Origin of the sequence: Micromonospora humidisoli, from assembly GCF_016900955.1 — a bacterium.
GTDB classification, from domain to species: Bacteria; Actinomycetota; Actinomycetes; order Mycobacteriales; family Micromonosporaceae; genus Micromonospora; species Micromonospora wenchangensis.
Map to the genome: position 1 here is coordinate 115,343 of NZ_JAFEUO010000009.1, position 57,671 is coordinate 173,013.

Consider the following 57,671-nt stretch of genomic DNA (forward strand, 5'->3'; position numbering starts at 1 on the left):
CCGGTCCGGGGTGGTGGCGGCCCGGCCTGCGGGCCGTCATGGCGTCGTTACGAGGCGGACCGTCGCTCGTAACAAGACAGTCGACAATCGACAGTATGTCAGAGCGCATCGGCACCGTCGCGGAACTACGGTCGGCCTACCGAGACGGTGCGACCAGCCCCGTCGACCAGGTCGAACGCGTGCTGGCCGGGCTCGACGGGCGGGACGGCGGACCGGTCTGGATCAGCACCGTCCCGGCGGCCGAACTGCGCGCCCGCGCCGAGGAACTGACCCGCCACCACGACCCCGCCGCGCTGCCGCTGTACGGCATCCCCTTCGCGGTCAAGGACAACATCGACGTCGCCGGGATGGTCACCACGGCCGGCTGCCCCGACTTCGGTTACCGGGCCGCGCAGGACGCGCCCGTGGTGCGCCGGTTGCGCGACGCCGGCGCGCTGCTCGTCGGCAAGACCAACCTCGACCAGTTCGCCACCGGCCTGACCGGCTCCCGCTCGCCGTACGGCAGCGGTGAGAGCGTCTTCGGCGGCGGGCTCGTCTCCGGCGGCTCCAGCTCCGGATCGGCCGTCGCGGTCGCCGCCGGCCAGGTCAGCTTCGCCCTGGGCACGGACACCGCCGGCTCCGGCCGGGTCCCGGCGGCGCTGAACGGCATCGTCGGGCTCAAACCCACCCGGGGTCTGCTCAGCACCGCCGGGGTGGTGCCGGCCTGCCGCTCGCTGGACTGCGTGTCGGTGTTCACCACCGACGTCGCGGGCGCGGTCGACGTGCTGCACGCCGCCCGGGGCGTCTCGCCGGCCGACCCGTGGGGCCGTGCCCTGCCGGCGCGACGGGCGAGCGCGGACGTGCCGGCGACGCTGCGTCTCGGGGTGCCCCGGCCGGAGGACCTCGACTTCTTCGGCGACGACGGGCAGGCCGACCGGTTCGCGGTCGGCGTACGGCGGTTGAGCGCGCTGGTCGCCGACGCGCTGCCGGTGCCGCTGGACGACTACCTCGCGGCGGGGGACCTGCTCTACCAGGGGCCCTGGGTGGCCGAACGGCTCGTTGCACTGGGCGACTTCCTGCGGGCGCATCCCGGGTCGGTCCTGCCGGTCACCCGGGCCGTGCTGGAGACCGGTCGACGCTACGACGCGGTCGACGCCTTCCGGGGCCGGCACCGGCTCCGCGAGCTGCGGGCCCGGGTGGACCGGCGGTGGCAGGAGATCGACGTGCTGGTGGTGCCCACCGTCGGCACCACGTTCACCCTCGACGAGATCGCCGAGGACCCGATCGGCCGCAACGCCGTGCTGGGCCGCTACACCCAGTTCGCCAACCTGCTCGACCTGGCCGCGGTGACCGTGCCCAACGGGTTCACCGAGGACGGCCGGCCGGCCAGCCTGACCCTGCTCGGCCCGGCGTTCAGCGACCTCACCCTGGCCCGGCTCGCCGCCGCCCTCACCGAGCCCACCCCGGTGGACGCCCACCCGGCCGGTGCTGGCACCGTCGCGGCCGCGGTGGCGGGCGGTGGCCCGGTGCCGGCTCCCGGCCCGGCGGAGCTGCTGATCGCCGTGGTGGGGCGGCACCTGGCCGGCGAGTCCCGCAACGGTGAGCTGACCGGGCACGGGGCCACCCTGGTCGGCGCGGACCGGACCGCGCCGCTCTACCGGCTCTACCGGATGGACACCCCCGACGACGAGGGACTGCCCGGCCTGGTCCGGGCCGCCCCGACCGGCCCGCCGGGCCTACCGATCGACGTCGAGCTGTGGCGGCTGCCCACGTCCGCGGTCGGCGCGTTGCTGGCCGGGGTGCCGGCACCGCTCTCCCTCGGCTGGGTCCGGCTGCACGACGGGCGGGACGTGCTCGGTTTCCTCTGCGAGGCGTACGCGGTGGGGCCGCAGGTCGAGGACATCAGCGCCACCGGTGGCTGGCGGGCCTGGCGGACCGCCGCCCGCCGCTGATCCGGACACCACCTCCGACGACGACAGGGAGCGAGGATGGGCAGCATCGGGCCGGTACCGGCCAACCCCTACCCGTGGCCGTACGACGGCACGGTGGACACCACGCGGACCGCGTTGCTCTGCATCGACTGGCAGACCGACTTCTGCGGGCCGGGCGGCTACGTCGACGCGATGGGCTACGACATCGGACTGACCCGGGCCGGACTGCCGGCCACCGCCCGGCTGCTGGCGCACGCCCGGTCGCTGGGGATGCTGGTCGTGCACACCCGCGAGGGCCACCAACCGGACCTGTCCGACCTGCCGGCGAACAAGCGTTGGCGCTCGGCCCGCATCGGTGCCGAGATCGGCGCCGCCGGACCGGCCGGGCGGATCCTGGTCCGGGGCGAACCCGGCTGGGAGATCGTCCCGGAGGTCGCCCCGGCGGCCGGCGAGGTGATCGTCGACAAGCCGGGCAAGGGCGCGTTCTACGCCACCAACCTCGACCTGGTGCTGCGGACCCGGGGCATCACCCACCTGATCCTCACCGGCATCACCACCGACGTCTGCGTGCACACCACCATGCGGGAGGCCAACGACCGGGGTTTCGAGTGCCTGATCCTGTCCGACTGCACGGGCGCGACCGACAAGGGCAACCACGACGCGGCCCTGCACATGGTGACCATGCAGGGCGGCGTCTTCGGCTGCGTCGCCACCGCCGACGACGTCATCGCCGCCACGGTGAGGTGAGGAATCCCCATGTCGACAGTCGCCGCGGCGCGGCCCACCCCGTACTCCTTCGAGCCGGCCAGCACGGCGCTGCTGGTCATCGACATGCAGCGCGACTTCCTGGAGCCCGGCGGCTTCGGGGAGAGCCTGGGCAACGACGTCGGTCAGCTCCGCCGCACCATCGCGCCGCTCGCGGCGCTGCTGGCCGACGTCCGCGCCGCCGGCCTCACCGTCGTGCACACCCGTGAGGGGCACCTGCCCGACCTGTCCGACTGCCCGCCGGCCAAGCTGCACCGGGGTGCGCCGAGCCGGCGCATCGGCGACCCGGGCCCCAACGGCCGCATCCTCGTGCGGGGCGAGTACGGCCACGACATCATCGACGAGCTGACGCCACTGCCCGGCGAGCCGGTCGTCGACAAGCCCGGCAAGGGTGCCTTCCACGCCACCGACCTGGACGCCCTGCTGCACGCGCGGGGTGTCCGCAGCCTCCTGGTCACCGGGGTCACCACGGAGGTGTGCGTGCACACCACCGTCCGGGAGGCCAACGACCGCGGGTACGAGTGCCTCGTGCTCGCCGACTGCGTCGGGTCGTACTTCCCCGAGTTCCACCGGGTCGGACTCGACATGATCGCCGCCCAGGGCGGGATCTTCGGGTGGGTCGCCGACTCCCCACAGGTACGCGCCGCGCTCGCCACCACCTCCGTGTCGCACCCCTCCTCCTGACCGGGAGCAGCCATGGTCCCCACCAAGCCCCCCACCGTCGCCCTGCCGTTCTGGGTCCGCGGCGACACCAACGCGTTCTTCGGTTTCGGCGTCAACGTCCTGGTCAACGTGCTCACCCTGACCGGGCTCTGCGTCGCCGTGGTGAACCTCCCCGAGGGGGAGGTGTTCGGCACGATCCTGCCGGCGCTGGGCATCGCCCTGGTGGTCGGCAACGTCTACTACACCCTGCTGGCGCGGCGGCTGGCCCGCCGGGAACAGCGCACCGACGTGACCGCCCTGCCGTACGGGCCGAGCGTGCCGCACATGTTCATCGTCATCTTCGTCATCATGCTGCCGATCTACCTGCGTACCAGGGACCCGGTGCGGGCCTGGGAGGCCGGCCTGGCGTGGGCCTTCATCATCGGCGTGATCGTGCTGATCGGCGCGTTCGTCGGCCCGTACATCCGCCGGTACGCGCCCCGGGCCGCCCTGCTCGGCACGCTGGCCGGGATCTCCGTCACCTTCATCTCGATGAATCCGGCCGGGCAGATGTGGCGCACGGCGTGGGTGGCGTTGCCGGTGTTCGCGCTGCTGCTGATCGGTCTGCTCACCGACGTGAAGCTGCCCTTCCAGTTTCCGATCGGGCTCGCCGCGCTGCTGGTCGGCACGGCGATCGGCTGGGCCGGTGGGGCGATGTCGGTGCCGGACGTCACCGCCGCCGCCCGGGATGTCGCGGTCGCCGTACCCTCGTTCAAGCTGGACCTGCTGCTCACCGGTCTGGGCGACATGGCGCCGCTGCTGGCCACGGCGATCCCGCTCGGGGTCTACAACTTCACCGAGGGCATGTCCAACGTGGAGAGCGCGGCGACCGCCGGTGACCACTACAACCTGCGCAGCGTCCTGCTCGCCGACGGGGCGGGCGCGGTGATCGGCGCGGCTCTCGGTTCGCCGTTCCCGCCCGCCGTCTACGTCGGACACCCGGGCTGGAAGGCGGCCGGTGGCCGCACCGGCTACTCGATGGCGACCGGCGTGGTGATCGCGGTGCTGTGCTTCCTGGGCATGTTCGGCCTGCTCGCGACGATCTTCCCGACGGCGGCCATCGTGCCGATCCTGCTCTACATCGGGCTGCTGATCGGCGCGCAGGCGTTCCAGGCGACGCCGAGGGCGCACGCCGCCGCCGTGGTCGCCGCGCTCATCCCGAACATCGCGGCCTGGGCCACCAGCCAGATCGACAACACCCTGGCGGCGGCCGGCACCACCGCCGCCACGGTGGGCGACGAGGCGCTCAACGGCGCCGGGGTGGTCTACGACGGGTTGCTCGTGCTCGGCCAGGGGGCGATCCTCGCCGGCCTGGTGCTCGGCGCGGTGGTGGTCTTCATCATCGACAAACGGTTCGTCCGGGCGGCGGTCTTCGCCGGGGTCGGTGCGGTGCTGTCGTTCGTCGGGCTGATCCACGGTGAGAAGATCGAGTGGAACGCCAACGGCCCGGTGGCGCTCGGCTACCTCTTCGTCGCGGCGATCTGTGCGGTCTTCGCGCTGGGCCGGCCCGCGCCCCGCGTCCCCGACCCGGACGAGGCCGAACTGGACCGCCGGCACGAGCCGCCCGCCCCGGCCGTCTCCACCGCCCCGGCCACCGCCACCGCCCCGCCCGCCCCGGGCGGTCCGGCCGACGGCACCCGGCCGACGTCGGCGGTCAACGGCTGAACCGACCGGCCCGGTCGGTGGTCGGTGACCCCCCACCCCGACCACCGACCGGGTCAACAGGCCGCCCATCCGACGGTGGAAAGGGACGCACCACATGGAGATCGACCGGGCGGAGGTGGTCGCCGAGGTCACGGCGGCCTTCGCCGGCTACGAACAGGCGCTGGTCGACGGCGACGCGGACCGGATCTGCGGCTACTTCTGGCAGTCCGACCGGACCGTGCGGTTCGGCCTCGCCGACCACCAGTACGGCTGGGACGAACAGCGCACGTGGCGGGCCGCCCAACCGGCGTTACCGCCCGGCCGCCGGCTGGTCGACCCGGTGGTCACCACGTTCGGCCCGGACCTCGCCGTGGTGACCACCCGGTTCGGCTACCCCGGCGCCGCCGCCACCGGTCGGCAGACCCAGACCTGGGTACGCCTGCCCGTCGGCTGGCGGATCGTCACCGCGCACGTCTCCGAGCCGGCCTGCGCGCCGGCCGACGGCGACACAGCGACCTGACCCGGCGTGGGTCGGCGGGCCGGTCAGCGTGCGGTGTCGGGCAGGTGCTTCGCCAGGTGGACGGTGCCGTCCGGGCCGGCCGGTGACAACGGCCGGTAGCCGACGCTCCGGTAGAGCGCGATGTTGCGCAGGCTCCTGGCCCCGGTGAACAGTTCGATGCGGCGGCACCCCGGTCCGGCGGCGACCTCGGCGGCCCGCAACAGCCACCGGCCCACCCCCCGCCCGCGCAGGTCGGGTACGACGGCGAGCCGCCCGAGGTGGCAGTCGGTGCCGTCGGTGCGGGTCCGCACCATGCCCAGCAGCCGACCGTCGCGCCAGAGGCCGATGGTGTGCCAGTCCGCCAGCCACTGGCGCACCTCCGGCACCGACTCGGACAACGGTGGGATGTCCAGTGTCTCGTTGACCAGGGCCTCCTCCGTCCAGCAGCACCGTTGCAGCACGGTGACCTCGGGTGCGTCGTCGCCGGTCAGCCGCCGGGCGTAGGACCCGGGCAGCGGGCCGGGGGCGGCCCGTTCCCGCTCGCGCATCGGCCGCAGGGCGTGGGCGAGCCGGACCACCTCGTCCAGCAGGGCGACGCCGGCCGCGTCGCGGTCGGCGTCGGGCCGCAGCCGGCCGTCGCGCACGGCGTCACCGATGCGCACGGCGACCGTGCTGCCCGTCGGGACCATGCGCAGGGCGGTCACCACCTGCTTGGCGTGCTCGACGGCCCGGGTGCCGGCCGAGGTGTGGCCGTAGCTGACGAAACCGATCGGCTTCCACGCCCACTCGCCGCCGAGGTAGTCCAGCGCGTTCTTCAGCGTCGCCGGCATCCCGTGGTTGTACTCCGGGGTGACGGCGAGGAAACCGTCCGCCGTGTCGACGGTGGCGCTCCACCGGCGGGTGTGCCCGTGCCGGTGGACGCCCGACGACGGCGACTCCTCCTCGTCGAGGAACGGCAGGTCCAGGTCGCCGAGCGCGACCGGCACCACCTCGACGTCGAGTGCCGCCGCCCGGCCGGCGACCGCGTCGAGCAGCCACCGGCTCACCGCGGGACCGAGCGCGCCGGGACGGGTGGCGCAGGTCAGTGCCAGGACACGGAGCGGTTTCGTTGACATGGAAACGAAGGCTAGATGCTAGATTGATTACATGTCAACAAAATCGGGGTCGGTGCGGTGGCTGACGCCCGCCGAGGAACGGGCCTGGCGGGCCCTGCGACGCGTGATGGTCGCCGTCCAGACCGGCACCGCGCACGACCTGGCGGCGATCGGCCTGTCCGAGGCCGACTACGAGGTGCTGAGCACCCTGTCGGAACAGCCCGCGCAGACCAGCACCCTCGGCGTGCAGGCCGACAAGATGGGCTGGTCCCGCAGCCGGCTGTCCCGGCACGCCAGCCGGATGGAGGCACGCGGACTGCTGCGCCGCGCCCCCGACCCGGCCGACGGGCGGGGCTGCCTGCTCGTGCTGACCGCGCCGGGGATGGCCGCCCTGCGCGACGCCGCACCCGTCCACGTCGAGTCGGTACGGCGGCACCTCGTCGACCGGCTCGCCCCGCAGGACCTCGCCGCCCTGGAACGGATCGCCGGCCGGCTGGCGCGGCCCCGGCCCGACGACGAACCCGACGGGCCACCGCCGGCAGGGGCGAGCCGACCCTAGAGCGGGAACCGCCCGTGTCGCCAGTGCCAGTGACCGCCGGCCGCCAGGTGGTCGATGATCGCGCGTTGCAGCACGGTCCGCCGGGGCAGCCGGTCGAGCGGCGTGCTGAGCGTACGGAAGGCGAACCGGCGCACCTCGACGTCGGCGTCGGGCCCGTCGGCCGGCACGTACGGGAGCAGTTCGAACCGGCGCTGGAACCGGATGATGTTGGAATCCTCGGGGAGATATTCGCGCAGCTGGGGGTCGAGCAGCCAGGAGCCGCAGGAGAACGCGGTGTGGTGCTCGTCGGGGAAGTGCCGGGGGAAGAACTCGCGGGCCTCGTCGAGGGACGCGTCGACCGCCTCCGGGCTCAGCGGCCCGGCGTCGGGGACGTGCAGGCCGATGGCGGTGCCGGACCGCTCGTGCTGGAGCCGGCCCAGCTCGTAGAGGCCGCCCCGGACGTGCAGGGTCAGCCAGCTCTGCATGACCGGCCAGCCCTCGCCGCGCATCCGCCGGTCGATCGCCAGGTTACGACCCAGGTCGGCGAGGGTCGCCCAGGAGACGCCGGCGGCGATGCCGTGCTCGCGGTGGTATCCGCGGACCACGTCGACCAGGGCCAGGTAGGCGTACACGTAGAGGTGACGCCAGGCGGGACCCCGGTCGCGGGGCAGCTCCGGGCCGGGCGACAGCCACTCGTGCCCGCCGAGGTCGGCGCGGACCAGGGCGGTCGAGCGGTCGAGCAGCCAGCGCAGCTCCGGCGTCCACTCCGGAGAGTCGCGGTCCGGCCAGCCGGCCATGATCTCGGCGGCGTCGTCCGGCGGTACCGCCAGCCGGTCGAGGAGGGCGGGTGCGTCGGCGCGGGTGGGCAACGGGGCCGACGGCCGGTCACCGGCGAGCCGGTGCACCCGCTCGACCTCCTCGACGGGCACCCCGAGCCGGGCGGCCACGGCATCCAGGTCCACCGGCCGATCCTACCGGCCACCGCCCCACCCCACGGCCCGGCGTGACCCCGGCCGCCGGTCAACGGTGCAGCGCCCCCACGGCGAGCACCACGAAGGCCACCAGGTTGACCAGCACGTGGGTGGACATCGCGACGACCAGGCCGCGCGGGCGTCGGGCGACGACCGCGAGCGGCAGCGCGAAGACCGCCACCGTCAGCCAGGCGTACGGCTGCCACAGGTGGTAGAGCGCGAACAGCACCGCACCGGCGAGCGCCGGCCGGCTGGTGGGCAGGCGGTGCAGGAGCACGCCCCGGAAGTACAGCTCCTCGACGACCGGACCGACCACGACGAAGCAGACCAGCCAGCCGGTGACCGTGACGGCGGTCTGCCAACCCGGGCGACCGGCACCGGCCACCACCGGGTCCAGTCGCCACCAGGACGGCAGGGGGACCAGGTCGTGCAGTTGCGGCTCCAGCCACTGCACCAGACCCGGTGCCAGCGCCGCGACGGCGAGCGTCGGGGCCAGCAGCCGGGCCAGCCGACCCGGCCGCGGCCAGCGGGTGTCGGGCTCGTCACGGTCACGTCGCAACCGGTGTACGAGATACAGCTCCAGCGGGGCGAGCACCAGCAGCACCGCCGCGTACATCGCCCAGACCGGCGGCAGGTCGGCCGCCGCCAGGAAAACCCCACCTGGTCGTTCGTCTGGCGGGACGTCATCACCCGGCTCGCCGCCGACTTCCGCTGCGTCGCCCCCGACCTGCCGGATTCGGGCTCTCCGTGGCACCCGCCGGTTTCGACGGCCGTCCCGCGTCCCTCGCGGCGGTGATCGAGCGGTTCGTCGTCGACCTCGACCTGACCGACGTCGTGCTCGTCGCGCAGGACTGGGGCGGCCCGATCGGGCTGCGGGTCGCCGAACTCCTGCCCGAACGCTTCGCCGGCACGGTGCTCGGCAACACCTGGGCCTGGCCGGTCACCGGCCACCGCCACTTCGAACGGTTCTCGACGCTGATGGGCGGACCGGTAGGTGGGTGGTTGATCCGACGCGCAAACCGCTTCGTCAACGTCATGATCCCGGCCGGCCACCGGCGACGGTCCGTCGGCAGCGCCGAGATGCGGCACTACCGGGCGGCGCTGGCGACCCCCGAGCGTCGGCAGGCATCAGCGGTGCTGCCCCGGGAGATCGTCCACAGTGCTCCCTTCCTCGCCGACGTCGCGTCCTGCCTGCACCTGCTCCGGGACCGGCCCGCACTGCTGCTCTGGGCCGACCGCGACATCGCGTTCCGGCGGACGGAACTGGACCGCTGGCGGCGGGAACTGCCCGACGCGACGGTCGTCGAGATTCCCGGTGCCGGCCACTTCCTCCAGTCCGACGCGCCCGTCGAGTTCGCCGACGCGCTGCGGGCCTGGCACCGCACCGCCTTCGCCACCCGGCAGGCGTCCCCGGAGAGCACCGACTGATCCCCGCCCACCGTCAGCTCACCCGGGCCGGCGGGAGCCCCGACGGGTGAGCGTGGCGGCGGCGACGAGCAGGGTCACCACGAACGCGCCGAGGACGGTCAGGCCGGCCACCCGGGCGGCCCGCGACGGGCCCGGCGTGACCGGCACGACGACCGGTCCGGCCGCGACCGGCACCGGCGGGTCGCCCTGCCGGGGCGCGAGCGCGGCGACCGCCGCGTACGCGTCGAGCATCCCGCCGCCGACCTCCCGGGTCGACCCGCCGCCCGGGACCGCGGTGCGCTCCAGCCGGGCGCGCACCTCGGCCTGGGACAACCCCGGGTGGTACGCGCGGACCAGCGCGGCGACCCCGGCGACGTACGCGGCGGCGACCGCCGCGCCACCCACCCGGTAGTGGCCGGACCCGCGCGGGGCGATCCCCAGCCCGGCCCCGGGGGCGGCCAGGTCGGTCCCCGCGTCGGCGGCCACCGGCCCGGCCGTACCGTCGGCACCCACCGCGTTGACCGCCAGCACGGTCGGAAACCCGGCCGGGTAGCCCACCGGCGGGTCCCCGCCACCGTCCCCGCCCCGGTCGGTGACGGCGGCGACCACCAGGACGTCCCGGTCGACCGCGGCCCGTACCGCGTCGGCCAGCTCGGGGGTCGCCGTGGTGACCCCGGTGGCGACCAGGATGACGTCCGCCCCGGCGGTGGTGGCGAGCCGGATGCCTGTGGCGAGCCGGGCCGGGCTGATCCGCCGGTTCGCGTCGGTGATCCGCACCGGCAGGATCTCGGCGTCCGGGGCGATCCCGCCGGGGCCCCCGCCGGCGGTAGGCCGGGCCGCGACGATGCCGGCCAGGGCGGTGCCCCGACCGACGCAGTCGCTGTCGGCCCGCCCGCCGGTGACGTCGGCACCCGCGCGTACCGCCCCGGCCAGGGCGGGCGCGGCGGCGCTCACCCCGCTGTCCACGACGGCGACCACCACCCCGGCCCCCCGGGTCAACGGCCAGCTGCTCTGCGGGGCGAGCAGGCGTAGCGCCCACGGCGTCTCCCGGACCGTCACCGGGGACGGCCCGACGCAGCTCCCCGCCGTCGCCGGCAGCGGTGGCGGTTCCCCGTCGGCGGCCCCGGCCGGCGACCCCACCAGCACCGCGACGGCGACCAGCGTCCCGACGACCCCGGCCCGCCGACGACCGGCCGCACCCGTCACGGCAGCACACCCCGGGCCACCGCCGGCTCCACCGGTTCCGGCAGGGCCGCCGGCTCCACCGGTTCCGGCAGGACGGCGGCGTCGGCCGCCCGGCGGGTAAGCCGGCGGGCCCGGCGGCCGAACACCCCCACTGCGGTGAGCAGGAGGAGCCCCAGCCCGGCGGCCAGCAGCGCCGGCCAGGTGCCGGAGCCGGCGTGGTCCGGCTCCGCCGCCGCGTCCGGGCCGGTGCCGACCGCCGCCAGCGGGTCGACCATGCCCCAGCCGTGCTCCGGGCTCGGGCTCGACCGGACGCCCGGGTCGGCGGTGGCGGCGATCCGGCGGGCCACCTGGACGGCGTCCGCCCCGGGCAGCGCCGTGCGGACCAGCGCGGCGACCCCGGCGACGTAGGCGACGGCGTACTCGGTGCCGGTGCGGGACCGCGGCGTGGTCGCGCCGACGCCGAGGGTCGGCACGTCCAGGCCCGGCGCGGTCACGTCGACCCCACCGGCCGGATACGCCAGGACGGGCCGACGGTCGGGGCCGACCCCGGCGACCCGGAGCAGCCCCTCCTGGGCCGCCGCCGGGGTGCCGTCGGCGGTGGTGGCGGGGGCGACCACCACCACGTCGTGCGCCACGGCCGACCGGACGGCCTCGGTCACGGCCGGATCGGTGAGTTTCGCGTACCCACCCAGGGCCACCACCGTCGCGCCCGCCGACACGGCGACCTCGATGCCGAGTGCCGTCCGCCGTGGATCGGCGTCGGTGGCGTCGGCGACGACCCGTACCGGCAGGACCGCTGCCTCGGGGGCGACGCCGACCACCGGCGGCCCGGGTGAGCCGGTGCCGGCGGACGCCGCGATCACACTCGCCATCGCGGTGCCGGTGCCCAGGCAGTCGGTGTCGGCGCGGGCCTTGCCGGTGATGACGTCCGAACCCGGCGCGACCCGCCCGGAGAGGGCGGCCAGTTCCCCGTCGACGCCGGAGTCGACCACCGCCACCAGCGCGCCGGCACCGGTGCTGTGCGGCCAGGCGCGCGCCGGGGACAGCTCCGGGTCGACCCACGGGGACCCGGCGTTGTTCCCGGAAGCGGCGTCGACACAGCCCGCAACGCGCGCACCGGCGGGGGACCGGCCGGGCTTCGCCGTCGGGGTGTCCGCCGGCAGCAGGCCGTAGCGGACCTCGTCGCCGGACGCGTCCCAGGGCAGCACCAGCAGCCAACCGGGGGACAGCCGCTGCCCGACGGCGGTGAGGGCCCGGCCGTCGGGCTGCCGGCGTCCCTCGTTGAGCCGGTAGACCTCGTCGGCCCGGTCGGGGTCGGCCAGGAACCGGGCGGCCACCCCGGTCAGGTCCGTCACCGCCTCCTCGGACCCGCCGGGGACCGTGTAGTACTTCACGTACGTCGGGGGCGGTGCCGGGGCCGCCCGGGCCACACCGGGCGGGGCGAGCAGCAGCGCGCAGGTCGCCATGAGGCAACCCAGCGACCGGGTCCAGGACACCAGCAACCGGCTCATCCACCGTCTCCTCGTCACCTGCGGGCATCGGCCGGTGGGACGCCCCGGCCCGGCGGGGCCGTCCGACGTGGCACCCCGGGACCACAACGGCGCGCCGCCGGTCACGGTTCACCCCGGCCGTCGGGAAACCGGCCGCCGGTCACGGTGCCCCACTGCCGGCAGCGGACCCGTCGCCGTGGGCCACCCCGCCCGGTGCGACGCCACCCGAACCCATGCCGGTCGGGGCCACGGCGGCGACGGGGTCGGGTCGGGCGGGGACGCCCGGCCGGACCGTCACCGACCAGCGCGCCCGCAACGCCCGGCCGACGACGACAGGCACCAGCCGGTGCCCGGTGAGGGCGGTTATCCGGCGGGCGAAGGCCAGCTCGGGGCCGGTCAGGGCGGCGCTGCACAGCACCCCGGTGCCGTCGGGCAGGTCCGCCTCCCCGGTGGGGAAGGCCGCCCGGCGGACCCAGCCGTCGGGCAGGTCGGGGCCGAACAGGTCACCGATCACGGTGACCGAGTGCCCGGCGGTGTGCACCTGCTCGGCGATCGTCCGGGCCCGGTGCCGGGCGGCCTCGACCGGGCCGGTGACCGTGAACACGTCCGAGGTGCCGGCCAGGTCGACCCAGAGCGCCCAGCCCCGCCGGTGGCCGAGCCGGACCGGGAGCCGCATCGACGGTCGGGGTTGCGCCGGGATCTGCCAGGCGTGGTGCGGCGGCCCGCCGCCGGCCGCCGCCCCCGGCACCCGGACCACCAGGGTGCCGGCCGGCGAGGTCACCTCGGTGTCGAGGTCGCCGTCGACGCCCGGCGGCACCGGGCCGGCGTCGGGACCATCCACGGTACGGCCCGCAGCGGGCCGTACCGTCGCGTCGGTGCGTACCCCGGCTTCTGCCACCGGGGCGGGACGGTCCGCGGGGGACGGTCGTCGCGGTGGGTCGGGTCGTGCCGGGTCCGGGCCGCCGGCCGGCACGGCGGCGCAGGCCCCGTCGGCTGTCGGGTCGGCCCCGGCGGCCTGGTGCGGGGCGGGGGACACCGCGTCGCCTGCGGGCCGGGCGGGCCGGGTGCGCCGGCGTCGGGGCGTCCGGCGCAGCAGGGTGGCGACGAGCAGGGCGACGGCGGCGAGTCCGGCCAGGACGACCAGTCGACCTGTGTGCCCCGGGTCGGCCGTGGCCGGTGGGGCGTCGTTCCCGCCGGTCGGGGGCAGCGCGCCGATGCGCACGCCCGGCCCCCGCGCGTCCGGGGGCAGCGCCAGCACCCAGCCGGGGCGTAGTTCGGCCGGGTCGGTCAACCGTCCGCCGTCGGGCTGGCGGCGGCCCCGGTTCAGCTCGAAGACCTCCCGGTACCGGTTGCCGTCGCCGAGGGTGGTGGCCGCGATCTGGTAGAGGTACTCCCGCTGCCCGCCCACCGGCGGCCCCACCACGTAGTACCGTCCGGCCGGCGTCGCCTCGGCGGAGTGCGTGGCGGGCGGCGTCGCGGTGGCGGACCCCGTCCCGACCGACCCCACGTGTGACGGTGCCGGGTGGACGGACCCCGGGCCGGGTGGCGTCGCCCCGGCGGGCACCGTACCCGCGGCGTGGGCGGCGGCGAGCAGAAGCGCGGCCAGGACCGCCGCCGTCGTGACGACGACGCCGCTCCGCCCGGACCGGAGGGCGACCCGTCGGATCACCTGTCGCCCGCCGGTGGTGGTCGGGAATCGCACGGTCAGCCTCCTTGATCCTCCACCGGGGCGTAGCCCTTCCCCGGCCGCTGCCTACAACGGCGGCGACCGGCGATCTGTTCAGTACGGCTTCGCCGTCCGCCCGTCCGCCCGTCCGGTTGGCCGAATCGCAATCGACCGGACCCGGGCCCGCCACGGAGGAGGCCGTAGCCTGGGCGGGCCACGACGACGCTGGGAGGTAGCGCTGTCCCGCCCGCTTCCGGTGACCGGACGCCACCGGACCCGCTGGTCCCGTCCACTGGTCGCCCTGCTGCTCGGTGGGCTCGCCGTCCCGGCGTCGACGGCGGCCGTGGCGACGTCGGCGACGGCCGCCCCCGCCCCCTCGCCCCCGACCGGCGCGCCGGCCCGGCCGGGCACCGCGCCGAACGGCTTCGTGAAGTACCTGGTGGTCGGCGCGGAACAGGGCCGGGTCGACCACCTCTGGGAGGTCGCGTTACGGGTCCTCGGCGACGCGCAGCGGTACCCGGAGATCTTCGCCCTGAACAAGGGCCGGGTCCAACCGGACGGCACCGCGGTCACCGACCCCGCCGTGCTGCGCCGGGGCTGGGTCCTGGTGCTGCCCTGGGACGCCGTCGGCGCGGGCGTCAGCTACGGCCCGTTGCCGGCGTTCACCCCGGCCCGTCCGACGGCGACGCCCCGCCCCCGGCCGAGCACCCCGCCGGCCAGCGCCCTGGTCTGCACGGTGGCCCCGAACCGGCGGATCGGCGGGGTGCCGTGGGCGCAGCTGCGGCTGACCCCGGAGGTGGCCTGGACCCGGGGCCGGGGCGCGGGGGTCACGGTCGCGGTCATCGACTCCGGGGTGGACGCCACCGTGCCGGCCCTCGCCGGCCGGGTCCGTCCCGGTGCGGACGCCGCGGCCGGCGGCGACGCCCGGGGGGACCGGGACTGCACCGGCCACGGCACCGCGCTGGCCGGGATCGCCGCCGCCGCCCGGCAGCGGGGCACCGACTTCGTGGGTCTCGCCCCCGAGGCCACCGTCCTGCCGGTCCGCGTCGGCATGGCCGCCGGCACAGCGGAGTCGACCGAGCTGGTGACCGCGCTGCGGATGGCGAGCACGGCCGGGGCCGGGGTGGCCGTGGTCGGCGGTTCGGTGGACACCACCGACAAGCGGGTGGTCGCGGCGCTGCGCGCGGCGGTGACCCGGGGCACCACCGTGGTGGTGGCGGCCCGCCCGGCGACGGCCGTGCAGGGTGCCGCCCTGCCGCCGGGGGTGCTGCGGGTCGGCGCGGTGGGCCCGGACGACCGGTTGGCCGAGGTGCACCGCCCCGGCGAGGTCGACGTGGTGGCGCCGGGCGTGGACGTGGCGGGCCTCGGGGTCGGCTCGGGCGAGGTGCAGGGCACCGGCACGGACTACGCCGTGGCGTTCGTCGCCGGGCTGGTCGCCCTGGTCCGCTCCAGCACACCCCGGTTGGACGCGGTCGAGGCGGCGGCCCGGATCACGGCCACGGCCGATGGGGCGGCGTCACCGGCGGCCGGACCCGACCCGTGGCACGGCTGGGGCATGATCAATCCGGCGGCGGCGGTGAACGCCACCCCGGCCGGTGTCGCCACCACCGTGGAACAGCGGAGTCCGGCCGGCGCGATCGCCGCGCTGGCGGCGATCCTCACCCTGGTCACCCTCACCGTCGGCCTGCGGCGTCGGCGTCGGCGCTGACCCGTCCCGCCCGTCCCCGCCGCCGGGCGGACGGTCAGCCGACGGGCACGGGGTCGGGCTCGACGTACCCGGTCTGGATCATCCGGTGTCCGCGCCGGGTCAGCACCATCGCCCGGCCGGGCGGCAGGTGCCGTCCCTTCACCCCGCCCAGCAGCGGCCCCTCCGTCGGCGGGCAGGACAGGGCGAGATCCGGGCTGCTGGCCTCCTGGAGGCGACGCAGCAGCGGATCCATCGACATCCGCATCAGGTTCGCGGTGCCCCGTACGACCACCATGTGCAGCCCGATGTCGACGCCGTGCGGAACGTACGGGATGAGGGGTTGCAAGGGGTTGTCCTGCCCGGCGAGCATCTCGAAGTCGTCGACCAGGACGAACAGCCGCGGCCCGGTCCACCAGTCGCGACGGCGCAACTGCTCGGGGCTGATCTCCTTGCCCGGCAGCCGCCCCTTGAGGCCGACCACCGCGTCGGCGACCGTCTCCCGGGTGGAGTCGGTCGAGACCGAGTAGCCGAGGCGGTACTCGGCCGGCACCGAGTCGAACAGCTGCCGCCGGTAGTCGACGATCAGGATGCGCGCCTCGGCCGGGGTGAACCTGCCGACGATCAGGCGGGCCAGGTGGCGCAGCAGGTTGGTCTTGCCGCTCTGGCTGTCGCCGAGCCCGGTCAGGTGCGGCAGCTCTGAGAAGTCGTGCCAGTACGGCTTCAGGTCGGTCTCGTCCAGACCGAGCGGCACCCACAGGTCGCCCTCGGCCGGCGGCAGGTCGGCGGCGGGCAGCACCGCCGGCAGGGTACGCACCGGCGTCGCCACCGGCCCGGCCCAGAACTCGGCGACCGTGCCGGCCAGCTCACGCGCCCCCTCGGCGGTGCTCGCCGGGTCGGGCACCCCGTCGATGCGCGGCAGCGCCCCCAGGAAGTGCAGCTTCTCCGGGGTGAGGCCGTGCCCCGGCGCACGTGGCACGGTCGCCGCCAACCGCAGGTCGATGGCGGAGTCGACGGCGTCGCCGAGGCGCAGCTCCAGTTTGATGCCGAGCTGGTCGCGCATGCTGTGGTGCACCTCCGACCAGCGGGCCGCGCTGACGATCAGGTGGACGCCGAAGTTGAGCCCCCGGGCGGCGATCTGCCGCAGCGCCACCTCCAGCGCCTCGAACTCCTGCCGCAGCGTGAACCAGCCGTCGACCACCAGGAACACGTCGCCGTACGGGTCGTCGGCGACCCGACCGTCGGCCCGCAACTGCCGGTAGGTCTGGATGCTGTCGATGCCCTGCTCGGTGAAGCGCCGCTCCCGCTGGTTGATCAGGCCGGTCACCTCGGCGACGGTCCGGCCGACCCGGTCGGTGTCGAGCCGGCCGGCGACACTGCCCACGTGGGGCAGCCCGGCGACGGTGCCCAGGGTGCCGCCGCCGAAGTCCAGGCAGTAGAACTGCACCTCGGTGGGACGGTGGGTGAGCGCCAGCGCGCAGATCAGGGTCCGGATCAGGGTGCTCTTGCCGCTGCGGGTGCCGCCGGCCACGCCGATGTGCCCACCCACCCCGGACAGGTCCACGGTGAGCAGATCACGCAGCTGCTCGTAGGGCTTGTCGATGAACCCGAGCGGGACGACCAGCCGGCCGTTGCCGGGCCAGTCCGCGGCGACCAGCCCGAGGTCGGGGTCGGGGGTCAGCGCCGGCAGCAGGCTGTCCAGGGTGGGGGATTCGGCCAGCGGCGGCAGCCAGACCTGGTGGGCCGGCGGGCCGGAGTCGACGAGCTGGTCGGCGACGATCGCGAACACGCTGCGCGCGGCCGGCTCCGCCCCGTCCACCGGCGGCGTGTCGGCCCCGGCCGCCGTGGTGTCCGCTGCGGCGCTCGGTGTACCGGCTCCGGCCGGGTCGGTCGCGGGTGTGCCGTCGGCGGGCCGTACCGCCGGGGTCGGCTGCTCCGCCGCCACCGGGTCCAGCCGGTAGGGCACCACCTGCCGCTGGACCACGTCCTGCCGGACCCGGGCCCGGCGGGGACGGTACTCCCCGGAGACGTACGCGGCCTTGAACCGCAGCAGCGTCGACACGTCCATCCGCAGGTAGCCGTTGCCCGGGGCGGCCGGCAACTCGTAGGCGTCGGGTACCCCGATCACCGAGCGGGACTCCATCGCCGAGAAGGTCCGCAACCCGATCCGGTACGACAGGTGCGACTCCAACTGCCCGATCCGGCCGTCGTCGACGCGTTGGCTGGCCAGCAGCAGGTGCACGGCCAGCGATCGGCCGAGCCGCCCGATCATGACGAACAGGTCGATGAAGTCCCGGTGTGCGGCGAGCAGCTCGGAGAACTCGTCGACGACCACGAAGAGGGTGGGCAGCGGGTCCAGCGGGGCGCCGCCGGCCCGGGCCTTCTCGTACTCCAGCACCGAGCTGTAGCCGCCGGCGGCCCGTAGCAGCTCCTGCCGGCGGACCAGCTCGCCGTGCAGGGCGTCGCGCATCCGGCCGACCAGCGACGCCTCGTCGGCCAGGTTGGTGATCACCGCCGAGGTGTGCGGCAGCCGGTCCAGGCCGAGGAAGGTCGCCCCGCCCTTGAAGTCGACGAGCACCAGGTTGAGCGTCTCCGAGGAGTGCGTGACGGCCAACGCCAGCACCAGCGTCCGCAGCAGCTCGCTCTTGCCGGAGCCGGTCGCGCCGATCAGCATCCCGTGCGGGCCCATGCCGCCCAGCGCGGACTCCTTGATGTCCAGCTCGACCGGGGCGCCGGTGGCGTCCACCCCGATCGGCACCCGCAGCCGCTCGTCCGGCCCGCGCCGGTCACGCAACGCGGCCAGCTCCAACCGTTCCAGGTCGGGGATGCGCAGCAGGGTGCCGAGGTCGAAGTCGGCCTTCATCGGTTCGGGGGCCAGTTCGGTGCTGACCGCCAGCCGGTAGGGCGACAGCAGCCGGGCGACCGTGCGGGCCGCCGCCGGGCCGAGCAGGTCGGGGGTGGCGAGCACCTGTCGGGTCTCCTGGCCCACCCGGTCCCGCCCGAGCATGGTCAGCGTGCCGTCGGCGACCTCCAGGTTGAGGATGCCCTTGCCGGTGGCCACCGGCGGGTCGTCCAGGTCGACGAAGACCGCGTTGCGGTAGCCGCCGGCGGTGAGCCGGTGACCGGCCGGCACCCGGCCGCCGTCGCGGACCACCACCACGTACGGCTCCTCCCGGTCGGGGGTGACGCCCGGCTCGTAGCGGGGACGGCCGGTGAACTCCGCGCCGAGCAGCCGTTCGAGGCGTTCGATCCCGTCGGCGGCCAGCCGTGACGCGCCGGCGGCGTCCTGCTCGGTGGGGTGCTGGGCGTGCGGCAGCCACTTGACCCACTCCCAGGCCGCCGACCCGGCCGGGTCGACACAGAGCGCCACCCGCACCTCCTCCGGTGCGTGCAACGCGCCGAGCTGGGTGAGCAGGGCCCGCAGCAGCGCCCGCGCCGCCGTCCGGTCCCCGGTCACCCGGATCTCGGCGAAGCCCGGCAGGAACAGCGCGACCGGTTGGTCCGGCAGGGTGCTGTACGCCCGGATGAACCGGCGCAGCGCCTTCGCGGCGACCGGTTCGAGATCCTCCACCGGCTTGGTCTGCATCGGCGCGATCCGGACCGCCAGCCGCTGCTCGCCGGTGCCGACCCGGATCTCCAGGAAGTCCGGGTGGGTGGGGCGGCGCTCCCAGCGACGCGTGGTCATCGCCAGCGACCACAGTGACGCCGGGTCGGGGTGCCGCCACAGGCTGGAGTCGCGCTGGTCCTGGGCGAACCGGCGGGCCCGACGGCGGTGCTGGGCGAGGTAGCGCAGGTAGTCGCGGCGGTCACCGCCGTGACGCTGCTTGCGTTCCCCGCTGCTGGCGATGACCGAGCCGATCATCACCCCGCCCATGGCCACCGCCATCATGCCGGCCATCACCCAGGTCAACGGGCCCCGCGACGGGCCCATGAACATCAGCATCATCACGCCGGTCATCAGCGCCATCGGCAGCACCATCATCGCCTGCCGGGCCCCGTTGTGCTGCGGCTCGCTCAGCTCCGGCGGCTCCTGGAGGGTCAGCTCCCCGGTGGGCATCTCCGGCCCGTTGCGTCGTGCCGGCCGCCGGAACAGCACCGTCCCCATGGTCGTCTCCCTCCACCCGGGCCGTCGGCCCCCAGGACCGTCGGCCCCCCTCCACAACGGAGCACGGGCCGATCCGGGTCGATCCCGGTTTCCGGCCGGGGTCCGTCGGCGGGCGGAGAAAATTCCCCCGGGCCGTTGAACGTTCTCGGCCGGTTGCCGTTGAAGGGGCCGTGACAGGCACCGAGACCGAGCAGATGTGCCGGCTGGTCGTACGCGGACCGAGCCGGCAGATCGAAGTCGCCGTGCCGGTCGGGGTGGTCGTGGCCGACCTGCTGCCGGCGCTGCTGCACCACCTCGGCGACGGGTTGGCCGACACCGGGCTGAGCCACGGCGGTTGGGTCCTGCAACGTGCCGGTTCGGCCCCGCTGGACGAGGAGAGCAGCGTCGCCGCGCTCGACCTGCACGACGGCGACCTGGTGTACCTGCGTCCGCGCGCCGACCAGTTGCCCGAGGTCGACTTCGACGACCTCGTCGACGGGATGGCGACCGGGGTGCGGGACCGCCCCGGCCGGTGGCGTCCCGAGCTGGTCCGCCCGGTGGTGCTGGGGCTGGCCGGGCTGCTGTTCGCCGTCGGGCTGGTGGCCCTGGCGCTGCCCGGCCCGGTGCCGCTGCGGGCGGTGGCGGCGCTGGCGGTGGCGGCGGTGGCGCTGGGCGGCGGGGCCGCCGTGGTCCGGGCCGCCGCCGAGCGGGGGTTCGGCGTGCTGCTGGCCGTCGCCGCGACCGGCTACGCCGGCCTGGCCGGGCTGGTGCTGCCCGGCGACGGCGGGGCGCTCGGCGCGGGGATGACCGGGCCGCAGGTGCTCGGTGGGACCGCCACCGGGGCGGCGGTGGCGGTGCTCGCCGCCGGCCTGCTCGGCGCGGCCACCCCGCTGTTCGTCGCCGGCTCCGTCGCGCTGCTGCTGGGGGTGCTCGGCGGGGCCGCCGCCACTCTCGGCGGGCTGACCGGGCCGCAGGCCGGGGCGGTGGTCGCGCTGGCCGCGACCGCCCTGGTGCTGACCGTGCCCCTGGTCGCGTTCCGGCTGGCCGGGATGCGCCTCGCCCCGCTGCCGACCCGACCCGAGCACCTCCAGGAGGACATCGACCCGGAACCCGCCGGCCCGCTGATGGACCGGGCGCGGGCCGTCGACCGGCTGATGACCGCCCTGTACGCCGGCCTGGCGGCGGCCACCGCCGTGGCGCTGCTGCCGGTGGCCGACCGGGCGGGGTGGGCGGAGGTGACCCTGGTGCTGCTGGCCGCGCTGGTCTGGTCGCTCAACGCCCGACCGATGACCAGCGCCTGGCACCGGCTGACCCAGGCGGTGCCGGCGCTGGTCGGGCTCGTCGCGGTCGCCGTGGACGCCCTGGCCGGGGCGGGACCGCTGGCGCGGGTGCTGGCGTTGGCGGTGCTGCCGGTCGCCGTACCGGCGTTGCTGCTGGCCGGGCGCAGCCTCACCGGACGGCGGGTGACGCCGTACTGGGGGCGGGTCGGTGATCTCACGCTGACCGCGGCGGCGGTGGCGCTGCTGCCGATCGGGCTCGCCGTCCTGCACGTGTACGACTACTTCCGGGCGATCGGGGGCTGAGGTCGTGCAGTCCCGACGTGACCAGGTGCAGGCGCAGTCGCACCTGCTGGGCCGGTTGAGCGCCGCGCTGGTGGCCGGCGAGCCGGACGGCCTGGAGACACCGCACCGGCGTACCACGGTGGGGTTGCTCGCCGGGGTCCTGGTCGCCGCGCTGGTGGTCGGCGGTTTCACCCTGTACGGCTTCTTCGCCCCCGGTGGGGCGACCGCGTGGCGCAGGGCCGGGGCGCTGGTGGTGGAGAAGGAGACCGGCTCGCGCTACCTCTACCTGGACGGGCGGCTGCGTCCGGTGCTCAACTACGCCTCGGCCCGGCTGCTGCTCGGTGAGGAACTCGCCGTGGTCACCGTGTCGGCGAAGTCGCTGCGCGGGGTGGCGCACGGGCAGCCGCTGGGCATCGTCGGCGCCCCCGACGTGCTGCCTGCCGGTGGCCTGGCCGGTGTCGGGTGGACCGCGTGCGCGCCCGGCGTCACGGACCTGGCCGGCACCGAGACGACGGCGTTGACCCTGTCGGTCGCCCCGGCGGCCGACGGGGCCCCGCTGGCCGCCGACCGGGCGGTGCTGGTCCGGCCCACCGGCGACCCGACCGCCGGCTATCTGATCTGGAACGGTCACCGGTTCCGGCTCACCGCACCGTGGCTGCCGGCGGTGCTGGGCCACGACGGGCCACCGGTCACCGTACCGGCGGCCTGGTTGGACCTGGTCCCCGCCGGGGTGGACCTGGGGCCGGTGCCGGTGCCCGGGCGCGGTGAGGCCGGGCCGACGGTGGACGGGCAGCCGACCCGGATCGGTCAACTGTTCACCGCCCGACCGGCCGACGGCGAGCAACGGCACTACCTGCTGCGCCGCGACGGGCTGGCCCGGCTGACCCCCCTGGCGTACGCGCTGCTGGCCGCCGACCCGGCGACCGTCGCCGGCTACGGCGGCCGGGCGGTGGTGCCGACCGTGCTGAGCCCGGCGGCGCTGGCCCGGCTGCCCCTGGCGGCCCGGCCACCCGTGGCCGAGGAACTGCCGGCGGTGGCGCCGGCGGCGGCCATCCGGAGCCCCGGGCTCGCCTGGTGCCTGCGCTTCGGGGCCGACGGCCGGCCCCGGGTCGTCGCGGCCCGCCCGGCACCGGCGTCCGCCATCGTGCGCGGCGGTGTCGGGGTGACCCGCACGACGCACACCGCCGACGCGGTGACGGTCGCGCCCGGATACGGCGGGCTGGTGGTCGCCGGCCGCGCCGGGCAGCCCGGCACCACCTACCACCTGGTGACCGACGCCGGGGTGAAGTACCCGCTCGCCGGTGCGGCGGTGGCGGAGCGGCTGGGTTACGCCCCCGCGACCGCGACCGTGGTGTCACCGGACCTGATCGACCTGCTGCCGACCGGTCCCGCCCTCGACCCCGCCCGGGTCGTCGGATGACCGCCGGGCAGCGGAACCGGCGACGCGGAACCGCCGCGGCCGCCCCAACCGGAAGGAGCGCCGATGCCACTCGGCAACGAGGTAGACGAGCAGACGATCCGCAGCACCATCTCGGCGATGAACCAGACCGACGCCCAGTGCGATGCGGCGCAGCGCGCCGTCGACAACACGTCCAGCTTCCTGGACACCCAGTGGCGCGGGGAGGCCAAGACCGCCTTCACCACCTCCATCCAGCAGTGGCTGGAGGGGCTGAGCAAGGTCAAGCAGGGGCTGCTCGACCTGAACACCGCGATGACCTCGCACTACCAGACCAGCGCGCAGGTGGAGCAGGACAACGCCCTCTCCGCGAGCTGGACCTGACCACCGACCGACCCCTCACGAAGGACGACCCATGCCGTCGTACGGACTCAACCCCAACGGTCTGCTGGACAGCTCGGCCGAGTTGCAGGGCGTGACCACCAGCATCCAGAACGCGATCGACGAACTCAACACCGTCGTCCAGACGTACGTCAACGCCAACTCCGGTGACACCCGGGAGGCGTTCACGGCGGCGCAGGCCAAGTGGAACGCCGGGATCGAGGAGATGCGCCGGGCGATCGCCGACGCCTCGTCCCGGCTGGACCAGATCCACGACAACTACCGGCTGGGCGACGCGCGGGGTGCCGCGCTGTTCCAGGGCAACGTCTGACCCCCGGTGCGGCGGGCGGTCCCGGGCCGCCCGCCCCACCCTCACCCAACGGAGGAACCGATGCCGATCGTCATCGACGAGCCGTACATCAACCAGCTCATCGCGAAGCTCAACAGCCTGCGGGACGCGGTCGACACCGCCACCTCCGGGCAGGGCCAGTACGTCTCGCAGACGCTGCGTGACCTGGTCGTCTCGGCCGGGACGAGCAACTTCGAGCCGGGCAAGACCATCCGCGACCAGCTCAACAAGACCGGTGACACGCTGCTGGCCCGGATGACCAGCCACCGGACCACGATGAACAGCCTCGCCGTCGGGCTGACCGAACTGCTGGCGAACTCGGAGTACATCGAGTCGCTCAACGCGGTCACCGCCGAACGGTTCCTGGAGTTCCTGCCCGGCACCGGCACCGGCACCGGCGGCACCCCCACCCCCACCCCCACCCCGACGGCGTGATCCGGTGACCGCTCCGTACCAGGACATGTCCCAGTGGACCTGGGAATCGATGCTCCAGAACGTGCTGGGGGAGGGCCGGGACGGCCCCGACGGCACCAGCGGCACCATGCTGGACCGCAAACTGGTGGCCGGTCCGGACGTGCGGTGGCTGCGCCTGGTCGACCACACCGACGCGGTCACCGAGTCGTCGGACCCGCCCAGCGACGGTGACGTGACCAACCGGATCGACTCGCTCGACGGCAACGAGTTCTTCCTCTACCGGATCAGCTCGGTCGGCTCGCTGCGCGACGGGAAACCCCACTACACCACCCGGACCCAGTTCATCCAGGTGAAGATCGTCTTCAGTGACTCGCAGACCGAGGGGGCGCCCTCGCCGCGCGGTGCGTTCGAGACCTTCTACAAGTCCAGCGAGGGGGCGTTGCAGCGGCTGACCAGCGGCGCCAACCCGGTGTTCAGCTGGAAGAGCTTCACCGACGCCGCCAAGATGCTGCACGACGTGGAGACCAGCCTGGTCAGCACGGAGCGGGAGCTGAAGACCATCCTGGACCGGGTCGGCGACGACGCCTCCGGGTTCCAGGGCAACGCCTCCGGGGTGTTCATCGGGACGATGGCGAACCTGCGGCGCGACGTCCACCGGCTCGCGGTCGACATGAACGCCAACAGCACCGACCGGGCCTGGTCCGACCAGGTCGACGACGTGGTCGACGACATGACCGCCTTCCGCAACAAGATCGCCAGCTCGTTCCGGGAATTCAGCGACCACACGTTCCAGTGGTTCAACGGCTACAACCCGACCACGCTGATCGACTCGTTGAAGAAGATCGTCACCGAATTCAGGACGGGCAACTTCAGCCAGGTCACGATCACCCTGCCGGACGCGTACGGCAACGGCACGGTGAACAGCGGCACCTTCAACCTGATGACCGAGGCCGGCTGGCAGAGCGTCGACAACATGATCAAGGGGGCCTGGCTGGGTCAGCTGCGGGAGCTGGACGCCACGATGCGTGCCGAGCTGGCGCGGCTGACCACCCGGCTGCGCTCCGTCACCCACCTGGTGAGCGTCATCTCACCCCCACCGACCACCACCGGCGCCACCCCGCCGCCGGGCGGCACCCCCGACCTCAACGGTCCGGACCTGAACGGCGGTGGTGGCCCCGGCATCGGCGGTGGCGGTGACCTGGGCATCGGTGGCGGTGGTGACCTGGGTATGGGCGGTGGCGGTGACCTGGGCGTGGGCGGTGGCGGCGACCTCGGTATGGGTGGCGGTGGTGACCTGGGTATGGGCGGTGGCGGTGACCTGGGCGTAGGCGGTGGCGGCGACCTCGGTAAGGGCGGTGGCGACCTCGGCGGTGGGTCCGGCCTGGGTCTCGGTGGCGATCTGGGCCTGGGCGGTGGGTCCGGCGTCGGGGGCGGGACGGGCGGACTGGGGCTCGGTGGCGGTGACCTCGGTGCCGGTGGGTCGACCGGCGGGCCCGGCACCGACTGGGACGACCTGCTCGGCGGTGGCACGGGCTCCGGCTCGGCAGGTGGCGGCAGCGGTGGTGGGCTCGGTGGTGGGATCGGCGGCCCCGGTCTGGGCGGCGGTGTCGTCGTTCCCGGCCTGCCCCCCGTGCTGGGCGGGTCGGGCAGCCTGGGTTCGGGCGGCGTGGGCGGGGTCAGGGGCGGCGGGGCGGCTGGCCTCGGCGACGACACGACCAACCCGTCGGCGCAGTTCCCGACCGACGTGGACGGGGTCGACGTCGGCAACCTGGGCGGCGGCTCGCCTGGCCAGTCCTCGACCAGCGGGGTGGCGCTCGGCAGTGAACTGGCCGCGCTGCTCGGCGAACCGGCCGGTCTCGGCCCCGGCGGCACCGGGGCAGGCAGCACGGACTCCGCCTCCTCGGCGGCCGGCGGGTTCCCGATGATGCCGCCGATGGGTGGCATGGGTGGCATGGGCGGGGGCGGCCAGCAGGGGGAGAAGGACCGTGAACGCAAGACCTGGCTGGAAGAGGAAGAGGACGTCTGGGGCACCGACCCCGAGTGCGGGATGGCCGTCATCGGCCGGTCCGAGCACACCGAGGAACCGGCCACCACGATGCCGGTCGCGCCGCGCCGACCCGGCCAGACGCCAGGGCCCACCCGTACCACGGGACGTCGCCGTGGCTGACCGTCGACCCGGGCGGGCCGCACGGTGACCGCCCCGAACCCGGAGTACCTCGGCTGGACCTGGGAACGAATGCTCCAGGACGTCCTCAACGAGGGCCGCGACGGCACCGACCAGGGCGGCGGCACACTGATCGACCGCAACCTGGTCGCCGGCCACGGGGTCACCTGGGTCCGGTTCGTCGAACGGCGTACCCAGGAACTGGACCGGGGCACCCGTCCCACCATCGACCCGGGCGACCGGGAGCTGATGGGCTACCGTCGGGTCGGTCCCGGGGTGGACGACCCGCAGCGGGACCTCTGGGAGATCGTGCGGGGCCACGTCACCTTCTGGGAGGGCAGCGGCGGCCCCCCACCGGCCACCGCGTTCGACAGCTTCTACCGGGCGAGCGTCAACGCCCTCACCCGCCTGTACGCCGGCACCAACGGCTGGTTCAGCGAACGCAGCTTCACCGACGCCGGCAACCTGCTGTGGCGGGTCGAGCAGACGTTGCTCACCACCGCCGCCGAGCTGCGGGTGCTGCGCGACGGGATCAGCGGGGCCGGATCCGGGTTCGAGGGCTCGGCGTCGGCGGTCTTCGTGGCGGCCCTGAACACCCTGCACGCCGACATCGACCGGCTCACCCGCGACATGAACGCCACCGACGAGGCCAACGCCTGGTCGGACCGGGTCTTCCGGCAGTCCAACGACCTGCTGATGTTCCGCGAGCGGATCAACGACGCGTGGCGGGAGTTCAGCGACCACACCCACCAGTGGTTCAACACGTACCACCCAAGCGCGCTGTTCGGCGCGGTCCGCAGCATCCTCGCGCAGGTCGACCAGGGCAGCCTGAACGCGGTCGGAGTCACCATCCCGGACACCTACGGCACCGGCCCCGTCAGCGGCACCTTCGACCTGACCACCGCGGCCGGCTGGACCGCCCTCGACGTGCTGCTGCGCACCGCCTGGCTGCGTCAGCTCGTCCGGCTCGACCTGGCGATGCGCGACGCGTTGGCGCAGCTCGTCACCGCATTGCGGGAGACCAGCGGGATCGTCAACCGGTTCGCCGGCCCGCCCGGCGGCGGTGACCCTCCGCCGCCACCGCCTGGCACCCCGGACGGCCCCACCGGCGCTCCACCCCCCGAGGAGGTGCGGTCCACCATCCAGTCCGGCGGCGGTGGCTTCGACGGGACCGGCGGCGGTGGTGCCGGCTTCGACGGGGCCGGCGGCGGTGGGCCGGACCTGTCGTTCTCGTCCTCTTCCTCCTCGGGGGCCGGCGGGACGGGTGCCGCGCTCGGCGGCGGCCCGGCGGCCATCGGCGCGATCGGAGCGATCGGAGCCTCGGGCGGCGTCGGGTTCGGCGGGGCAGGTCTGTCGGCGCTCGGCGCGATGAGCCTGGCCGGCGGGTCCGCGGACCGCAGCGTCCTCGGCACCTCTGGGAAGGCCGGCGACGGCGTCGCCGCGCTCGGTGCCCTGGGACGTGGCGGCGTGGGCGGCTGGGGCGGCGGTGCGCTGGCCGGGGTGGGTGGTCTGGCCGGTGGCGTCGGCCCGGTGATCGGCGGACGGGCCGGCGGTGGCGTCCCGGACGGCGACCGCCGCTCCGGCGGCGCGCTGGGCGACTGGGCCGGCGGCGGCGTCGACATCGGTGACCTGGCGGACGGGCCGGTCGCCCCGCCGTCGCGGGGGGCCGTCGGCGGCTCCGCGGTCGGTCGGGAACTCGCCGCCCTGCTCGCCGGCCCGCTCGGCGGTGCCGGCGGCGGGGGGTTGCCCGCAGGCGCGGGGCTGCCCGGCGGTGCCGGGGCGTCAGGTGCGGCCGGCGGCCCGGGGTCGTCGGGCGCGGCGGGCAGCGGTGCCCCGGCACCCGGACAGCCCGGCAGCCGGCCGTTCGGGCCGCCGGTCCTGCCGTCGATCGGCGCACCGGGCCGGGCGGGCGACGACACCCGCCGCACCACCCGGTTGACCGAGGACGAGCAGGCATGGGGAGCCGACCCGACGTGTACGGCGGCCGTGGTCGGCCGGACCGATCCGCCGAGGCGGCGGCCGGCGGCGACGCCGGTGCAGGTGGAGCAGACCCCCACCGCCGGCCCGGTGGTGCACGGCCGGGACCAGGCGCGCGGTCGGGGTTGACCGCCGTCGACGCCGCCCGACGGGTCGACCGTCGCGGTGCCCGGCAGCAGACGAACCGTAGCGACAACCGGAGGTGAGGACAGATGTCGAGTCCGTTGTCCAACCAGGTCGAGCAGGCGCTCGCCGAACTCGAACGGCAGAAGGCCGCGATCGACGAGATCCAGGGTGGCCTGCACACCGTCTACAGCACGGTGACCGCGAAGAACCGGGCGGTGGCGGTGACCGTCGACAGTCGGGGTGCGGTCACCGCGATCAAGTTTCCGACCTCGGCGTACCGGTCGATGGCCGGCCCGGAGCTGGGGGAGCTGCTGGTCGACACGATCGAGGCGGCCCGGGGCGAGGCGATGGCCCGTACCGTCGCCGCGTTCGAGTCGCTGCTCCCCGCCGGCCTGCCCATGATGGACCTGCTGACCGGCGGAGCCGACCCGGAACACGGCCCGCTGCCGATGGACAAGCTGCTCGCCGAGATGTTCCGGACGGCCGGGCCGGACGACGACCCGACGCCGGCACCCCCGGCCGGGGCCCACTGATGCCCCCGGCCGAGGGGCCGATCGGTGCCGACACCGGCCGGCTGACCAACCCGAACTTCGACCCGTTCACCGAGGAACTGGACCGGGTCCAACAGGCGCTGCGCAACAGCGACACCGACCATCCCGGGCTCGTCGGGGAACCGTACGCGGACATCGACGAGATCGTGGCGAACCTGCCGAAGGCGTCGGTCGGCGCGGACCTCATCAAGCTGCTGGGCGCGGTTCCCCAGGGCTACCAGGAGGACCTGCGGGAACTGGGCCGACTCCTGGCGGACATGGAGGCGACCAACGCCGACATCTCCGGCGGGGTCAACACCGGGCGGCACACCTAGCGGCCGGCGGTGGCTCCGCCGCAGGCGGGCGGCGGCCGGCACTGCTCCGCCGCCAGGCGGACGGCGGTGTGCGTGACAACTGACAACGACGTGACGACGAGGGGTGGTCTCCGGTGGCGATCGAGGTTTCGGCCGAACTGGCCAACTTCCTGCGGTTCCTGATCGGGGAGAAGTTCCCGAAGGCCGACGAGACCAACCTCTTCGCCACCGCCGAGGCGCTGCGGCGGGCCGCCGAGCAGGTGGTCGCGTCGAGCGAGACGTTCGGCGACGGGGTACGGGCGTACCGGGCCGGGGTGAACGGGCAGGCCGAGGACTCCTTCGTCGACACGATGGAGCGCTACGTCCTGCACAGCCCGGGTTACCTCGGTCTGGTGTCGAAGTACACCAACCGGATGGGGGACAGCTACCGGGGCACCGCCACCGAGGTGCAGTACGCCAAGTTGATGATCATCGCGTCGCTGCTCGCCCTGATGGTGGAACTGCTGACGGCGCTGGCGATCGCCTGGATCAACCCGGGTGCCGCGCTGGCCCGACTGGCGGTCGGCCGGGTGATCATGCGGATCATCTTCCAGAACGTCACCACCCGGGTGCTGTTCCAGGTGGCCATGGCGCAGGCCGTCGGGATCGGCCTCCAGACCGTGATGGACCGGCTGGTGCAGCTCTACCAGATCCGCAACCACACCCGCGACGGCTGGAACAACGAGCTGACCCGGGCCGCCGCCGAGGTCGGCTCGCTCGGCGGCGCGGTCGGCCTCGGCCTCGGCGGGCTCATGCAGGGGCTGGAGCGGCTGGTCCGGTCGACGAACATCGGCCGGCGGGTCGGGCTGACGGCATCGTCGAACACCCCGGACCCGCACGGCTTCCGGCCGGGTGAGGCGGCCCAGGAGATCGCCAACGAGGGCGTCAGCGAGTGGCTGACCGAGTTCCTCTACAACGGCATGACGACAGGCGAGTGGGAGGCCGACGGGGCGGCCGTCATCGCGGGCGCGGCGTCGGGGATGGCGAGCGTCGCCGGCACCGCCATCGGCCAGCAGCTGAACAAGGCCACCGGCGGGGACCGGGACCGCACGGCGAAGCCGACGGTGTCCGCCGAGCCGAATCCGCCGACCGTCCCGGGCACGGCCGTCGAGGAGCCGTTGCCCCCGTACGACCCGGTCCGGCTGCCGGCGTACGACGGACCACCGTCGTACGCCGAGGCGGTGGCCGGCGTGCCCGGCCCGGGCGCCGGCACCGGCGGTGCGACCCCCGGCGGTACGAACCCGGGTGGTGCGGGCCGGGGTGGTGCGGCGGGGGGCACGGGCTCCGGGGCCGGCGGGACCGGGCCGACGGCCCGTCCCGGTGCCGGTGGCGGTTCCGGCGTCGCCGGGTCCCGACCGGCCGACGGTGTGTCGACGTCGCCGGGGGAGCCGGCCGGGCCGGGGCCGGTGGACCCGGACAGCCTCACCGCCACCGACCGCCCCGACCTGGCGGGCCTGTCGGATCTGCTGACCGGGCCGGATGCGTTCACCGGGCCGGATGCGTTCACCGGGCTGGATGCGTCCACCGGGCCGGACCCGTCCACCGGGCCGGACGCGGCTGCCCCGGCGGGCCCGACCTCGACGGCCGGTCTGCCCGGGTCGACGGTCGGCCAGCCGGCTGGTGCGGCTGCCGGCGGCGCGCCCTCCGGCATCCGGTCCGCCGGGTCCGGGCCGGTCCCGGCCGCCGTGGCACAACCCGAAGCCGCCGGGCCGGTGAACGGCGGGCGGGCGAACGGCCCCGCCCCCGGACGGCCGGTGTCCGGTTCCTGGGCGGGCGGACCGCAGCCGGTCGACGCGTCCCCGGTGGGTGGGCCGGGCACCGGAGGGCAACCGGTGACCACCGCCGTGCCCGGTGCGGCGTCGGTGGCCGACCCGGTGTCACCGGGTGAGGTCACCGGCACCTCCGTCGAAGGCCGGGCCGCGCTGGAACAGCGCCTGGCCGCCGTGCTGCCGCCGTACGACGGTACGGCGCTGGACTGTGTGATCCGGCTGACGGCGGTGGTCGGTGAGTTCTCGGCCATGCCCCGGGTGACCCGGGACGAGGCTGCGGTCGACTCCACGCGTCCGGAGCGGGACCTCGCCACGCAACTCGGCGCCGAGTGGCAACCGGTCTCCGAGTGGGCGCAGGTGCTCGGCCCGGTCAGTGCCGCCGGCCCGAATGCGTTCGCGGCGGTGCTGGTGGAGCCACCGAACGCCCCGCGGCACGCCTTCGCCCTGCTCAACGACGGCGGCGAGCTGTACTGGGTGGAGACGCAGGCGACCGAGGGCCGACGGGTCCGGCCGGCCGGCGATCCGCCGGAGCTGCCGGTGGGCGCGCGGGTCATCATGCGCGACGGGCAGGGCAACCCGGTGCCGGTGCCGCCGGGTGGCACGGCGACCGTCCGCGCCCTGGTGGACCCCGCCAGCACCAGCCGGTACGGCATGTACCGGCCGGACCGGACACTCCCGGCCCCCGTCACGACAAGCCGGCCCGTCGAGCCGGTGACCGTGCCGACGGCCGGGCGGTCCACCCTGCCGGCGCAGGGGCTGCCGGCGGACCTGGTGCGGGTGCCGGCGAACGGACGCTGCCTGCCCTACGCGGTCCTGACGTCCGCGCCGGGGCTGGTGTCGCGCCGGTTGGCCGACGCCGGTCCGCTGACGCCGGAGGTCGAGCGCTGGCTGGCGGAGCCCGACGACGTCCGCGCGGCGGTGACCTGGCATGCCGAGCAGCTCTCCATCGGCGCGGCGTCCGTGCCCGACGGCACGCCGATGGACCGTACCGCCGACGCCCTGATCGATCTCGTCGCCGGATATCTGACCATGCACCGCGACGCCCTGCCGTCGGTGATCCCCGAACTCCGTCAGGCGCTGGCCGACCGGGAACGGGTGGAACCCGACCTGGTCTCCCGCGCTGACCGGATCGCCCTGCTGGAGCGCAACGGGTTCACCGACCTGGCCGAGTCGACCGACGATGACCTGCGCACCACCTACCTCGACTGGTACGCCTTCCAGGCCGGGCCGCTGACCGACCAGGAGTTCGACGTGCTCCTGGCCGCCGTACGCGACTGGTCCCGATCCTGGTCGGAACCGGTGGGCGTGGCCCTGCTTCCGCTGCTGGCCTTCGCGCTCGACGTGTCGTTGAGTGTCCGCAGCCGCGCCGACGGCCAGGTGCGCGCGGTGTACGGGCCGGCGGACGCCGCAGCAGTGTCGGTCTACCACAACGACCGTGACCACTTCGACGCCTCGTCCGCCGGGTCGGACACCCCCGCCACCGTCACTCCTGACCAACAGGCTGCTCGGGAGGCGCCGGTCACTGACGAGCCCCCGGCCGTCGCCGACGTCACTGACGACCCCCCGGCCGTCGCCGACGTCACTGACGACCCCCCGGCCGTCGCCGACGTCACTGACGACCCCCCGGCCGTCGCCGACGTCGCGGACGAGTCGCCGGTCGGCGCGGATCTCGACGAGAGCTACGGGCCGGCGGTACGGGCCGCCCGGATCACGCCCGGGGAACGCGACGACACCGGGGACGTACGCCTCAATCCGCTCTGGTACCGGTTGGCCGACTTCCCTGCCCATCTGCTCGACCCGGCGCGGGCGCGGTCCTGGCGTTACGTGGTGGCCGAGGACGGCGAGATCTACCTCGGTGCGGCCGACGCCGCCACGGCGCTGCGGCCCCGGGACTTCCGCGCCCTGCTGGCGGGGATGCGGCAGCATGATCCGGAGCTGACCGCCGATCGGTTGCGGGACCAGCTCGGCGGGCAGGGGCATGCGGGGCTGGCGGTGGGCTTCGACGCGCGGGGCCGGGCGATCGAGCGGCACGCCCGGGTGGGTGGCGAGCTGACCTGGAACGAGTCGGCCCGGCGCTGGCAGGTCGACGACCGGTCGGCCCAGTACATGGGGACGACCCGCCCGGCGGTGGGCCCCGACGAGGTGCAGGGCTGGTTGGGCACCGTCGCGGCGACGGTCGGCGACCGGTTCGACCGGGACGTCACCGCGGTCCGGCACACCCCCGACGACGCCGACCCGGTGGCCACCGTCACCGTCGACTTCACCCCCGGCCAGCGGGCGGCCGAGGACGGGCAGTTGCCCGAGCTCGACCTGTTCGTCGACCAGGTCGTCGCCCAGGTCCGTCGCGCCTGGGAATCCGACCGGCCCCGGGTGGTGCGGGTCCGGATCGAGGGCGGCGGCAACGGCGCCCGGCTGCTGCGGCGGGGGGCCGCCCGCACCGGCCGGCGGCGGGCCGCCTCGCTGGCGGAGTTGGTCGGCACGATGGTGGCGGCACGACTGAGGGCCGAGGGGATTCCGCCACGGATGGTGCGGGTCGACCAGAGCAGCCGCGGTGCCGGCCGGTCGAAGGCACCCGGCGGCCCGCAGCGTCCGGCGACACCGGGGCAACGCCGCCGGGCGGTGCTCTGGACCGAGCCGGGGCCCGCCTACGCCAACCGGATCCGCCGCCGGGGGCCCGCACCGGCCGACCGTGCCGGCCAGGACCGCACCGGCCAGGATGGGCGACGGTTGCGCAGATCCACCCCGGCCGGTCGGGTGGACCGGTCCGCTCCGGGACAACTGCGCAAGGACCCGGACGGGACCTGGTGGTTCGGTAGCGCCCAGGTCGTGACCCACGACCTCCCCGGCCGACCGGGGAGCATCGCTCTGCTGTCGGACCGGGAGTGGCGGCGGATGGCCCGCAACCCCCGGCTGCCCGCCGCGACCGACGGGGTGACGGTGCTGGTGCACGGGGCCGGCGACCGGTTCCGGGTGCCACTGCGGCACCCCGACGGCCGTACCGGCGAGGTGACCCTGACCGTCGACGAGCTGCACACGATGCTGGAGTCGCCCGAGCGGGACGGCCGGCGACTGGCGCTGCTGTCCTGCGCGGCGGGTCGGCTCGGCGCGCGGTCCGTGCAACGCCTGGCCGACCTGCGCGACACCGACGTGTACGCGCCCGAGGGCGACCTGGTGGTGGCCGGGACGACGGGGCACCTGCCGGTGTCGGTCGACGGCCGGCCGTGGGCACTGTTCGTGCCCGAGGGCACCGGGGCGTGGGACGTGGTCAACGACGAGATCGTCGACCCCGACCGGTCGGACGCGCCGTTCGCCGTGCCGTTCGCCGGGTACGCCAGCCGGGCCGGTGACGCCGACCCGGACGGCGTACGGCTGACCAACGCCCCGCCGCCGACCGGGTGGGACCGGATCCGCATCATCGGCGACGGGCTCTGCCTGCTCAGCGCGGTCGCCGTCGCGGCACCCGAGGCGATGGCCGGCCTCCCCGGCATGCCGGCGGACGCGGTGGACCGGCTACTGCGGGTACGTCGCGCGGGCGTCCACGACACCGACCTGACCGACATCGACAGGGCGCTGCGGGACGAGATCCTGCGGCGGTTGGCCGATCCTTCCCCGGCGATGGTCGCACTGTTCGACCAGGTGGCCGCGACCTGGCTGTTCCCGGTGGGGTACGACGTGCAGACCACCCTGCTCGACGCGGTCGACACCTGGGACTGGCAGCGGCTGCTGCCCGGCCAGGACGATCCGGACGACGGTGGCCGGGTCGGTGACGTGCTGCCCCTGGTGATCGGTGCGGCGCTCGGCCGGCCGGTGTGGCAGGGGCGGCTCGACCCGCCGTCGGTGACGGTGCTCTGGCCGGACGGCGACGGGACGCCGGTGCGGTTGCTCTACAACGGGCACGACCACTACGACGCCTGGGTCCCCGACGCCCTGGTCACCCCGGTCACCCCGGCCGGCGTCCCCGACGGCGGCCGGACCGACGACACCGACCGGACCGTCGACACCGGCGACAGCGGCAAGGAGCCCAACTGGCGAGGGGTGGCCGGCAGCCCCAAGCGGCGGGGGGTGCTGTGGCCCTGGGACGGCGAGGAACTGGCCACGACGATGACCACGCTCATCCGGCAGGTCGACGCGGTGGACCTGCCCGGCCAGCACCTGCTCGTCCTGCTCGCGGACGCCGAACGTGCGCTGCTGCTCGGTGGGCGGGTGCTGCCCGAGGCGATGCTGGACGCCTTCTTCGCCGGCGGGCACACCGGCGGGCCGTGGACGTCGCCCCTCGACGTCGACCCGTGGGCGCCGCTGGTGCTCACCGTGGTCAGCGACGACGACGTGAACGCGGTGGCGTTCGGTCGCTCCGTCGAGCGGGAACTACGCCGCCGCCTGGACGCGGGCCAGGCGGCACCGGCCCATCTGAGCGTGGTGGTCATGCAGGAGTCGCGGGTGCCCACCGAGCCGGTACGGATACCCCGGCTCCGCTTCCGGCTCCCCGTACCCCCCGCCGGGCAGCTGTCCCGGGCGCAGCTCGCCGGCCTGCCCGAGCGGGTCCGGCAGGCGTACGTCGCGCTACCTGACTACACGGCCGGCGACCCGGCCCCGGCATACCAGCGACTGTCGCAGGACCAGCGGGAGCAGCCGCGGGTGGCGGCGCAGCAGGCGACGCCGCCGCACGTGGAGTCCACCCCGCCCGGCCCGGTGCGGCGGGTGACCGTCGCGGACACCGGTCTGGCCGAGGGTCTCGGCGGGCACCGGGGCTGGTTGCTGCGCGGCGGATGGCCGTCGACGGTGACCGACACCACCGGGGCGGCCCCGGTGGAGCTGACCGTGGCGGCCCCGGCCGACACCAGCCGGTTGGTCCGGCTGTCGTTGCCCGCGCTCGGGGACCAGCCGGCGCTGGAGGTGGACGCGCTGGTGGAACCGCCGGCCGGGGCGTCGCTCGACGTCGAACCACGCCTGATCACCGTGGTCCCGCTGTGGCGCAACGACTTCGTCGACGGCCCGGTGGCCCAGCCGATCACGGACCCGCCCGAGATGGTCCGCCGGGCCTGGCAGTACGTGATCGAGGACACGGAGCAGACCGAGACCACCCGGATCCTGGCCGAGCGGTCCGACCAGCACGACGACAGCCCGCTCGACGGGACCGAGCGCCAGATGCTGCGGGCCCGCGTCCTCGCCGCGATCCGGGAGACCTTCTGGGAGACGTTCGGGGACACCCCGGCGTACGCCGCCGGGCTGGCCGCGTTCCTCGAGATGCCCGAGGACACCCCCCTGGCCGACTACTGGCAGCACGAACCGGTCCGCGAGCTGATCCTGCGGCGTCCATGGCAGCTGCTCTCCGGGGTGCTGATGACCTACGTGGACCGGTACGGCTGGCGGGGCGCACACCGGATCGTCGTACAGCCCGGCCGGCTGGACGCGGAGTCGACCGACGCGCTGGTCACCCCGGACGGCACCCGCTACACCGCGGCCGACTACCTGGCCCGGCTGCCGACCACCGGGGGCACCCGGGTGCTGTTCTTCCCGGACCTCGACCACGCCGCCGTGGTGGAGTCCGGTTTCATCCAGGCGGTACGGGCCTCCGCCATCGTCGTCCTGCCGACGCTGCTGCCCGCCGACGTGCACTGGATCGTGCTCGGCGCCAGTGCCGTCACCGGCGCCGAGGTGAGCCAGCTCGTCGACCGACTCGACAACGCGCTCGCCCGGGCCACCCTGCACGCCGCGGACCCGGTCGAGGGCCGTGAGCTGGCCCAGGCGCTGCTCGCCGACCCCGCCCTGCGGATCTACGAGGACGACGACTGGCTCGCCGAGATCTTCGACAGCGGGCTGCTGGCTACGCCCACCGAACCCGTGCGGCTCCTGCTCGCTCGGGCGGACAGCAGCGACACCGAGAGCATCCGGGGGGAACTGCGGGAGGCCGGAGTCCTGCTGGTCGACCCGGCCGCGCTGCCGAAGCACCGCGTGCTGATCGAGATCACCGATCCCCGTCCGGAGCTGGTGCAGTCCTTCCAGAGCACCAGTGGTGGGACACGCCGGGCGCACTTCCTCTTCGACGGCAGGTACGCCGCCGACCATCCCGACACGTGGCGGGTGATAGGCGAGCCCTGGTCGCGCATCCAGTCCTGGCTGGCCGTCCTCGACCCGGGCCGGACCTATCCCTGGGACCAGTTCCTGCTGGCCATGGCACATCGGGACCAGGTTGCGCGGCGCATCGGTGAAACCCCGGGTGCCTGGCCGGGGGCCGGTCACCGCTTCGCCCCGGTGTCGCCCGCCGCACTGGCGCAGGTGCAGGAACTGTTCGCCGGCCGGTCCACCCGGGAGGGGGTGATCTGGACCGAATTAGCCGAGTCGCCGAGTCCGACGTTGTTGCTGGTCGACGCGGCCGCCCGGAGAATCGTCGATCATCCGATGGTCTACTTCGTCCCGCAGCCGCCGGAGGCCCGGGCGGTGGTCACCATCCCGCAGCGCGAGGACCTGAGCGGCCGGGGGTTGGTTGTCGCCACCGGGCAGCTCGACGGCGACCGGCTGACCGGCGACGGCTGGGAGGTGACCGCCGACGAGGTGATCGCGAGCGAGGCGTTACGGGCGCATCCCCGGGTCGTCCTGCTCGACCGGTCGCCTCCGGAGGGGAGCCCGTTCGTCGAGCGGCTGCTGGAGCGGGGCGTCGGCGTGCTCGCGCCCGACGCCGACCTGGCCGGCTGGACCGCCGTCTACCAGCTCCCCGGCTGGCAGCTGGAGTTGACCGGCCCGGACAGCGCGGACCTGCTGCGCGAACTCCGGCACGAGTTCGACGCGGTGGTGCTCAGCGCGGCCGAGGCCCGCCGCCGGACCCCGACACAGACCGCGCTGGTCCGCGCGGTCTTCGACCTGCTCGGTCGGCCGTACGGGCAGGAGGTCGTCGACGGTCAGCTCCACCTCCCCCTGGACCGGTGGGCCGCGGCCGAGGCGTTCGCGGCCGAGGCGGGCCACGACGGGCTGCTCCTCGTCGGCAACTCCGGCCAGCACCGGCACGACCTGACCCTGCGGGTCCCCGTCGACCAGGTCCGGGTGTTCCAGCGCTGGTCCGGCGAGGAGCTTCACCTGGTCACGGTGGACCGGGCCACGTTCGCGCCCGTCAGCGACTTCCTCCGCGACCGGATCGCGACCGGTCCCGTCGTCCGCTGGACGGCCGACCTGGGCCGGGCGGCGCGGGCGGCGGACGTGGGCCAGCCCTATGCGGACCACGTCATGCTGGGCGGGCTGCCGATCTCGGCCGGCCACGTCGACGACCTGATCCGGACGATCCGCGACAACCCGTCATGGCGCGGCCTGGGCTGGGCGGTGGACCCGGACGCGGACGACGATGCCCTGGTGTGGCTGGGCCCGGAGATGGCCGCCGTGGAGTTCCCGGTCGACGCCGGTGAATCCCTGCTCGCCGTGGGCATGCCGGCGTCGACCGTGCCCACCGCCGACCGGTACGGCAACGGCGTGGTGCTCTGGTCGGCCGGTCGCTCCGGCTTGCCGGCCTCCCTGCGTGCGGCGTTCCGGGTGGCCGTGGTGCCACTGTCCGAGCTGGACGACATCGTCGACGGTGTGCGGGCGGGTTTCCCGGCGTCCGACGCGGTCGCCGTCCTCACGGAGCGGTTACCCGAGGGGACCCGGATCATCGTGGTGCCCGGCGCGGTCGAGTCGATCGCGGAGATCCCCGAGATCTTCGACGTGGTGTTCGCGGTGGTGACCCGCTCCACCATCGGCGACCCCGGAACGTGGACGGCCTATGCGTGGTCCGACAAGGAACGACGGATCGGTGTGCTGACCGGCGCGGACCTGTCCTACGTCATCGCCGGGTTGGCCGCCACGGACCCGACGCTGCAGGAGCAGGTCGTGCCGGCCCCGACGATGCTGGCGCTGCCGCAGGCCGCCGTGCGGTTCCTGGCCGACCGGGTGGCCGCCCGGGACGCCGACCCACCCATCGGACACGCCGTCACCGACGTCGCCTTCGTCGCCGTCGAGGAGATCAGCGCCGACGACCGCGTGTACACCCTGCCGGAGGGTTCGGTGCTGCGCGTGATGGCACCCGGTCCGGACGGGGAGCACGTCCTGCACGGCTGGTTCATCGACGGGGACATCCTGGCCGAGGCCGAGCACGACATCCTGGGTGAGGAGGACGGATCGCTGGCTACCGCCCTGCCGAGCCAACTCGCCGACGACCTGTCCTACGACCGGCGGCTCGCGCTGCTCGAACTGGCCCGTCTCGTCGGAGTCGGCCAGCCCGTCACCGAGAATCCGCTGCGCCAGCACGGGATCCGCCCGGCCGACCGGACCTTCGTGCCCGACTGGACGGTGCCGGTCGGCCCACCGGGCGGACCGGCCTGGTGGGTCGGCGCGGACGTGTCGGTCATCGAGATCACGTCGGCCCCCGCGGGCCGGCTCCCCGCCCGGCGGGTGCTGGCGTGGGAGGTGACACCCCCCGCCACCGGGCAACCGTCCGACGACGTGTCGCCGCCGCAGCTGGTAGCGGTCCCCTACCGGGACGGACCGCTGCTGGGAGTCATGCCCGACCAGGTCTGGGCGTGGGGACTGGGCCCGCTGCTGGGCGAACGGGGCGTCCTCGTCGAACCCGGCGCGGTGAGCGGTGCCGGGGTGACCACCGGGCGTCCCGACGGGCGCGGCGCGCTGCCCGCCGACGACTACCGGGCGATCCTGCCGGACACCGCCGTCGGCCTCCCCGTCGTCGTGCTGCTCGACACCGGTACGGCGGCCCAGGAGTTCGCCGGGGCGCTCGCCGCGCGGTCGGCCGTGGTGCTGGTCCGCACCGGGGACGGACAGTGGCAGGCCCACCGTCCCCGGCCGGGCACCGGCGTTCCCGACGTCATGACGGGACCTCAGGCGTACCAGCTGTTCCACCAGGCGGTCGCGGCGGTCACCGCCGAGCTGGCCGAGCTGGCGGGTGCGGTCAACGACCTGGGCCAGGAGTGGGGCGGGACCATCCCGCCCGACGGCGTCAACCTGTGGGGCCGGTTGTCCGGGCTGCCCGCCGGTACCCTGGCGGACCGGGCCGCCCGGCTCGCCTCGGCCCTGTTCGGGATGGACCGGCTGCGGGCCGCTGTCGACGGCCCCTCCGGTGAACAGTCGGTGGGACGCGTGCTCACCCACCTCGGTCTACCCGGAGCGGCGGGGCAGCACCCGGCGTTGCTGGCCCGACGGCTGCACGCGCTGCAGTTCGCCCCGGTGCCGGTCACGGCCCTGGGGCTGCTGCCGGCCAACTCGGTCGCCCTGGTCTGGCTGGGCGACGCCGTGGTGCTCGTCCATCGTGCCCCCGACGGCACGCTGACGCTCGTGCGGCCGCAGGCCGAGTCAGCCGACCGGCTGACCGCGCTCGACCCCGACGGGCTGACCGAGCCGCCGTGGATGCTGCTGGCGCGGGGACGGCTGGTGGCGGTGCGCGTCGCGAGTGGCCATCGGGTGCTCGGCGGCTACGTCGTGTCCGATCCGCCCTCGTATCCCGCCCGGGAGCGGCTGGCGGACCAGGATCCGGATCTGCCGTCGGATGCCGACCAGGACCCGCCGTCGGATGCCGACCAGGACCCGCCGTCGGATGCCGACCAGCACCGGTCCTCGGATGCCGACCAGGACCCGCCCTCAGACTCCGATCAGGACCCGTCGTCAGAGCCCGACCAGGACCCGCCGTCGGACCGGGAGCCGGAGCAGGACGCCTCGTCGGACCGGGACTCGGACTCCGCATCGACCGGCGCGGTGGGGACGGAGTCCGGCTCGGTCGACACCGCGGCGGTGTCGACCAGCTCGACGGCAGGGATCACAGCCGCCGCAGCCGGCCCGTCCCCGGCGGCGCTGCACGCCGTGGGGGAGGCGCTGCGCCGGCTGCCGGCGGCCCGCCTCGCGGCCGGTCGGCAGGTCCGCCGGGGCAGACCGTCCCTGCCCCGGCTCGCCGGGTGGGTCGACGCGGTGCAGACCGACGACGCCGGCGCCACCGAGGACAGCTCCCGGGTCCGGGCGGTCGGTGCCCACCTCGTCCTGCACGGGCGGATCGGCGACCTCCCGGTGACCGAAACGGCGGTGACCACGCTCAGCCTGGACGGGTTCCACCGGGCACTGGGTGGGCGGCCGGTGGCAACCGACGCCGGCCGTCCCGGTTCGCTCGTCCAGGCGTTGACCCGCCGGCCGGGGGCGATGCTCCTGGTCCACGAGCAGCCGCCGGGTGCGCCCGGCCGGGTGTTCTGGTTGGTCGCCGACGACCGGGACGGTGCCGTGGTGCCCCGGGTGGTCGACCCCGCCCGGCCGGGGGTGTTCGCCCGGTCCGCCACCGACGACCCGGTCACCGCCGCGGCGCTGACCCGCGCCGGCACCACCGTGCTGGCGGTGGACGCCAACGGCGACGCGATGGACCTGGCCGACTTCCTCACCCCGTCGCCGGCCGGCCTCACCCGGGCCACCGGTGACCCGGCGCTGGTCGTGGCCGACGCCACCGACCTGGTCCAGGCCATGGTGCGGCTGGTCGACGGGTACTTCGGGCGGACACCCCGCACTCTCGGCGGGCAACTCACGGTGACCCCGGAGACCATCCCCGGCACCCTGGCCGCCGCGCTGGGCGGGCAGTTCGAACCACTGCACGACGTCGAGGCCACCATAACCGCGCTGCGCGCCGCCCCGGGCTCGGTGGCGCTGGCGTACCTGCCCCGGGCGCAGGAGCCGGGACATCTGCTCATGTTCGTCGTCGAGCCCGGGTTGGCGACGGTGCCGGCCCAGCTCATGGTCGTCGGGGTCGACGCCGTCGGGCTCAGCGACGCCGACCTGACCCGGGCGCTGTCCACCGGGCGGGCCCAGGTGCTGCTGCTCGACGCGACCGGCGAGGCCCGCCAGGTGCCGGGTCGGGAACCCACGGCGGAGCAGGTCAGCGCGGTACGGACCGCGGTCACCGCCCAGCCGCTGCTGATCGGGGTGCCGCACACCGGCCACCCGGCCTGGAGCGACAGGCTCACCACCCGGGTGACCCGGCGACTGGGCACGCTCGGCGTGACCATGGCCAGCGCCCGGCCCCTGCTGCACGCGCTGGCCACCGACCCCACCGGGTTCCTGCACCACGGCACCGGCCACCCGGTCCGGGTCGGTCGGGACAAGCGGTTCGCCTGGGTACGCCTCGTACCCCGGCCGAGCGACACCGACGAGGTGCGGCTCGCCCCCGGCCTGGGTGGCGTCGAGGACCGGCGGACCGCAGGTGTGTCGGCGTCGACGTGGGCCCAGCCCCAGGCCACCACCGCCCGGGTCGTGGTGCCGGTCCCCGCCGGAGGTGTCGGGGTGACCGTCCTGGGTGGCGTGCTGAGCAGCCGGGCCGTCCGTACGATCGGGCAGTCCCTGACCACAGGTGACAACGGCATGGTGATCGGGGTGCCCGACTCGTTCCTCACCCGCAGCGCGGTGTTCGTCCAGGTCGAGATCACCGAGCGGCCCGCCCCGCCGGCCTGGGCCGAGGTCCCGGCCACCTGGGTGCCCGGCGACGGCGACCGCCTCTGGTTCCGTACCCCCGAGGTGCTGGCCACGATGCGGCCGATCAGCGACGGCACCGCGCTGACGGTGACTCGCGCCGGGGCGGCGTTCCTGCGGGACGCGAGCTACCCGGTGGAGGTCGTCGACGACGGCGCCCTGCCGACCACCGTGCAGTCCGGCATCCCCGACGTGGTCCGCCGGGGGAGCAACCTGCGGGTCTGGCGGCTCTGGGGCGGCCAGCGGGCACTCGACGCGGTACAGCCCGGCGCGACCGCCCTGACCGCGACCAGCTCGTCGTGGCTGCGCCGGCCCGCCTACGCCCAGGGGGTCCGGCCCGCCCTGCGGCTCACCCGGCTGACCCCGATCGGTGAGCTGCCCGAGTCGGCACTGCTGCGCGCGGCGGCGGCGGTCACCACCGGCCAGTCGGTGCAGTCCGCCTCGGACCGGGGCGGCTTCCTCGCGGTGCTGATCGGTCGGGCGTTCGGCCTGCTCCGGCTCTCCGCCGGACCGACCGTCTCGGTCGTCGACCGCCGGGCGCAGGCCGTCGCACCGCAGGTCGAGACCACCGCCGGGCAGGAGACCGGCGACCACGCCCTGAGGCTCTACCTGGCCGAGTACACCGGCACGGTGCAGTGGAGCATGCACCGGTCGGTCACCAGGTCGCTGGCGTACCGGGGGCTGCGGCGCGGGTCGCAGCAGGTGTCGGTGCGGACGCTGCTGGTCGTGCCGCAACAGCACGTGGCGGCGCTCGCCGGGGTGACCCCGTCGGCGCGGCCCGACCGCGACCTGGTGGCCCTGCTCGCCGGCACCGTCGAGGACGACCCGGACGACCCGCGTACCCTGCCCGACTACCTGTGGCAGGGCGACCGGCTGCGGATCGGACGCGGCTTCCTGCACGGCGGGGACCTGGTCGCCGGCCTGGTCGCCGACCGCTTGCGGCGACTGCTCGACGACGACCGCAACGCGGTGTACCGGCAGTACCTGCCCGACTGGGACAACCCGCGGGTGCAGACCGACCGGATCCGGCGGGCCCTGGACCGGCTCGGCAACGAGGAACGCCTCGCGGCGCAGAACGGCCCGAGCCGTTACTCGGCACGCCTGCTGGCCGCCGCCGACGGGGAACTGCTGATCGAACTGCGGGTACGGGACATCTTCTCCGGCCGTACGCTGGAGGTGCGGATCGGGGTCCGGCGTCGCCACCCGGACACCGCACCCCGGTACCTCGGCCGGCGGGGCACCCACCCGGACCCGGTCACCGCCGACCTCCCCGAATCCAGCGACAGCGAGACGAGCGAGTCGGAGGACGACGAGCCGACGGTGAAGCTGCGTACCAGCCAGGGTCGGGCGCAGGCGGCGACGAACCGGGCGGTCCGCAGTGTCGCGTCGGGCGTACAGGCGGGCGCGTCGGTGGGCAGCGACGCGATCGGCGGCGCCGCCGGGATCGGGTTGCGGCTCCAGGGCATCTGGCGGGACGTCATCGAGGTGACCCAGGGCAGCCAGGCCGGTGTCGTCGGCATCGGCGGCGGCGCGGTCGCCGTGTTCGCCGACGACGTCCGGTTGGAACTGTCGGCGTCGGTCATCGTCGAGTACCGAGGGTATCTCGCCGACGGCTGGCGGTGGCTGGCCGACCACCCCGTGCATGCGCAGCCACTACGCTTCGCGGGCGACGCCACCATCGACCTCGAACTCGGCTTCTCGGTGCCGTTCACCCAGACCATCGCGGTCGGGCAGCCGCAGCCGGTCGTGCTGCCCACGCCGGTCGGCGCGCCGGGTGCGGGCATCGTGCTGCGTGAGGCGCTCGGTGAACTGCTGCCCGCGACCGTGACCCCGCCGCGGCAGCGGCTACGCAGCCTCGGCGCGGCACTGGCCCAGCACACCGTCACCCATCACGTCCACGGCCTGCCCGAGCTGCGTGAGCAACTGCTGGACGCGTTGCGGGGCGCCACCGCGGACTACATGGACGCCGGGCACCTGCCGTCCGGCACCGGTGGTCGTCGGCGGGGCACGGCGTTCAGCGGCGACATCCCCGGCACCCCCCTGCACCAGTGGCTCAACGCCTTCGTCGACCAGGGCCACCTGGCGGCGCTGCTGGCTCCGGCGACCCAGCAACCCCAGCCGGTGCACGCCCCCAGCGTGGTCGTCGGCGACGACGTGCCGGTCACGGTGTTCGTCTTCGCCGAGGTGACCGGGCACGACCAGACGCCGTCCGGCGCGCTCACCGGCGACGGGTACGAGAGCGCGGTCGCCGGGTACGCGGTCCGCCGCTCGGCCACGGACCGGGGTGGACAGTTCCGGCTGGAGGTCGGCGGGGGCGGCGCGGCGTGGCGGGCGGACGAGCCCAGCGCCCCCGCCCAGCCCGGTGACGCGGGTGGGGGAACGCCTGGCGGTCAGGCACCCGCCCCGAACCCCACCCAGCCGGCCGCCCGCACCCCCACCCAGCCGCCCGCGACCCTGGCGCTGCGGCTGTTCGGCCGGCGGCAGATCGAGTGGACCAACGGCGAGACGGTTCTCGCCGTCGCCGAGGTCGAACGGACCATCAAGCACTCCGAGTCCCGGACCGTCCTGCTGGGTGTGCACGGTCGACTGCGGGTCCACCTCGCCGTGGTGCTCACCGAACCGAAGTGGGTGCTGCCCGACCGGTCATTCACCCGCTACCGGCAGGTGGGTGACGTGTCCCTGCTGGGTCAGATGTCGGCCGACGAGTACCGGCGGGCCCTCGGCCTGACCTCCGGTGGCTGGCGGCTGCCGCGCGAGGTCACCCCGCCGCCGGCACAGGTGATGCACCAGACCAGCCGGCTGGTGGACGTCCCGGCCATCGGTCAGGCGATGCTGGGCTGGCTGCGTTCGCTGCGCCTCGGCGGCGACGAGGGAATGGAACTGGTCGGCCACGACCGGAATACCGGCATGAACATCAGCACCGTCCTGCACCACACCGACCCGGTCACCGTGGCCGCGCACCTGGGCGACCTCTTCGACGGTGGCCTGAGCTTCGTGCTGCGCTACCCGGGGCTGCTCAGCCGTCCGGCCGTGCAGATCATCGTCCGGGCGGTACCTGCCACCGACCCGCCACAGGTGGGTGAGCTGCGGGCGGGCGCCAGCAACCTGGAGTTGAGCACCGTCAGCGAGGTCGGCGGCGGACGCCAGTCCGGCGAGGCCGTCACCGACGAGGTGGTCCCGGTGGCGCACGTCGGAGAGCGGGCGGCGCTCAACGCGCTCGGGGCGCTGGGGCGTACCGCCGCCGGCCGCTCCGGCGACGTCACCCTCGGCCGGGCGGTCACCGCCGTCGAGACCCCCGGCCCCTGGCTGTCTGTCGACTACGGGCCACAACGGCTGGTCTTCACCGCCCACCGTCGCCGGCAGGAGATCGGCCGGCACGAGATCACCGTGCCGCTGCACACCGAGACCGCCGCTGAGCACCTCAACCTCACCTACCGACCGAACGGCCCGGCCACCGTGCTGCCCGACCCGGCCGCGGTGACCGCCGCCCCGTTGACCCTGGATGGAACGGACGGGCCGCTGCGGTTGGTGCCGATCCCGGCCGACAACTGGCTGGCCTGGCGGGGCGACGCCGTGCCGGTGCCCGCCGGGTATGCGGCGCTCGGCTTCAACGGAGCCGCCGCCCTCCAGGCCACCGCGCTGCGTGCGCTGCGGATCGTCGGCACCGCAGCGACGATCGGGATGCCCGGAACGACACTCAACTACCAGCTGATGACCCTGCTGGGACGGACCCACCTGTGGGCCGCCACCCCACACCGGATGGCCGGCCCCTACGAGATCACCCTCGCCGACGGGTACCGGATCGTCCTGCACACCCGGGTCACCGCGGTACGGCTGGACACCGTGCTCGTGCCCGCCGAGGGAAGCTCCGGTGTCGGTGGGGCCGGCCGGCACGGCGACGCCCGCCTGGTGGCCCGCGCGGACGCCGCCCTGCCGGACACCCTCGGCACCTCGGTCGGGGTCGTGCCGGCGCTCGGGGTCTCCGTGCCGGGCAACTCCAGCCACCAGGAGGCCGCCGGGCACCGGACCGACGTGCTGCGGCTGGGGCTGGACGACGAGGGTGCGCGGGCGAAGGTGTGGTGGACCACCGAGACGATCGTCGTCGCCGAGCACACCGACCTCACCGGCACCCGCCGTACCGCCCTACAGGTGACCCTGCCCGACTCGCAACCGGTGCTGGTCGACCAGGCCGAAGCCCTGGACCACCTGCTGGCCGGTGACGCACCCGGGAGCGCGCCCGTCGACCGGGTGGTCGTGGCCGGGCTCCTGGAGCAGGCGGTCCACGCCGCGAAGCAGGCGCAGAAGGCGCTGAAGTCCTGGCGGGAGCTGGAACGGATCGCCCTGGTCGCCGAGTTCCCGGGTGCCGCCGGCACCGCCGCCGACACGGTCGCCAGGGCTGCCGCCGCGAACGCGGCGGAGCGGGCCGAGGCGGAGGCGTCCGCCCGTCGCCGCTGGTGGGAGGCCCGGGCCGAGGTCGAACGGCTGGTGGCGTTAGCCGCCAGCCACCTCGGCGGGAGTTCCGCAGCCGACCCGGTGCTGCTTCCCCCGACCGACGGCACCGATCCGACGTCGCCCGGTGGGCGACCCGCCCCGCCAGCGGCCGGGCGGCGCGACCCGGTTGACCCGGTCGAGCCGGTTGCCCCCGTCGCCCCGGTTGACCCGGTTGACCCGGTCGTCGACGACCGTGCGCCGGCCGGGTCGGTGGCAGCCCCGGCCGGGCCGACGCCGCCACCGGTGCTGGGCCGTGCGGTCACCGACAACCAGTTCACCGCGCTTCCTCCCCCCGCCGCCGGGGAGGTCGTCGACGTCAACCGCAACGGCCTCTGCCTGCTCGAATCCGTGGTCGTCAGCGCGCTGCCCGAGGTGCGCGGCCTGCTGCCCGACGGGTACCACGGGCAGCTCGACGAGATCCAGGCCTGGCGGGACGCCCGTGGGCCCCTCGACGTGACCCTGCCCTACCGCCTGCGCCCCTTGGTCCTGCGGGTCGCCGACGGCCTGCGCGCCCAGATCCATGCCCTGCTCGTCGACGGCCGGCTCGCCGAGGTGGAACAGGTGATCGCCGACGGCGGACTACTGGGCCGGGGTGTCAGGGGACAGCGGCGGGTACGCGTCCAACTCGCGCGGACCGTCAACAGGTGGCAGGCGGACTGGGCGGCCGACACCGGCGACTACCTCGTCCTGTTGGTGGGAGCGGCGCTGCGCCGGCCGGTGGTGCTGGCCACCCCCGTTCCGTCGGCCCGTCCGGGTGACCCGACCGCCGGCTCCAGGTCCGCCGGCGACGCACCGGCGGCGGTCGGTGATCAGACCGCCGACGACGCGCAGGCGAACGTCGGGGGCTGGTCGATCCGGACGGTCTACAACCCGCGCTTCGACGGTGCCGAGGCCCGGATCAGCGAGGGACCGGTGCTGCTCTACCTGGCGAACGGCCACTACCGGGCCTGGCTGCCGGAGCCGGACGTGCTCGATCTGGCCCGCACCCGGGAGGAGGCGCTCGAACTGCCCCGCCCGACGGCCGGCCTCTGGCGCGAGAGCACCGATGCGGCGACCCTCCGACCCACGACGACCGGGAGCGATCCCGGGTACGACGCTGCGGACAGCGACGCCGTGCTCAGCGACGCCGTGCTCAGCGACGCCGTGCTCAGCGACGCCGTGCTCAGCGACACGGACAGTGACTCCGTGCTCAGTGACGCCGAGAGCGGTGCCGGGTCCGACGGTGCCGTCCTCGGCCATCCGGGCGGTCATCCCGGCGTGCCCCGGTCGACCGGCCGGGGACGGCACCCGTTGACGCTGGCGGGGTTGGAGACTGCCGTGCAGGAGACCCAGGACGTGCAGGCTGCCGTCCGTCCGTCCGGCTCGGTGACGGATTGGCGCCCGCCCGAGGATCCGTTGTCGTGTCTGGCTCTGGCCCGCCGGTTCGCGGCCGTCCTGCATCCGGGCATCGACGGCTTCGTCCGGCCAGGGCTGCGGGTCGGTCGGACCCGGGACGACGCCGCGATCGGCAGCCGGTGGGCCGGCGCCTTCGCCGGCGACCGGTCCGACTGGGCGGTGGTGGATTCCTGGGCGCAGGTCGAGCGGGCACTCGTCGCCGCCGTGCCCGGCACCGCCGTCTTCGTCCTGCTGGAACGCCCCGGCAGCGCCCCCGGGCACGCCTTCGCGGGGTACCGGCTGGACCGGGAGACCGATCCGGTGCGGTGGGTGCAGTTCGGCGGTGACCGGGGCGCGGTGCTGCTGCCCGGGGCCGCGGCGGACAACCGGCTGCCCCGGCTCAACGCCCTCGGCCCGGAGGTCGCCGCCCGTGCGGTCCTGGTGGATCCCGACGGCACCGTCGATCCGGCGGCGCTGGTCGACGCCGGGACGTCCGCGCCCGTCGCCTCTACCTCGGTGGCGCGGGCGATCGTGGACGCGCCGGTGAACCGGACCTTCCTGGGCCACGGCTCGGAGTTCGAGTTCTTCGAGACGCTCGACCTCAGCGCGGCCGCCGACATGTTCACCGTAGCCGCCGACCAGACGCTGCCCGATCGGGCCCGGACGAAGGCGCTCGCCGAGGACCCCGCGGGCACGGTAGCCATCGAGGTGGAGACCAAGACCTACTTCCGTGACAGCGGCGACGGCCAGCTCTACCGGCGACCGGCCCCGAAGCGGACCGAGGAGGTCGTCGCCATCCTGGAGGTCATCGTCGGCGTCGTACCCGACACCGACGCCGAGATGGACGCCCACCACGGCGGCGAGTCGTTGTACCCGGCGATGACCGCGTTGGGTCAGGCGCTGTCGGCGCTCACCGGGCCCGTCCCGTTCGCTCAGCTCCTGGGCGCGGTGCAGGCCGCCGGCCACCTCTCCCAGGTGGTGCTGACACCGCTCGGGCGCAAGGTGGACGTCGGCCCGCGCCCGTCGGACAGCGAGCCCGGCGCCCGGGTACACCACAGCGTCGGGGTCCCGCTCGCCGGTGCCCACTCGTTCCTGACCTACGTCGCCCGGCACACCTGGCGCAGCCCGACGAGTGTGTCCCCCTCCTACGCCCGCCCGCACCTGCAGGACGCGTTGTCCTTCGCCGACACCGTGGCCGAGCACTTCGCCGACGAGGGCGGCAGCCCCCGGGACGTCGCGGAGCTACGCGGGTTCGCCACCGTGCTGTACTCCAACACCGCAGGCATCGCCGGACGCTGGCTCCACGCCGGTCTGGTCAAGGAGAACGTCGCGGCCTTGTCCCGGCAGGACATGCGGATGCTGCTCGACTCGTTGTCACCGGCGGCGCAGGCCTACTTCCAGGCCAACTTCACGGGGATCACACAACTGTTCCGCAGGATGTTCACGGACCGGATCCCGGATCTCGAAGAGCGCTTCAAGGCGAGGAACGGTGCCGAGCTGGCCGGTGACTTCTTCCGGAACATCGCCTTCGTCGACAAGAAGAACGGGAACAAGCAACAGTCGATCATCGACTACCTCCGCGGAGACGTACGACAGCATCTCGGGTACGGCGGGATGACCGTGATCAACGGTTTCGACACCTCCAACGGCGCGCTGCCGCTGATGGTGCTGGAGGTCAGGTACTTCGGCGCGCAGCACGTCGACGGTGCCACCGCCCAGGCGGAGGCAGCCGCCCTGCGCCGGGAGGCCGCGGCGGCCTTCGACGAGGCGCTGCAGGTCACCGGCGTGGCGGTGGAGCGCCCGGGGGGCGTCCAGTTGGCCCTGCCCGACCGTGAGCTATGGCCGATGTGGCGGCACGCCGGCCCGCCCGGCCTGCTCACCGTCGAGTTGCCGTTGTACGCATCGGACTGGTCGCTACGCCCCCTGTTGCCGGTGTCCGACGACGTGACGGCGATCCGGGTCGTCCAGCACGTGAGCCTTCCCGAGCAGTACGTCGCCCTGCAACGCCTCGCGGACCTGACCGGCCGGCCCGTCTACACGTTGGCCGAGGAGGCGACGCCGAGGTGGGATCCGGATGCGGGGGAACTGCGGGTCGACTGGCCCGACGGCACGCGGCCCTGGCTGGAGTTCCTGCCGGCGCTGTACGACGCCGACAGTGACCGGGCAATCCGGCGGGGAATCGACCCCGACGGGGTGCTCGTCCCGCTGGACGACCGGGTCGACCTGCTGGATCCGACGACGGTCCACCTGAACCTGTTTCCGCCGGACGTGGCGCATGTCCTGCCCCCTCTCTACGGCACCGAGGACCTCGACGTGCTCGACCTCGTGCCACTGATCCAGGCGACCGACAGCCGACAGCTGATCTTCGCCGGTCCCGACGCGCCGACGTACCTGCCCGGCTGGGCGACGACCGTCGTCGAGACGGTCATCGCCCAGTCGACACCGGTCGCGGGTCTCGTCCTCGTCGGGCACCCGCTGCCGCACGCGGCGGCGCAGACCCTGGTCGACGTGCTCGGACAGGCGGTGGCCGAGCAGCCGGGACTTCTCGTCACCCCGGTGGTCCTGACCCACGGGGCGGACATCAACATCACGACGCGCGCCGGCGCGGCCCGGATGGTGTCCACCGACGACGGCCTCGGCGGATGGCGGGTGTTCCGGCCGGACCACAAGGGCCGCACGAGTGCCGTCCCCGACGACCTGCGCGCGGTGATCACCACCCCGACCGTGGCACCGGAACAGCCGCAGGACAATGCGGACCCGCTGGGGCCCGACGGGGCGGAGCCGGCCCCGCCCCGCCCCGAACCCGGCACGGTGCCGCGCGGGGAGGACGAGCCGTTGGAGTGGACGATCCGGCGCGCGATGGCACAGGTGGCGGTCCGCGAGCACCACTGGGTCGACCCGGTCAGCCGACCCGGCCCCGCCCGGGACGACCGCTACGAGGTCGTGTCGCGGTTCGAGGCCCGCCGGTTCCACTACGGCGGCCAGCCGGTGACCGACCTGACCGTGCGGGTGTGGCTCGACGACGACACCGGTCGGGCGATGTTCGCCGCCCTCAAGCGGGGGGTGGACCGGGTGTTCAACAGCAGCGTCGACGCGGCGGCGTACCAGCTGCCCAACCGGGCCGGCGACCTGCTGCACGTGACCGTGGAGCGGGCCGCCTCCCCGCACGACGCCCACCTGCGGGTGCAGGTGATCGACGACGGGCCGACCGACCAGTTCCACTGGCGTCGCGACGCCGCAGAGGAGGACCTGGTACACGAGTTCGCCCACCAGCTCGGCCTGCGCGAGGAGTACCGCGACGACACCGCACCGCACCGCCCGCACGTGCCGGGAAGCCTGCTCGGCGACCTCGCGGGTCGTGCCACCGACGCCCTGTCCGACGAGGAACGGGCGGCGCTGTCCGACGAGGAGAAGGCCCAGCTGCGTGGCATGCGGTGGGCCGGGCTGCGATCGCGGCACCTCCAGCTGCTGGCGGCGCTGGTCGGCGAACCGGACGCCGACGGGGAGTACCGGGGGGTGGACCCGGTGCTCCGACCGATCGGTGTCGCGCCCTTCGCACCGCAGACCACGACGGACCAGCCGGGGCAGCAGCCTCCGGCACCCGATCCGACGGTGCCGCCGGTCAGGGCGGCCCAGCTGGAACGCACCTGGCGCACCCGGCCCGAGCGCCTCGACGTCGAGGCTCCGGTCCGGATCGCCACGGACCACGCCGTCCAGGCGGTTCTCGACCGGGTGGAGCTGCTCCGCCGGCCGTGGAACCTGGAACTGCTCGGCGACACCCCGCCGTCGGCGACCGCCGGTGGCCACCAGCGGCTCACCCCGGCTGAACCGGTAGTCGAATGGGCGGTGTTGACCGGACCGACCCGCGACGCGATCGCCCGGCGGGCCGCGCTGGTCACCTCCTGGTTGGCCGGCCTGCCGCAGCAGGCGACAGCCGGCACGGCGGTGGAGTTCGGTCTGGTGCTGGGTGTGCCCCCGGAGCTGCTGGCCGATTCCCGGGACAACGCCGTGGCCGGCGTCCTCGCCGACGCCGCTGCCGACTTCCTCCGGGGCCAGCTCGACGCCCAGCTCCCCGTCGGGATGCTCCCGGTACGGGTCATCGTCGAGGTCACCGCCTTCGACGGGGTCGTCGACGGGGTTCGTGAGCAGATCCGGATGCAGATCGAGTTGTCCCTGCGCCGGGTGCTCCCCGGCCCGGTGTACGCCGACGACCCGACGTCCGGCAGCGCGGTCGGCGGAGTCCACGACGGTCGGGACCTCCGCGACGACGTGCTGCTGCGCGTCACCGAGGCGCGGCAGGCCCTCGAAGGGCTGCCCGCCGGGGAACCGGAGACCGCGGCGGCGGTCGTCGTCCACCGGCTCGGCAGCGTCCTGGTCCGGCTGCTGCCGGTGTTCGTCACGCCGGCCCTGGCCGCCCCGTTCGCGGCCCACGCCGCCCAGGTGCGCGGTGTGCTGGACGATTTCCGGTGGCTGGTGGGCCGGTGGGCACAGCAGTGGCGGACCGGCGACATCGAGGTCGCCGGGCTGGTCACCCGCGCTACCGGGACGCTCGATGCGATCGCCGAGCTGACGCCGCTGATCGAGCTGGCCCCGGCCGCCCATCGCGACCTCGACCTGACCCCGCTGGTCGACGGCCACCAGGCGGACGACGCGGACCACGTCGCGGCGCTGGCCCGGTTCCGTGCCGAGCTGACCCGGCTGCGCGACGGCGCCGGGATCGCCCTGGACGGGCCGATCATGCAGGTCTACGGCTGGCAACTGCTGACCCAGGCACTCGGGGCGCTGTGGTTCGGCGTGACCGAGGGCCCCGGACCGGTCCCGGATTCACGCGCCCTCGGGGCTGCCGCTGCGGCGCTCGACGCGTACCACGAGGTGGTCGGCGGGCTCGGTGCCGGCACCGCCGATCTCGCGGCGTTCGACCGGGCCGCCGGGGCCGTCGGGGTGCTGGCCGGCTGGCTGCGCCCCCGCCCCGACCCGGAGGCGACAGACCGGGAGCTCGCCCGGCTCGACGACGCGCTGGCGGTGGTGGGTCTGCGCACCGACGCACAGCTCGACCGGCTTGCCCTGGACACCCGGGAGGCGATGCTCGACGGGCTCCTCGACGCGGCGACCGCCGCCCTGGACACGTTCCGGATCAGCCGCGACCCCGGCCGTGGTGCGCTCGCCGGGATCCCCGGCGCGCCGGGTCCGCTCGCCGACTGGATGACGCTGCTGCGCACCGTCCAGCAGATGAGCGCCCTCTGGAACGGCGGGGGGCCGGACCTGCCCCGGCTGCGTGCCATGCACCGCCTCGCCGGACAGGTCCGCGACGGCATCGCGGCCGGTCGGGCCGACTTCGGCCGGCTGGCCAACCGGGAGGCTTCCGGTGGCGACCCGCGTGCGGTGTCGGACCGGGTCCTCGACGCGCCGGCTGCCGGGGCCCGCCGTCCGGCCACCCCGGTCCGGTCTGCCACGGGCGTGACCGGACCCGGGACGGTGCGGCCCGGCCCCGGTCAGGTCCTGCTGCACCTGGTCGTCGAGGTGCCCCGGGGGCAGCAGAGCGGGTCCGCAGAGCCGGTGTCGACCGACCTGTACCAGGACCCGACCACCGGACGGCTACAGGTCACGACCGGTGACCCGTACGCCCCCGTCGCCGTGTTCACCCGGCCGGAGACCGCGTACGGGGTGGCCCGGGGGATGGCCGACCACCTCGCGCAGGTGGGTCTGCCCTCCGGCGACGGCCCGGTGGTACGCCGGTTCGTGGTCGACGCCGACGCGTTCACCGCCCCGGACGACGCGCAGGTGTACGTCTTCCCGGCCCGTGACTTCGCGGCCCTGGTCGGCCGGGCCGAACCCGGCTCGCTGGACAGCTACGCGACCGACCCGGAAACGGTCGACCACACCACCCGTGCCCTGGACACGCTCGCCCCCGCCGACACCCCGGTCGTCACCGTCGACGAGGCCAGCCGGATGCTGCCGACGCGGGAGCCGAACGCCCGACACCGACCGCGCCCCGAGCCGGCCCCGGTCGCCACCGGCGACCGACCTGCCGTCCCGCCGGTCGTCCGTCGGGACGCCGGTCCGGCTGCTGCCGTCCCGCCGGGCATGGTTCCGGCCGGTCCGGTCCCGCCGGGCACGGTGCCCCCGGGCGTGGTCCTGGCGGGGATGGTCCTGGCGGGGATGGCCCTGCCGGACACCGTCGTCGTGCCGGGACTCGGTGACATCCTGGTCACCGGACTCCCCGGACTGCCGGTGTACCCGCCCGGCGCGCGGTCGACCACACCCGCCCCGGTACCGGACCGCCCCGGCAGCCCGCCACGCCGGCGACGGCGCACCCCGCGACCGACGGCCGATCGGGGGTGAACCGGCCCGCCCCGCCGGCCGTTGTGGGGGCATGACCACGACGACCGGGCCGACCACCGACAGGCGTACCGCCGTGCACCGGCTGCTGCTGCGCCTCGCCGGGCAGGCCCCGGACGAGGTGGTCAGCGCGGCCCGGCAGTGGCTCGCGGCGGGTCAGTTGGCCGAGGTGGCCCAGGCGGTGGCGTTCACCTGCCTGACCGGGGGCGTCGGGCTCACCGCGTCCGAGCGTGTCCTGCTCACCGGGATCCTGCACGACACCGGCGCGGACGGCGACGTGCTCGCCGGACTGGTCACCGGCGAAGCCCCGCCGGTGGCGTACGGGATGGCCCCGGTGGGCCCGCAGGTGCTGGCCGGGGCCGACGGGCGGATGCCGTACAGCATGGACCTGACCGTCGGCGGGGACGGCCCCGGCGGGCCCGACGACCTCGACCGGGCCGCCGTCGCCGCCGTGACCGCCGCACCCGGGCCGGTGGGGCTCTGGCGGTCCTGGCGGTACCCGGCCGTCGCCGCGCGGTATCCGCAACCGAAGCGGCTCTACCTCGTGCAGGGCCCGGAACCGGTGGCCCTCGCCGCCCGGATCGCCACCACCCTGGAGGCGGCAGGTGAACGGCATCCGCTGGTGGAGGTCTTCGGCGAGCCGACGGACCTGCCGGAGTACCAGCGGCGGGCGTTGGCCTACTCGGCGCTGCTCTGGGCGGACCGCCCCGCCACCCCGCTGCGGCTGGCCACCCCGCCGGACCCCGCCGCCCCACCCGGCACCCTCACCGACGACGAGGCGGAACGGGTCGTCGCCTACCTCGGCGCGGGGGTGCCGCTGCTGGCCAGCCCGCACCGCTCGACCGACGGCTTCGACCCGGCGTCGGCCGCCGACCCGGTGCCCACGGGCGTCCGGGGCGACGGCCGGTGGCTGTGGTCGGAGGCGGTCACCTACTACGCCGACCAGTACGGGTTCGCCCCCGAACCGGACCTGCTCGCGGCGATCCGGGCCGCCGACTACACCGCACCGACCCTCGACGCGGTGGCGGTGCACCGGTCGCTGTCGTACCTCTTCGCGGCGATGTGCGACCCCGACCGGACCGGGATGAACCAGCATGCCGAACCCGCCGTTGTGGAGGCATGAGCGTGCCGTCGGCGATGCACCGGCTCCTGCTGCGGATCGCCGGGCAGGCCCCCGCCGCGTTGCTCGGCACCGTCCGCGCCGGGCTGGCCGACGGTGCGGTGACCGAGGTGGCCCGGATGGTGGCCTTCGCCGCCCTCGCCCGGCAGATCCGGCTGACCGACCCCGACGTGCTGCTGCTCACCGGGGTGCTCATCGCCGCCGGTGTGCCCGACGACCTGCTCGCCGACCTGCCCCGCGCCGGGGACGACCACACCCCGCCGTACACCTGGACGCCGGACCCGCCCACCGGGCGTGCGCCGACCGGAGGCGGTCACGCCGCCGGCACACCCGCCTCGGCCGCAGAGGTCCAGGGCACGTCCGGCGGGGAGGTCCAGGCCGTCTCCGGCGGCCTGGACGAGGTCGACCGGGCCGCCGTCGACGCCCTCGGCAACGGGGAGACGCAACCCGTCGGGCTGTGGCGGGTCTGGCGACGCCCCGCCCCGGCGACGCCGTACCCGCCGGCCACCCGGGTCTACCTGGCCCAGGCCCGCGCCGGGGCGGTCGCGCTCACCGCCCGGCTCCAGGCCGCCCTGGTGGCGGTGGGGGAGACCGACCCGCTGGTCGAGGTCTTCGGGCACCTGGCCGGGCTGCCCGCGTACCACAGGCGTGCGCTGGCGGGGGCCGTCCTGCTCTGGGCCGCCCGACCGGCCGAGCGGGTACGCGTCGCGGCGACCTTCGACACCCTCGACGCGACCGGGAACCCGACGTTCGGCCCCGACCGGGCGCGACTGTCGATCGAGGAGGCGAACCGCGTCGCCGGCTACCTCGCCGCCGGAGTTCCCCTGCTCACCGGCGTGGCCCGGGTGCCCGACGTGGTGACCCCGGGCCGTACGGTGCCGGTCGACCTGCTCGGCGACGGCCGGTGGATCTGGTCCGCCGCCACCGGGCACTACCTCACCCGGTACCGGATCGCCCCGGACGAGGGCCTGCTGGCGGCGATCCGGGCGGCCGGCTACGCGCCCCCCGACGTGGACGCGGTGGCGGTGCACCGGTCCCGGGCGGCGCTGGTCGAGGCCACCGGCGTGGTCGGACGGTCGGCGGGCTGACCGGCGATGACCGACCCTCGTGAGCCCGTCCACGCCGGCACCGTCGGTGCGGTGCTCCTCGTCCATGCCGCCACGGAGCCCTACGCCGCCCTGGCCGGGGTGGCCGCCAGGTTGCCGGCCGATCCGGACCGTACCGTGGTGCTCTGCTCGACGACCGTGTCCGCCCGGCCGGACCTGTTCGACCTCCTGGCCGACCTGCTGCCCCGCCAGCTCGGCGGGTCGGCCGCCGGGTTCCGGCTGGTCCCGCTCGGCGGCTACGCCGACCCGGCGGCGGTGCCGGGCCGGGCGGCCGGGCTCGCCACGGATCTCGGGATCGATGGGGCGGTGCCGCTGGACGCCCCGGCCGTGTCCACCCGGGCGGTGCCGGCGGCCCGCCGGTGGATCGTCGCCGACGGCGGGCCGGCCCGACCGGAGCAGCCGCCCGCCGCCTGGTGCCCACCGCCCGCCGGACCGTCCGGACCGTCCCGACCCGACGGCGGCCCCGAGGGGTGGCTGGTCGCCCCGGTTGGGGACGGCTACACGTGGCTGCCCGCCGGGTGGCCACCGCCGGCAACCGGGCCGCACCACCCCGGACCCGCCGGGCCCGCCGGGTCCGCGCTGGCTGCCGAACCTGTTCCTCACGCTGTGCCTGCCCCGTCCGGCGGGCCTGCCCCGTCCGGCGGGCAGGTTCCGTCCGGCGGGGGCGCGGAGCGGACGGGTGACGGTGGCCCGGGAACCCCCGGTGGCGTGCCGGGACGGCCGGTCCCCGGCGGCTGGTCGTTCCTGCCCGCCCCTGCCGACACACCGACGGTCGGCACGCCGGCGGGGCGGGACGACCCCGCGGACCCGGGACGACAGCCTCCGGGGCCGCTCGACGTGTTCCTGGTCGAGGTGGCGCTCGGTGCTGGCGGCTTCCAGGTGGCCGGCCGACCGGTGCCGCCCGGGGTGCTCGCCGGTCACCTCGTGGCCCTCCGGCGCGACGGACGACCCGTGGTGCTCTGTGGGGACGTGCCTTACCCCGCCGCCGCCGGGATGCTGTTCGGGGCCCTCGCCGACGCCCTCGGCGCTCCGGTCGTCGCCGGTGACGCCCGGGTAGAGGTCACCGCGTCGGGGCTGCTGACCACCACGGGCACGTTCCGCCGGTGGCG

At 75.2% G+C, this 57,671-nt stretch carries 28 protein-coding genes (1 of these 28 cut by a window edge); 21 read left to right on the forward strand and 7 right to left on the reverse strand.

From position 1 onward, the window contains the following. Positions 1-95 precede the first annotated feature (95 nt). The 5 genes from atzF (at position 96) to JQN84_RS27945 (ending at position 5,541) form a co-directional block, all read left to right on the forward strand. Entirely contained in the window at positions 96-1,931 is a 1,836-nt protein-coding gene (gene atzF, locus JQN84_RS27925) for an allophanate hydrolase (protein WP_204961547.1), read from the forward strand. A 36-nt stretch (positions 1,932-1,967) separates the two neighbouring features. After that, positions 1,968-2,657, forward strand: a complete 690-nt coding sequence (gene biuH / locus JQN84_RS27930) for a biuret amidohydrolase (protein WP_204961548.1) — start codon at positions 1,968-1,970, stop codon at positions 2,655-2,657. A 9-nt stretch (positions 2,658-2,666) separates the two neighbouring features. Further along, positions 2,667-3,359 (forward strand): cysteine hydrolase family protein, encoded by a 693-nt coding sequence (locus JQN84_RS27935; protein WP_204961549.1) that lies wholly within the window; start codon positions 2,667-2,669, stop codon positions 3,357-3,359. Positions 3,360-3,371: 12 nt separating this feature from the next. Continuing rightward, a complete protein-coding gene (locus JQN84_RS27940; RefSeq protein WP_204961550.1) occupies positions 3,372-5,042 on the forward strand; it encodes a regulator in 1,671 nt (556 codons plus the stop codon). Between the two features lie 94 nt (positions 5,043-5,136). Then, a complete protein-coding gene (locus JQN84_RS27945; RefSeq protein ID WP_204961551.1) occupies positions 5,137-5,541 on the forward strand; it encodes an AtzH-like domain-containing protein in 405 nt (134 codons plus the stop codon). Positions 5,542-5,564: 23 nt separating this feature from the next. Here JQN84_RS27945 and JQN84_RS27950 read toward each other — a convergent pair whose 3' ends face one another. Continuing rightward, positions 5,565-6,635, reverse strand: coding sequence for a bifunctional NAD(P)H-dependent oxidoreductase/GNAT family N-acetyltransferase (locus tag JQN84_RS27950; protein WP_204961552.1), 1,071 nt, complete (start codon positions 6,633-6,635; stop codon positions 5,565-5,567). Positions 6,636-6,666: 31 nt separating this feature from the next. Between JQN84_RS27950 and JQN84_RS27955 the strand changes: the two genes are divergently transcribed. Continuing rightward, positions 6,667-7,173, forward strand: a complete 507-nt coding sequence (locus tag JQN84_RS27955; protein WP_204961553.1) for a MarR family winged helix-turn-helix transcriptional regulator — start codon at positions 6,667-6,669, stop codon at positions 7,171-7,173. Here JQN84_RS27955 and JQN84_RS27960 read toward each other — a convergent pair. Both JQN84_RS27960 and JQN84_RS27965 read right to left on the reverse strand, forming a co-directional pair. Beyond that, the gene (locus JQN84_RS27960) at positions 7,170-8,114 is read right to left on the reverse strand and encodes an acyltransferase domain-containing protein (protein WP_204961554.1); all 945 of its coding nucleotides are present in this window, start codon (positions 8,112-8,114) and stop codon (positions 7,170-7,172) included. The two genes, JQN84_RS27955 and JQN84_RS27960, sit on opposite strands and share 4 nt — an antisense overlap. A 58-nt stretch (positions 8,115-8,172) precedes the next feature. Further along, positions 8,173-8,739 (reverse strand): CPBP family intramembrane glutamic endopeptidase, encoded by a 567-nt coding sequence (locus JQN84_RS27965; protein ID WP_204961555.1) that lies wholly within the window; start codon positions 8,737-8,739, stop codon positions 8,173-8,175. A 95-nt stretch (positions 8,740-8,834) separates the two neighbouring features. Between JQN84_RS27965 and JQN84_RS27970 the strand changes: the two genes are divergently transcribed. Next, entirely contained in the window at positions 8,835-9,551 is a 717-nt protein-coding gene (locus JQN84_RS27970) for an alpha/beta fold hydrolase (RefSeq protein ID WP_239486355.1), read from the forward strand. Positions 9,552-9,569: 18 nt separating this feature from the next. Here JQN84_RS27970 and JQN84_RS27975 read toward each other — a convergent pair whose 3' ends face one another. The 3 genes from JQN84_RS27975 to JQN84_RS27985 form a co-directional block, all read right to left on the reverse strand. Further along, entirely contained in the window at positions 9,570-10,736 is a 1,167-nt protein-coding gene (locus tag JQN84_RS27975; RefSeq protein WP_204961557.1) for a S8 family serine peptidase, read from the reverse strand. Next, positions 10,733-12,226, reverse strand: coding sequence for a S8 family serine peptidase (locus JQN84_RS27980; RefSeq protein WP_204961558.1), 1,494 nt, complete (start codon positions 12,224-12,226; stop codon positions 10,733-10,735). The genes JQN84_RS27975 and JQN84_RS27980 overlap by 4 nt, the downstream gene beginning before the upstream one ends. Before the next feature lie 139 nt (positions 12,227-12,365). Beyond that, positions 12,366-13,907: a hypothetical protein gene (locus JQN84_RS27985; RefSeq protein ID WP_204961559.1), complete on the reverse strand. Its 1,542-nt coding sequence runs from the start codon at positions 13,905-13,907 to the stop codon at positions 12,366-12,368. Positions 13,908-14,127: 220 nt separating this feature from the next. Here JQN84_RS27985 and JQN84_RS27990 point away from each other — a divergent pair, with 220 nt between their 5' ends. Beyond that, positions 14,128-15,579 carry a S8 family serine peptidase gene (locus JQN84_RS27990; RefSeq protein WP_204961560.1) on the forward strand — a complete coding sequence of 484 codons (1,452 nt, stop codon included), beginning with the start codon at positions 14,128-14,130 and terminating at the stop codon, positions 15,577-15,579. A gap of 34 nt (positions 15,580-15,613) precedes the next feature. Here JQN84_RS27990 and eccCa read toward each other — a convergent pair whose 3' ends face one another. After that, a complete protein-coding gene (gene eccCa, locus JQN84_RS27995; RefSeq protein ID WP_204961561.1) occupies positions 15,614-19,660 on the reverse strand; it encodes a type VII secretion protein EccCa in 4,047 nt (1,348 codons plus the stop codon). 170 nt (positions 19,661-19,830) lie between these two features. Here eccCa and eccD point away from each other — a divergent pair, with 170 nt between their 5' ends. The 13 genes from eccD to JQN84_RS28060 all read left to right on the forward strand — a co-directional run. Continuing rightward, a complete protein-coding gene (gene eccD, locus JQN84_RS28000) occupies positions 19,831-21,222 on the forward strand; it encodes a type VII secretion integral membrane protein EccD (protein ID WP_204961562.1) in 1,392 nt (463 codons plus the stop codon). A gap of 4 nt (positions 21,223-21,226) precedes the next feature. Further along, on the forward strand, positions 21,227-22,621 hold the full coding sequence (gene eccB, locus JQN84_RS28005; RefSeq protein WP_204961563.1) for a type VII secretion protein EccB: 1,395 nt from the start codon (positions 21,227-21,229) through the stop codon (positions 22,619-22,621). Positions 22,622-22,684: 63 nt separating this feature from the next. Further along, entirely contained in the window at positions 22,685-22,981 is a 297-nt protein-coding gene (locus tag JQN84_RS28010; protein WP_204923310.1) for a WXG100 family type VII secretion target, read from the forward strand. A gap of 31 nt (positions 22,982-23,012) precedes the next feature. After that, a complete protein-coding gene (locus JQN84_RS28015) occupies positions 23,013-23,309 on the forward strand; it encodes a WXG100 family type VII secretion target (protein WP_204961564.1) in 297 nt (98 codons plus the stop codon). A gap of 60 nt (positions 23,310-23,369) precedes the next feature. Beyond that, positions 23,370-23,762 carry a hypothetical protein gene (locus JQN84_RS28020; RefSeq protein ID WP_204961565.1) on the forward strand — a complete coding sequence of 131 codons (393 nt, stop codon included), beginning with the start codon at positions 23,370-23,372 and terminating at the stop codon, positions 23,760-23,762. Positions 23,763-23,766: 4 nt separating this feature from the next. Beyond that, on the forward strand, positions 23,767-25,908 hold the full coding sequence (locus JQN84_RS28025) for a hypothetical protein (RefSeq protein WP_204961566.1): 2,142 nt from the start codon (positions 23,767-23,769) through the stop codon (positions 25,906-25,908). Positions 25,909-25,932: 24 nt separating this feature from the next. Then, a complete protein-coding gene (locus JQN84_RS28030) occupies positions 25,933-28,011 on the forward strand; it encodes a hypothetical protein (RefSeq protein WP_204961567.1) in 2,079 nt (692 codons plus the stop codon). An 83-nt stretch (positions 28,012-28,094) separates the two neighbouring features. Then, complete coding sequence (locus JQN84_RS28035) at positions 28,095-28,541, forward strand: YbaB/EbfC family nucleoid-associated protein (RefSeq protein ID WP_204961568.1); 447 nt, start codon at positions 28,095-28,097, stop codon at positions 28,539-28,541. Further along, positions 28,541-28,873 carry a hypothetical protein gene (locus JQN84_RS28040; protein ID WP_204961569.1) on the forward strand — a complete coding sequence of 111 codons (333 nt, stop codon included), beginning with the start codon at positions 28,541-28,543 and terminating at the stop codon, positions 28,871-28,873. The genes JQN84_RS28035 and JQN84_RS28040 overlap by 1 nt, the downstream gene beginning before the upstream one ends. A gap of 113 nt (positions 28,874-28,986) precedes the next feature. After that, positions 28,987-54,339 carry a WXG100-like domain-containing protein gene (locus tag JQN84_RS28045; RefSeq protein WP_204961570.1) on the forward strand — a complete coding sequence of 8,451 codons (25,353 nt, stop codon included), beginning with the start codon at positions 28,987-28,989 and terminating at the stop codon, positions 54,337-54,339. A 31-nt stretch (positions 54,340-54,370) separates the two neighbouring features. Beyond that, entirely contained in the window at positions 54,371-55,459 is a 1,089-nt protein-coding gene (locus tag JQN84_RS28050) for a hypothetical protein (RefSeq protein ID WP_204961571.1), read from the forward strand. Then, positions 55,456-56,544 carry a hypothetical protein gene (locus tag JQN84_RS28055; protein ID WP_204961572.1) on the forward strand — a complete coding sequence of 363 codons (1,089 nt, stop codon included), beginning with the start codon at positions 55,456-55,458 and terminating at the stop codon, positions 56,542-56,544. Before JQN84_RS28050 ends, JQN84_RS28055 begins: the two co-directional genes overlap by 4 nt. A 6-nt stretch (positions 56,545-56,550) precedes the next feature. Then, positions 56,551-57,671, forward strand: the start of a protein-coding gene (locus JQN84_RS28060) for a hypothetical protein (protein WP_204961573.1). It continues 1,423 nt past the right edge of the window; only the first 1,121 of its 2,544 coding nucleotides appear in the window; its start codon is at positions 56,551-56,553; its stop codon lies off the right edge, out of view.

Excerpts from the sequence above, each read along its gene's own strand:
- atzF (WP_204961547.1), top strand. The coding sequence starts at position 96 with ATGTCAGAGCGCATCGGCACCGTCGCGGAACTACGGTCGGCCTACCGA.
- biuH (WP_204961548.1), top strand. The coding sequence starts at position 1,968 with ATGGGCAGCATCGGGCCGGTACCGGCCAACCCCTACCCGTGGCCGTAC.
- JQN84_RS27935 (WP_204961549.1), top strand. The coding sequence starts at position 2,667 with ATGTCGACAGTCGCCGCGGCGCGGCCCACCCCGTACTCCTTCGAGCCG.
- JQN84_RS27940 (WP_204961550.1), top strand. The coding sequence starts at position 3,372 with ATGGTCCCCACCAAGCCCCCCACCGTCGCCCTGCCGTTCTGGGTCCGC.
- JQN84_RS27945 (WP_204961551.1), top strand. The coding sequence starts at position 5,137 with ATGGAGATCGACCGGGCGGAGGTGGTCGCCGAGGTCACGGCGGCCTTC.
- JQN84_RS27950 (WP_204961552.1), bottom strand. The coding sequence starts at position 6,635 with ATGTCAACGAAACCGCTCCGTGTCCTGGCACTGACCTGCGCCACCCGT.
- JQN84_RS27955 (WP_204961553.1), top strand. The coding sequence starts at position 6,667 with ATGTCAACAAAATCGGGGTCGGTGCGGTGGCTGACGCCCGCCGAGGAA.
- JQN84_RS27965 (WP_204961555.1), bottom strand. The coding sequence starts at position 8,739 with ATGTACGCGGCGGTGCTGCTGGTGCTCGCCCCGCTGGAGCTGTATCTC.
- JQN84_RS27980 (WP_204961558.1), bottom strand. The coding sequence starts at position 12,226 with ATGAGCCGGTTGCTGGTGTCCTGGACCCGGTCGCTGGGTTGCCTCATG.
- eccCa (WP_204961561.1), bottom strand. The coding sequence starts at position 19,660 with ATGGGGACGGTGCTGTTCCGGCGGCCGGCACGACGCAACGGGCCGGAG.
- JQN84_RS28010 (WP_204923310.1), top strand. The coding sequence starts at position 22,685 with ATGCCACTCGGCAACGAGGTAGACGAGCAGACGATCCGCAGCACCATC.
- JQN84_RS28015 (WP_204961564.1), top strand. The coding sequence starts at position 23,013 with ATGCCGTCGTACGGACTCAACCCCAACGGTCTGCTGGACAGCTCGGCC.
- JQN84_RS28020 (WP_204961565.1), top strand. The coding sequence starts at position 23,370 with ATGCCGATCGTCATCGACGAGCCGTACATCAACCAGCTCATCGCGAAG.
- JQN84_RS28035 (WP_204961568.1), top strand. The coding sequence starts at position 28,095 with ATGTCGAGTCCGTTGTCCAACCAGGTCGAGCAGGCGCTCGCCGAACTC.
- JQN84_RS28040 (WP_204961569.1), top strand. The coding sequence starts at position 28,541 with ATGCCCCCGGCCGAGGGGCCGATCGGTGCCGACACCGGCCGGCTGACC.
- JQN84_RS28050 (WP_204961571.1), top strand. The coding sequence starts at position 54,371 with ATGACCACGACGACCGGGCCGACCACCGACAGGCGTACCGCCGTGCAC.
- JQN84_RS28055 (WP_204961572.1), top strand. The coding sequence starts at position 55,456 with ATGAGCGTGCCGTCGGCGATGCACCGGCTCCTGCTGCGGATCGCCGGG.